Source organism: Cohnella soli (genome assembly GCF_042655525.1).
Classification (GTDB): domain Bacteria; phylum Bacillota; class Bacilli; order Paenibacillales; family Paenibacillaceae; genus Cohnella; species Cohnella soli.
Window position 1 is genome coordinate 575,510 of record NZ_JBHSMI010000067.1, and the last position, 57,671, is coordinate 633,180.

A 57,671-nucleotide genomic window follows, 5' to 3' on the forward strand; every position below is an offset into this window, starting at 1 on the left:
TTATTCATTAGTAAATCTCCCTGAATTGTCCATTGTACTACGATTAGACATCGAATTTAGAGCATTAGGCACTAAAAAGTTCGCGTCGTCCTCCCAATTGTCACGATTGATGACTTAATGACCAAATCCGAAACTCCAACCACAGAGGTGCCGCAATGGATAAATATTTAGAGTTGTTAAAGAACGACCAAGGAACAGGGCTAGTCATCGGGGACATCATACTAGACGAATATCATAACGGAATATCGGATTATTCAAGCAATGAGCGGAGCAGCGTATTCCGAAAACAGTCTACGCTTTACTTTCCCGGAAACGCGGCCAACATAGCCAATGGCATCGCTTCGCTTAACCAGAATGTCATTCTATGCGGCATTATCGGAAACGACTTCGGCGGACAAAAACTAATCGAACTTTTGCACGATCGGGTAGACCATGACTCCGTAATCATAGAACCCTATCGAGATACATCGGTCAAAACCAGAATCGAATCGGAACATTTGAAGCTTAGAATCGACAAAGGATACGATTATCGAATAAACGAGCATACGGAAGCCCAAATCGTCTCGAACGTCTCTTCGCTCATGGAAATACTCGATTATGTATTATTATCCGACTGGGGTGAGGGTACGTTATCCGCAAAATTAACCAAAGCCGTAATCTCACTTGCCGTAGCGAATAGAATTCCGGTTTTTGTCGATCCGCGGGGCAAAGATCCGGAGAAGTATCGGGGCGCAACGTGCGTCACACCTAATTTGGACGAGTTTAACGATCTTACCGAGTTCCGATTCCAATCATTGAACGAAGCGATTCCGTTTCTGCGTCCGTTTATCCGGAAGTATGATATCGAAAGCATCATCTTAAAGGACGGGCACCGAGGCAGCGTTTGGGCAAATCACGAATCCTTTCGTTTTTGCGCCCCATTTTCTGCTTACTGCGAGTGCGATATCGGTGCGGGCGATTCCCTCATATGTTCGTATGCGGTCTTAAGATCAAAAAAAATACCGGACTCGCATGCGTTTCTTATGTCTAATTTGGCGGCGGCTATCACGATTTCGAAGCCGCATACATATTGCGTTACCTTGTCCGACCTGATGAGGTATTACGACGAATACGCAAATAAGCTGAATGTAGACTGGCTAGCGGAAGTGATGCCATGATCGGCGACAAAAACCAAAGAAGGCTTATCTCGCAATACTACAACTCCCAACCCGAGAGATATGTTCTCTTGTTTCACGAGCATCGGCGGGAGGAAATATTGGAACATTTATTTCCCCTTTCGTCGGCGATTGTCCTTTTGGAAATCCAACAGATAACCTCATTGGAAAAGTTAAGCGCATTTAAAGAGTACCCCATTGCAATTTCTGCCTCCCCACCCGCGAGCGCCCCCCCGAACTGCGCCTGCATATTCGAGATTGGATCCGTCGATCCGGAGATCGGGTGGTTACCCTATCACGCAATCCATTTAAGCTTGCAAGATACGCCGTTTTATCAAAAAGGGATATTTTCCGATATACGGCAACGCGCCTATATCCTCTACTCGGATAAGCTTCCATGCGTCACCTCGCTTATCGAAAAAAAACGGCCGATTGCCGTCGTGCTCAACTGGTGGTGGGGATATGGCGACATCGTTATGATCTTCCAACAAATTCAAGAGTTTATCGAGTTGGAATCCCGGGCGGGCAACGAGGTTCACCTTCTTCTGACCGAAAAAAGCCAAGCCGTAACTTCCAAACATGCCTTTCTCTCGAAATTGCTGCCGGAAGTTACGATCAAACGAATCGTAGCGCCGGAACCCGAGCAACTCTGGGGTCCGTTGCTGCAATCCAATACCTACCAAGATTGTTACTTCCTCGACTCCCCCCACGATGTCCCCTTTTTTCATATCGCCGAAGTGTGGGAAAAAACGCTGGGCTTTGAAACACCGCCAAGTTTGAAAACGGCACCGCGACTACCTGCGGATTTGCCTAAGAAGTCCGAGCGAGCGATTGCGAAATTCAAAAACAAGTACAAGAAAATAGTCGGGCTTCAGCTTTGGACCGATACGGACGCTAGAAGAAGCTGGAGTCCCGAGCATGCTTCGCGTCTTGCCCGACTTTGCCGGACGGAAGATATTCTGATCATTAATCTGACCCCGCATCCGTTCGGCAAACTAGAAGCCATTCCGGATTTCGGGTATCTTGCCTTACATGAACTATTTGCCTTAATCGGCCGACTGGATGCGATAGCGGCAATAGATAGTTGCTGCGGTCATATTGCCGCCGTTCTTGGCATTCCTAACTTAACGATTTGGAGCTACAATTCGCCTTTTCATTTCACGACCGGCAATTTTGTCGCTTCTTCGAGTTTCCGAACGCTCCGCTGCAACTATAGTCTGTACCATGCGTCCAACGACTCCTCCAAAATTTACCCGGAACTCGTGTTCGAACGACTAAAAAGGATTCTCTCCGGTGATATCGCATTAAAGCGCGAAAGAATCACAGCCGAGGATACCCTGAACGGCGTTCATATCGAAAGGGTTGAAGCCGTATGAGAATCGTGATTAGGAACAGCCTGAACGGTAATCCGAGCCTTTCCGCTTTATTGCTAAACTTGTTGGACGGTTTATTCGCAGCTCTAAACGACGCGGGGTATTCCCTATCCATCGGCTTGCAACGAGACTCTCTTCTCCTGCATCGACTCGATAAGCCCGAGGAAACGACGGTCCGTTCAGTCGCGATTATCCTTACGGACGAAAATCTGAACGATGCCAAATTCATCAACGTCAGCGCTCAGCGATATTGGCAAGTGCCGTATCCGGTGAAAGCGGTAGTGACGATTCATCCGAATACGACCCTTAAAGCCCGGTTTGCGCCTTGGCGTAGAGTGTTCGCTTTCAACCAGATGAATTACAAAGAAATCGCTTATTGTTGCCTATCCGATTATTCGGAAGCGCGAACACATGATAATCTACTAAATTCGTTTTTTCAGGAGGACACAATGACATTTGTTCAAATTATCGAAACGGTAAAAGAGACGATTTGCGAAACTTGCCAACGAGACCCCGCATTACCTTGGAATATCGAAGACTCTCTTATGAACGCTTACGGCCTGGATTCATTCTTTTTTATTGAGTTCCTGTACAGGCTTCAAGACAAAATGGGTATCGATTTGGATACGGGGAATTTGGAGACGGAAGATCTGTTATCCATCTTGACTTTATCCCAGTACGTTTTCGGAGAATACGGACGTCAAAATAAAGGAACAAATCGCTAAAGAAAGCAGGTGCGGCCATGAACTCCAAGTTAGCTACCGCAGAGGCTTTTTTCCGACTGGCTGAAAGCCACTCCGACGATGAATCTCAGTTTCGATCGATCATACACCCCGATTTCGAGCAAACGGAGTATCCGAACCTTTATACGCCCCGAATACGGATCCGGGATTTATCAAAAACGGTAAAAGATATCGCGCTCAGCCGTCGGTTCTACAATCGCCAAACGTACGAAATCATTCATTCTCATGAAACCGAGGATCACTTGATTTTGGAAGTCCTCTGGGAGGCGATCATTAAAAATAACTTCGGGAAATTCAAAAAAGACGAGAAGCTGCAATCCCGCTTCTGCTCGGTCATCCAGTATAGGAACAATCTTATCTATAGACAAAGAAGCTATGATTGCTTTGAAGCGACGATTTCATGAAGTTTTCCTACCATGAAGGCGAACTGGCCGTACAAAAGCTTGCCAACGCATCCGATCAAGCCAATAAAAGCGCGAATAGCGTTCTCGATTATTTCCCCCGATCCGCCTCGGATTTTTTACTCCGCCTGACTTTCATAATCGCTGCCACGCTTGACGAAAGACATCGCGCTTGGGCTTCCCTCTTATCGGGACCTGAAGGATTTATAAGCGTCGCTGATGAGAGAACGGTTCATATTCGTCCGCCCGTTCGCGATGGAGATACGTTGCAACAGCATTTATTAGCGCACGACGCCATCGGACTTCTGGCGATCGAACCTTCTTCTAGAAGACGGATGCGCATCAACGGGACGGTTCTCGACAAACTTCCCGAAATCGTCGTGTTTGCCGAACAGATCTATACCAATTGTCCGAAATATATACGGAACCGCGTTCCCCTATACGAGATGAGCCCCAAGGGTACCACGATTACTAGCGAACTGAATGAAACTTACAACGAATGGATTGCTTCCGCCGATACGTTTTATATCGCCTCTGCAAGTCGCGATAACAAGCCGGACGTTTCTCATCGTGGCGGTCCCCCGTCGTTCGTAAAGGTACTGGACGAAAAAACTTTGATTTTCCCCGATTACTCCGGCAATTCCATGTTTAATACGCTTGGAAATATCCACGAAAACCCAACATGCGGATTGCTTTTTATCGACTACGCGAAGGGGGATACGCTTCAATTAACCGGTTTGGCGGAAATCATTTGGGAGTCGAGCATGATGTCCGAATTTCCCGACGCCAAACGGTTGGTCAAGTTTCGTCTCAGCATCGCCGTTCATAGGTTTGACGCCCAAAAAGGAGGTTAGGCATCGATGACGCATAATACCGAGATTGAAACCGCGCGGGCCAGAACTTGCGAAATGCTTTTCAACGCCGGCGTCGCATTAACGCTAGAAGAAAGAAGCCGAATCGAGATCGTCGCGTTCGGGCTCGGCGAACTAGAGAAACAAGGGTTGCAAATCGTAACTTATATTAATAACGACAGATACTGCGCGAAGGAAATCGTGCTTTTTCCACGGCAAACCTGTCCGCAGCATCTTCATCCCCCCTACGGCAAGGACCCCGGAAAAATGGAAACTTTCCGATGCCGCTGGGGGAAAGTCTTTCTTTACGTCGAAGGACAACCAAGCCGAAGCATAAACGCTTTCATCCCGTATCGAAGCGAAGACTTCTACACGGTCTTTCAAGAAGTCGTGCTGGAGCCGGGTCAACAATTTACGATTCCTCCCTCAACCTTGCATTGGTTTCAAGCCGGAGACCGTGGAGCCATCGTTTCGGAGTTTTCCAGTACGAGCCGAGATGCTTTGGACATCTTTACCGACACTCGCGTAGTCCGGGTTACGCAGTAAAAGAAAGGATGTCTATCATGGAATATCGCAAGCTGGGCAAGAACGGTCCGCTCGTCTCCGTTATCGGTTTCGGCTCTTGGGCAGTCGGCGGCGGCGGATGGGAAGGCTCTTGGGGTTTCCAAGACGATCGGCTTTCGATTCAAAGCATTCGATGCGCCTTGGACGCCGGAATCAATTTTTTCGACACTGCGCCTGCCTACGGCTTAGGCCATTCCGAAACCATACTCGGAAAGGCTCTTAAATCCAACCGTAATAACGTCGTTATCGCCACGAAATGCGGATTAGTTTGGGATACGGAAAAGAAAATAACGAAAGACGTTTCGTACGCTTCCGTCATTCAACAGGCTGAAGCTTCCTTACGTCGGCTAGACACGGATTATATCGATCTTCTTCTGGTTCATTGGCCGGACAATGCAACACCGATAGACGAAACTCTCTTAGCCATGCAAAAACTCGTTCAAGACGGGAAAGTCCGATATATCGGAGTCAGTAACTTTAATATCCGTCTGCTTAATAAATCCCTTGCCGTTTGTCATCTGGACGCGCTTCAACCGCCCTACTCCGTTCTGCGCCCCGCTGCCGAAACGGATCTATTGCCTCATTGCTTAAACAACGGAATCGGCGTAATCGCCTATAGTCCTTTAGCGTCCGGCTTATTGTCGGGAAAATATACAACCGACTCGAGGTTTACCCCCGAAGACTGGCGTTCTAGAAGCTCCTGGCATATCAGACAAGGCCTTCAAAAAAATTTGGCGAGGGTTGAAAAATTGAAACCGATTGCTTCCGAATTGCGGATCACGTTGCCTCAATTGGCAATCGCCTATATTTTGGCGCACCCTGCGTTAACCAGCGCGCTAATCGGAACCCGCGCAACCGATCATATTTTAAGCCTTCTACCGGCCTCCGAAATCAAGTTAAGTCCATCCGTTATATCCGAAGTTCGTAAAATAGCGTTTGAGGCGTTCACGCCATAAATAAAATCCGCTCGAAAAAAGCTTAGCAAGCCGGTATCCCGCACACCGGTCTGCTAAGCTTTAGTTTTGAAATCACTCTCGAATGTTTATGCAACATCCGTCGGCGATTAGAAATTCCTTCGGAAGGGGGTGGCTTAAAAAAAGAACCCGACCTGCCGTTAGGCCGTAGGCTCCCGCATTTCTAAAGCCTATCCAGTCTCCGGATCGGAAGGCGGGAAGTTCTACGTTTCTTAGCAGGACGTCATGCGGCGTACATAACGTTCCGACAATCGTCTGCAATCGTTTTTCGCGACCCTCATCGTCCATGAACGGCGTGATAATCGTTTCATCGAATTTGGTCAATGGCGCCATAAAAGTAGGCGAGTAATGATGGGTTCCGCCGTTTACGACGATAAAATGTTTTCCTCTAGACGTTTTTGTCGCAATTACTTGCGTCAAGTACATACCCGACTCTCCGACGATAAATCTTCCGGACTCCATTAAAATCTCGACGTTCCCGTGATTTTGAATATATCGATCAATCACGCACCCTATTCCGGCATGCATAAGGTCGAGATTTAAATCCTTCTCGGACTGCGCGTACGGAATTCCCATGCCGCCGCCAATTCCAATATACCGCAAGTCTAAGCGGAATTCCGAAACGAATCGACCTGCAGTTCTCAGTATATAGTCGGTATTTTCAATAATGGACTCTGCATTTAGATTTTGGGTTCCGACATACATATGCATACCAGCAAGTTTGAGATTGGAAAACCGTCCAAACCGCTCAAGGATCGGCGCTATTTGTTCCTCGTCGATTCCGAATTGCAATGGAAGTCCGCCCATGACCAACTTCGAACTCACGCCAGGCCTTAGCGGGTTTACCCGAATACCTACGTCCGTAACCATATGAAGACTTTTAGCGATACGATCGAGGCGTTCCAGCTCCTCGAACGACTCCGCGATTATAAATCGTACGCCATTGCGTACCGCGGAATACAATTCGTCTTCTCTTTTCCCGGGTCCCAAAAAGATCGTATCCTTGAAGGAAATTTTCGCGCTATCGGCAATACTGAGTTCAACTCCGGAGCAGACTTCCGCGCCCACGCCCAACTCGCCGATCCGCTTGACGATATGCGGGTTCGGATTGGCCTTCAAAGAATAAAACAGCTTTATCGAACGATGCATTCCCTCACGAAATTTCGTGACTTGTCTTTTGATGGCATCGAAATGATAAACATAAATGGGTGACGCATGCGTTCGAGTCAATTGCCGGATACCATCCAAAACCTCAGGCAACATGAGAATCCAATCAATCCTCTCGGATTATCGTTCTTATGAAATGAAGCCCTCGGCTTCCAATTCCACTTTCCATTCCTTTCTAATAAAACGGTCGACAGAGAAGACGGTCGTTACCGGACGAATCGCCGCAAAAAACTCATGATGCGCTTTTGCAGCAAGCTCCCAGTCATCGATGGAAGTAAGTATAATTCTCGTGCGTATGACGTGATCTAGACTTCCACCCAAATCTTCAATGGCACGCTTTACAATCCGTATACAGCATTTCATTTGATCATAGGCATCCACGGTTACAACCGTTGCGCCGCTCTCGTCTATAGGGGCCGTGCCGGCCACGACAAAATAACTGCCTTTTCTTACCGCTCTGGAAAAACCGATTTTATTCTCATAAGGAGAACCTGAAGATGCGCGTACCACGATTTGGGCTTCCCCGTCCATGCGATCAACTCCTCCTAATGGACCGGTCTTTTGGTACCGATTCTCATTTTTCTAGCCAAGTGCTTGTAGAAACTCTCGATCGTAAATCCTTTGATTTCTTCGGAAAAGCGCGGGTATTGAGCCGAGGCTAAGGACGCATCCGCTTTTATCGACTTGCAGATAAGACTCCCGTGATCGACTTCCCAAGTAGCCGTTCCATTTATATCTTTGTTGAATGCAAGTATCGCTGCATCTAACGGACCTTTTAAGCTGCTGAACCAACCGCCACCTACGACGAGATTTACCCATTCAACGTCGAGAAAATGTTTAACTCTTAATTCGTCGCCCGAAAGAATCATTTCTTCAAAAAGACGATGTGCGGAATGCAAGAGCACCGCCGCGGGGGCTTCGCGAACTTCTCTGTTTTTCACGCCGAAAGCATTATCTTCGAATCCGGAGTATCTTCCGATTCCATACTTCGATAATTTCTCGTTTAAGCGCAGAATAATATCCACGAGGGGGAGAGCCTGCCCGTCCAACTCGACGGCAATACCTTCTTCGAAACGCAAATTAACGGAAATAGGTTTCGCGCTTTTATCGATTTTCGTCCATGTAAATACGTCGCGGACCGACATATTCAGCCAGTGCTGTTCCAATGTTCCGCTCTCGACTACCCGAGCCCATAAGTTCTCGTCGACGGAAAATAATTCATGATCGTTAACCAGGGTGAGCCCCCTGCTTTTTAAGTAACTGATTTTATTGTCCCTGTCCGCATATTCAAGAATAGCGGAACAGTAAATATCGATTTCGGGGGCCAAAGCGAGAATCGACATGTTGAATCGGGATGCCGAGTTTTGAACCGGGGTCGCGCTGTGCGCGATGAGCTGACTGCCAATATTCTGTGCGTAATGAACAGCCTTACTCGCGATCAGCGGACGCGTGTAGCTCGAGGAGATCGGATAGTGATGATTGTACAATCCGTTGGCGGCGATGCCGATGCGGATATAGGAATCGCACAATTCATTTTTGGCATCGATCTCGACGAGTTTAACGCCGATTTTCTCGACGTTACTTTTAAGATCAGCCGAGGGCGATTGGCCGATATCGATGCGTAATGCGTGAACGTCGATGCCGGATTGCACCAGACTGAGTGCCGCGTACATACTGTCTACCCCGCCGGAATATAGCAGGACGGCTTTTTTTCCTTTATATTTAGCAAGATCGCCCATTTGGTACAATACGGTGCCCAAAGGATCCCCCCCTTTACAAGCGCGATTTTATTTGCAATTATCTGCAGCAATCGGTCGGTTCTCCTTCAACCATTTTGAGAACAATGTATTTAACACTCTTCCCTCATGGTCGAATTCGAGGTATGGGCAAGCCCAATCTCTGATATGTTTTTCGAAATGCATAGGCGAAGAACAAAGCATTTTTACTTCTACCTCGTCGATCTCCGCCGTAAGGCTCTCCAAACTTTGCGGGATTTTATTGAAGTCGAAGGAAAATTTCATCTTATTGACCGTTATCGCTTTTTTCTCGAGCAAATAGCGAAGGAAATAGTAGTTCGTTAAGGTATCGAAGCTATCCGTCGGTTCGTTCGTGTAACTATACCTAAACATCCGCTCCAATAATATCAACTCGGCGGCCATTAAACTGTTTTCTGTTCCGCGTTTTAATAGGTTTAGACAAGTTAAGGCATCCACCCTTGCTTCTTCGAAAAAACTACCCAGCAATGTCGTTTTGTATGGATAAAAATCATTGAACGGCAATACGCCTTGATAGTGGAAATGATCGTGTACGAAGGAAAATACGGATCTCACGTCATACACCTCATGCGCGTCGACGTTCAATATTCTTAATGGCGTTTGCATGATCGGCAAACAAAGGGGCTTTGTGATGCCAAAAAAGATTTTCAAATAGTTGCTGATAAAAAAGTAGGCGAATTTCCGTTGGTCGGACAACCAGGGAAGATAAATATTTTCCGGAAAAAAAGTAAACACGTTGTTCTTAATAAACGCATTCGTCGCAAGCAGCAACTCTACTCCTTGGAACACGGCATCCGAATACACGCTTCTCAGTTCCTGGATCTCGCTGTCTTCGTTCCTGTACAAGAAACATGCGCCCAAAGATACGTTCTTCGTTCGATAAGTCAGATCATAGATAGGAAATAGAAAAAAGCCGAATTGATGATTGATTTCCCTGCTATAGTTCTCATAGGAGCTTTGGAAGTCGGGAACTTGAAAATCCGACGATTTCCATTTTTCCAAATCTTGCAGCAGCGCACGAATATAGGACTCATTAAAAAACGGGATTAGCTCGGTAAGATCGCAAGCCAATCGTTCGAACAAAGCACCGCTTGTTTCGTTAACAGCCATAGAGCCATTGCTGTTCAGATATTGATTTAATTCATTGCAAACATGAACCAAATCGGTTGCATAGGAAAACCAGGGCAAACCCGAAATATCACGATCTGAATACATGAGAGGCATATCTATTGCTCCCTTCATTTCAAAATAATATTTGTACCATTGCATAAAGCGGGAAAATCGCGGACTAGGGAAGCGATAAAGACGGCGACTTCTTCCGGTTCCATCCAAGAGGCGGCTTCGGGAACCATTTGTTCCATCATCTTCGTGCGCACCGCCCCAGGAGAAATACATACCGAATAGATGCCTAATCCACGCCCTTCGCTCGCTATATTTTCCGACAATCCCGCCAATGCGTACTTTGAGGCTGTATATGCCGTAAAACCATGAAACTTTTCCGCGTTCGGGATGGATGCCATGGATGAAACGTGCACCAGGATTCCCCCCGACCTTCTAGCTTTCATCGATTGAAACGCCCATTGGGATAGTAAAAAAGGGGCAATCACATTGACTCTAAACACGGATTCCCATTCGAAAGCCGAAATATTTTCAAAATCGATTTTCGATGCTTTCCCCGCATTATTGATAAGGATTTGAATCGGAATTTCTCGGAGATCCTTTTGTATCCATTCCATAACGGAGTCCGTATCGTCCAAATCGCACGACAAAAAAGTCAAGCTTTCTCTATCGGATATCGGGAGTTCATCGAGATCCCGCGGAGGAACAGCTTTCCTTTGGTGCGCAAAAACATAGTAGCCTTCTCGAAGTAAACGAACGACTGTTTTCCATCCGATTCCGCTTGACGCACCTGTTACGAGCGCGACTCCTTTATACTCGGAATAAGTCCGGCTCATTTACCTAGCCCGCAATACTTTGCAAACGTACGGTCCGTTTCGTATAAAATAACTTCTTTCAATTGCTGTCCCGGTAAATAGGGTTCTAACAAACCCCAAATCCAAACCACGAGATTCTCTAATGTCGGTACGATAGTCTTGAATTCCGGCAGCAAGGATAGCCTTTGGTGGTCACATTTATTCAATACAACCTTTTTCAAAATTTGATTCAGCTCCGAAACGTTTTTTACCATCCCTGTTTTCCCGTCGACCTCTCCTTCAATTCCGACAACCAGGCGATAGTTATGTCCGTGTTCTACAGCGCACTTGGAGTAGATCGTATCGTTTTCAGCTTCAGTTAATTGCTCATTATATAGCCGGTGCGAAGCGGAAAATTCAGCTTCCTTATATAGCAGAACTTTAGCCAAGAAAATCACCTCATGAAAATTAAGTTATCTTCAATACCTTTTATTGTTAGGCTAATACGATCATAATCGGTTTGTTCAATTCCCTTGACCATCAGTAGATGTGCACCGCTCTTCTCCGCCGCTTCGCGTCCTTTATCGCTATCTTCCACAATCAGGCATTCCGTTGGCTGTCTGCCAAGGAGCTTGAACGCTTTCTGATAAATTTCCGGATGCGGTTTCGGATTGTCCACATCTTCATTAGACAAAAGGAAATTAAAGCAGGCTCTCATCCCTAAATGCCTCATCGCAAGCTCGACAGTTTGCTTCACTGAATTTGAACACAACCCGAGTTCAAATCCCTCATTCCTTAACCTTTCCAGCATCATGATGTGAGAATGATTCGGATGACAACATCGTGTAAGCAGTTCTACCGTATAGTGCTGTTTTTTTTCAATGATGATCCCGTGAAGATCAGCGGGTAACCCTTTTTCGATCTCAAGCATCTTCAATTTTACAATTGTGGGTATACCATCATAAGTAGACAGATGTTCGGAAAGAGATATTTCCATTCCGCAGATTTCGTGCAGCGCCCTGTTCAGTGCCATGAAATGAAGTTCGCGTGAATCGAGCAGCACCCCATCCATGTCGAACAAAATAGCTTTTATCATTCTTTATCCTAACTTTCTGTTTGATAGTTATTAGGAATTACCGTTTAATGCGGTATGATAGGCTTGCTATTTTTCGGTTTCGGTAAATCGATCTAACGTTTCAACTCTTCCTCCGACAAATAGTATGTTTTCATTTCCCCGTTCACCTGAGTGGACTGCTCTTGCTCTTTCTTATACTGGGGAATAATGGATAAATGTACTATATCCATATTATTTCTCCTTTGCCGCGGAGAGTTCGTCAATGATAAATTCGGTTTGTGCGATCGCAGCGCAATAAGGGTAATCCCAATGCTCGGGGCACGTTATTCCGATTCCCATTTCAACTTCTCGCTACCATATTTCGTTCAGAGAGCCTTCGGGATTTCGATATAGCTCTCTTTCGAATTTCACTACGGTCATCGTCCAATAAAGACGGACAAGCCGTTGGTCACGATACGCTTTTTGCGCCGATCGATCGGTATCACCGCTAATCCCCATTTCCTTGAGCCAGTCTTCCTCTTCCTTTAGCCGTTCGAATAAAAGGGCAACCGCTTCGCTCAGGAAAATGTGAGCAGGTTGCCTCAACGAGAAAGGAAGCTCTGCGCTCAGCTTGCTCTCATATACTGCATGGCCGACCTCGTGCAGGAAAACTCGTAGGCCGTTGAGATTCGAGCTTATATTCCCCATCAGACGAATATCGCCGCTGCGATCGATATGCAAGCAACAATTCGCTTGGCTTTTGCCCGGCCGTTCAAGTAAATCTGCAGATTTCAGCACCTGTTCGATTGCCAGCCGGTTTTTCTTAACCAGGATGACAAGCGATCGGTTACATAGGACAAATCCCATTCCAGGGGGAATTCGGGAGAGAAGCCGCTAGGCATAAAGGGGTTGGCGTAGTGCCATGGCCTGGCCGAGGGGGAAAGGTGGAACTGATCGAGGAGGTAATCGTCATACTTGTTTTTGCAAAACGATAGGAATGTTCCAGTTGAATTCGAAGTTGTTCGATAAGACGATCAAGTTCGTCTGGATCCACCTCCTGAGCGAACAGTTTCATTTCGAAGTAATCGGAGAACCCTTTTTGTTTCGCGACTTGGTTTCGCAGACGTACCAATTGCAAAAGGCCAGGCGCTATCTTTTCGCCCAATCTCATATTTTCTTGCCATACCTTTTTTCTTTGTTCATCATCCGTAAGGGTACGCAGCAAGATATGAACTTCCCTCTCCGTGAACGATGCGTCGTCGATCTGCGCCCGAAACGTTGCGATCGTATAATGAAGCTCGTTCCAGATGGTCGTCATTTGTTCCCTCAGCCGCATATCCTCCGAGAACTCAAGCCTCTCGTTTGAGAGCACGACAGCCTGACGATTGTCTTTCGAGTCGGAACTCCTTTCAAGCCTGTTGATTGTCTCCGCCATCTGTGAGGAAGTAATCACGTTTTGGTAGCTCGTCTCACAAACTTCCAGCTCATCCACCCATCGGGATTCCCCGGTCGTGAGCACCATCCACAAAGCGTTCATTCGGGTGCAGGAGTCGCCATGTCGGGGCTGATTCCCAGCAAAACGGTTGGGAGGGGCATATTCAGATAGAACTCAGCCGAATAATCCCGAAATGCGCAATTTTCCATCGTGCAAAAAGAAATCCCTATATTCATCAATTAATATCTCTTTCACGATATCGTTTTCTACAGCCGGCAATTGAAACAGGGGTGCCGGATCTCCGACTTTGATCGCCATTTGTCTTATAATGCGTCTCCTTTCTGATGATTAAATTCAATATAGTCCTTATCACTAGGGGCAGCTTGGCTATTTTTGTGCCGTTTGAACAATGAACACGGAGCATCTCCTCGTTTTACTTTTAATATAAATATTAGGGAATTATTCGGCTGCAAACCGGGATAGACTATACTTTTGAATGATAGCTAATAAGTTTGATACTACCCTGAAAATATCTGAGCTAAAGTATTAAAAGAAGGTATGATTGAACAAGCGGCTAATGCCTGCCCTTGTAGCGCCAGATCGAGCTTATCTTTCTTTTTCTTCATCGTGCCACGGGCCATCATTTTTGAATCTGTTTTTCGCCTTCAATAAGGGCTTCGAGCATCTGCCGTCCGGAACCACGAAGTAAAAGTAAATGTAACCGTGACTCAACTTTACATGCTCGACTGTCAAGCGAAGTTGCATTAGGCTTCGATAACAACGGAGCAAAGACTCTTGGTAAAACGGCTTCAATGAACTGCTCGCACAGACTAGAATCCACTCTCCTCCCCATCGTCTGTAGGCACGAACTCTTCCTTGCCGCTTTTTTTTGCCACTGCCGCGTGAAGCCTTAGCCAATCAGCACCTTGCACGTCAAAGCCACTTGCCGGGGTTCTAACGCATCCATTACCGATTTCAGAGTTTCGTGTACCTCAACCCCGTTGCTTTTGACATAGTCATCTGAAGACAGATCACCCATTTTAGTAAATGAGGCCTGGAAGAGTCAGTGATGTTCTGCTGTGTTCTCCTTCATCAGGGTGGTAAATAGAAAATCGGGATTACGGTCTCAAAAGATGCGGGAGAACAAATTCAAAAAATCCAGTTCCGTACGCGAAGCCAACTGGGCAACAATTCGATTTGTACGGTATCAAGCTTAGACGGTTGATTCCAGCACTAGAGAGTGACAACTCAAAATAACGTCTCAAAATCAACTTCTCCCGAGCATGCCGCGTTTCCTTTCTATACTCTAATGCTAGAAATATATGAAGGGAGCCTGAAAAGACGAATGTTCAAACTTGCCCACGATGATGGCCAATTCGAAGAAAAGGACTGTTACACCGCCTTAACACCAAGTACCATGAAAGAAGGCTGCAGCTATTTCTATTGATTACTCTGCTGCACTGGGCAGAGCACTTGACACAAGCTTATCATATTCGGGTCCTGCACTGTCCGAGACCACAAGCCCTCGGATATCTGGGATAATATTATCCATGGCTCGTTCATTCGGAGTGGCTTAATTACGGGTAAGCCTTGATTATGCTGGTGTGTTCTTTCTCCTACTGCGTGGATTTACCGGGAGATCACTTGAATAGTGGAACATCGCCCTAGCCATCCAATTCTGGCGTCACATTGAGCATTTGTTTACAATACGATTATTTTCATCCCTATAGTTGTCACCGTGTTCCTCCACATGTTTCCGTCCTCTGACGAGAAAAAGAATATGGCCTGCAGCTGTGCTAAAAAGAAGGAATTTGATGCGAGTATCATCCTCTCAATGCACGCCAGCCACCGGTGAAAGCATTCTTTGCTCGTTTTCGAATTCGAGAACTTCCATATGAAACAGGCACTGATAAAAGAAAGTTAGGTGGCGCATAGTATGATACCAGACAAAGAAACATTAATGGAAGCTGGTGTTGAGCGGCTACGCGAAGAAATACAAAAGTTGAAGAAGGAACGCGACGCGCTCGAGCAAGAGAATCTAACACTATACAGAAAACTCTCAGAAACATATCCAATGACTGAAAAGAAGAAAAATGCCTTGTGAACAATTAGAAACTCGGTAGATCTAAATTGAACAAGGGGAATGAGAAACTTGGGGTGCAAAAAAATTGGCGTTAATCTTTTCGATGAGCTATTTTACAAAAATTGCTATTACCCTCCTTTTTTCACAATGGTGAAATCTTTTAAAAGAAGTATCTTGCCCTTTTTGGCTAACGAAATGTTTGTATATGAATGTATATCAATCACTAATTATGATATGAAATCAGTACAATCTAAAGACGAGAAAGAGGTTTTGAGAGATATTGGGATTTTATCGAACTCTAGAATGATTTCTTCAAATTTAATAAGCGATATTAAGTCTTCTATTGAAAACAATTATTTAATATTGCTTTCTGTTGATCATCAACTTAAAATATTTCCACATTATTATCTCATTTATGGATTCGATGATTTTTATCAAGTTTGTAATGTCATAGACGAAGATGGCACGCGATGTTTTGCTAGTGAGGTTAGTTACTCTGATTTAGTATCTTACTACCAAAGCTATGTTGAAAATTTGCATACTTATACAGGACACCCAACCTATATTGAGTACTACACTGACTCAAATATCCCTAATGAAGATGCAATTGAAGAATTATATATGAATAAATATCAAAGGATTTACGCTAATAATGTGATGAGGCATAGCCATGAGATATATAAAAGTGTAAACACACTCTCTGATATTCACGATCATTATCAGAAGCTCATTTGTAATGAAACTCTATTAGGGAAAGAACAAGGATTAATACAATTTTCGCTTGCAAGGATATGCGCTTATAAAATCTCACAACGTTATGCATTTATTAAAGTATTTGGGCTTCAAAAAGATCTGATTGATGTATTAGACGAAATAATTAACCACTGGTCGATCATTTACGCGGTGTTTATTAAGTACGTATGTTCCAAACAATATCATTTCAAATCATTATTTAACTCAGCCAATAGAATACTAGATATCATCAACCTGGAGAAACAATACAACGATATGTTTTTTCCATTTGCAACGAAGCTTGAAAGAGAGGCTCTAAAGTGAACGATTATGTTGTGTTAGAGCTATCCAGTGAAATGAATAATAAACTTATTTATGATATTGATAATCTGTTAGTCCCCCGTAACGGAATCGAAGATTATTACCGTTCAAGTGATTTACCGAAGTCACGAGAGTGTTTCACTTTGAATAATGTTCCTTTTCAATTCCCAGAAATATCAGCCGATAGAAACGATAATTTGTCCTGTGAGTCTAAAAAAATAATGATCGCGAAAAATAAATATTCTTCAATTCACTTTTTATGTAGTGGCTTTCCCTATTACTATAATGAGAAAATAATTTTATTTTTTGAGAATCAAGAGACGGAAATCATTAAAATCCCCTTCCCTGCGGGGAACATAGGACACAGAACTAGATTTATGCACGAGAATAGTAATGAAGAAGTATTGCAAGCAAGAAGTTTGTCTGAAAATTCAATGCTCTATATCCACCATTCTTTTTCCAATATTCTTAATGATAATAAATTAATAGCTATTGAATTCCCCGATAATCCCTTCTGCCATATCTTCGCCATAACATTGGGAAGCAAAGCCTCAAAACACAAATCAACTTCCCCCGAGCACTCCCGACCGTCCTCCTATACTCTAATGCTAGAAAGCATATGAAGGGAGCCTGAAAGACGAATGCACAATCCTGCTCAAGTTGATGTCCAACTCGAAAAAAAAGGACTGCTTCACCGCCTTAACACCCTGTACCACGAAAGAATGCTGCAGCTATTTCTACTGATTACTCTGCTGCACTGGGCCGAGCATTTGACGCAAGCTTATCAAATCTGGGTCTTGCACTGGCCGAGGCCGCAAGCGCTCGGATTTCTCGGATACTATTATCCGTGGCTCGTTCATTCGGAATGGCTTCATTACGGGTACGCCCTGGTTATGCTCGTGTTTTTTTTCCTGCTGCGCCGAGGATTTACCGGAAGGTCGCTTGTATGGTGGAATATCGCGCTGGCGATCCAATTCTGGCATCACATTGAGCACTTCTTATTGTTGATCCAAAAAGTATCTCATACGATTTTTTTCGGGGCGTCCTCCCCTACGAGCATCATTCAACTGATTGCCCCGAGAGTCGAACTGCATTTGTTTTACAATACGGTTGTTTTCATCCCCATGGTTGTCGCCATGTTCCTCCACATGTTTCCGTCCGCTGACGAAAAAAAGAATATGGCCTGCAGTTGTGCTAGACGTTAAGGAGAGCTGACCCGAATGTCATCCAATCAAAGCCCCCCCGCAACCAGTGAACATCTTCATCACACCCCGAAAGAAACGTCGCACTCGATGGCGAACGGGTCGTCCAGCATGTCGTTTATTTCCGCAATTATCGTCGTACTGTGTGTTTTTCTTCTTGTTGCTTCATTCCTAAAAAAAAGAAGATAAATAGCTCGCTTAAGAAAATGATGGTGCATGTTTGAAAATAGCGGTGTGGGAGGCTATCCCCACGCCGCTATTTTACTTTTTGGATCTGTCGCCTCGCTTCTCGTATTACGCCATAAGACAAATAGAGAGGATCTGAGATATTGAGCCAGAAGATTCTACCGTTTGCCGATCCATTTATTACAACCTATCCTCACCATGCATTCGTGCTAGCTGGATTGTTGAACCACAAAGAAATCTATCCTTATCTATACTCGAACTTCATTCAACTCTGCAGTTTGAAAAAAATGCCAAAACCGAGTCATTGGCTAGACTTTTATACACCATCTTTACTAGCAGACAATCTCGATTTAGCGAATGTCTCCCAAATAGACAGAAGCACGATTGCCGGGTTAAATATTAATATTATCGATTTATTATTGAATGCAATCGACAATCATTACTATGTCTTTATCTTCCTTGATGAATTTTATATCCCTAAGTCTCCAGCATTTCAGAAATTTCGCTATCCTCATATGATATTAATATATGGGTATGATGCTACCGAGAAATCCTTTCACACCGCTGGTTTTTTTGAGGGTGGAAAATTCTCAAGGTCAACCGCAACATTCGAGCAAGTGAAGCAAGCTTATCTTGAGATGGATGCTCAGAATAACTATGATAACTATGTGGTTTTGTTCCAATTTCATCAACAAACAGCATATCATTTTGATGTAACCAATGTGGTAGATCTATTAGAAGATTACTATTTTTCTCGCGATACTGCGCTAAAATATAGACCAAACAGAAATCCCCTGCCCTCTAGATTCGGTATGAACGTATACAAGGATTTTATCGATCATATCGAAGAAGTAGCAGGTAGGGGATATTTCAGTGTGCATGCCTTTCAACTGCTGTGGGAGCATAAAAAGTGCATGTTATTAAGGTTGGATTACCTTGAGAAGTATGGGTTTGTAACAAATATAAAAAACATATATTCCATGTATGAAGAGATTGAAAAAAAGTGCAACATTCTCCGATCTCTCATGATCAAATATGACCTTACTAAGGAGAAGCGGCTACTACAACTGATGACCTCATATGTTGAGAATATTGAAAAGGATGAACGCAAAGTATTAGAGCTGTTTATTCCGGCAATCACCCAAAATCCCAGATAGTAGCTTTCCGTATTACCGACGTTACAGGCGTTATGGCGAGCTACAAATTCATAATGATTTTGTCGAGGGCATATTTCTCTTTTTCATGTATTCTTATTAATTTGTCACGAATTCTAAGAATCAATTCTTGTTCCGGAATGATCGAATACTTCAAATATAAATTTCTTGCAGATTGCACATCATTTAAGATTCCTCTACAATCCTCTATTGAATCGCCCGATAAATATCCGTCATTAACCAATTTTTGAACAATCATTAGTACCGCTTTTTTGTGATCCGTGAGTACTGCTAGCCCTCTTACATCATAGTACTTTTCTCCTTGCATGAGAGCATTCAAATCCTCCAACAATCTCTACTGTACACGTTATCCATGCCAAACAATACTTTGCCGTACACAGGGTTAATAAATTCGTTATAGAACGATCTAAAATATGTTGAAGTAGCAGTTGAATGAAAGTAATGTTCAAATTGATCTTTTATATATTCAATATCCAAATGATAGGTCGTTTCTTTTTTCTGTAACAATTTCATTCCATTCCACCAATAGTTGTCTGAATTCACATGATTAAAAGCATCGACAATTTCCTCTTCACTTATCTCGGCAAATTCAAAAGTACCATTTTGAAAAAAATCTCCACAGTAGAATACACCTTTATGACTATCGTATCCGTATATGAATAGTGGATGATGAAACTCAGGATCATGAGAGTTATATTTTTTGATGAAGAACGCGTTAACCACCATACAAATATAGTAATTAGTATTGATACAGTTCTTCAGCGTGGTAATGATATTTATATTAGGATCTTCTACGACATATAGTTGAATATAATTGCTACAGATCCAGGGCAGATACTTATCGTCGTCACTCGAGATTATAGAAAATGACTGTATGAGTCATGTAGGATGTAATGCCTGGCTTTCCTACAGGTAGCATTTTTGCATTCTTGTCCCCCCCCCCCAATTGATAAGAGTTTGACCCGCGCCGTACAGGATAGTACCAGTATTAATGGAGTTGTCCATTAATGAATCGGCTTTTATTTAGAAAATTTATCCAATAAAATAAACATTCAAGCTTTCTCACTCAGATGTTCGATCGGAAACTGCTGATGAAGGGATTCGAACACCGACCTAAGCAATACGAATGCGTTCTAACACTTTTCCTTCAACTTCCTCAAGGTTACCGAAGGCCGAGTGTTATCTGGATCGTATTTGATGTGTCCCAAGCGGCCAACTCAAGTCCTGAACAACTTGCGCGGTGTGCCGTCGAGCATTGGATACGACCTTCGTAACTTCCTCTATATATGTAGGAATGAATGCCCAGATAATCAACGAAACATTTTTGAAGGGGTTGACCCTCATAAGGGAGATACAATTATCAAGCTAGATGACGGAATGTACTACAACAAAAGAGCATTTTTATTATGCCTGAAATAGCAATCGAAATTCCTTATTTCGCATTTCAGTTACAGTATAGTAAAATAGGAACAATCAGGAACATTTTGTCACGAATTATGAGGAGAGAAATTTATGCCGGCAACCGTTGCTTTTTTCGTATATTCAGAAAGCGCTTCGATGACGCAAACAACAAACGCTAATCAAGAAGTTGACACAAGGCTTAACGTAGTCGGCCCTGCTCACGTCCTTCAGCCAACTTTTACACCGTCATTGTTTTCATTTGCCATAACGGCTTCTGTTTTTAATTTCGACTTTAAATCAGACCATGAAATACGATTAACTTTTCACTTTGACCCCAATGAACCATCAATTGCCGATACTGGCGTGTTACCACTGCAGGCTTTTCCAGAAATACCAACAACTCTCCCCCCGGAATTGAGAGGAGCAACATTCTCAATTGATTTCAGAAACGTCCCATTAAGATCAAATGGGATATACCACACTAAGTTCTTATTTGACGGAGTGCTTATTGGCACCTATCCAATACATGTCTGGGGGAAAGAATGACATGTCAAGCACCCTCAAAGTCGTCATTGACGGCCTGCCAACCACTGTAAACACATCGGTAACTCCGATTAGGACACCTGTCTTCAGAGGTCTTCCTAACCTAGCTGTCGCAAGCGCTATCGCCGTTGGTTCGTATGTGGTACCTCAAACGATCGCTCAGCAAAACTTCTCATACGTTATCGACTCCAGTGTGACTGAGGGCCCAAGAGGCCCAGGTAATACCGGAGTGAGAATTTTGCCTCTGATCCAGAAGGGGACAAGCGGTTACAATTCCAACGAAAATCCAATACTAAGTTACGTAGTACTGGATTATAATGAAAGAAGTCGCCCTTTATCTGATGGGAATGGGGGGAGTGCCATGAAAAAGACACCATCAGCTCGTGAAGCTCGAGGTCAAAGCGAAAGACCCGGCTGGAATCATGTTGTGGACTCTCTTTTCGAGGGCTCTCGTCCACTTACTCCAGACGAGAAAATAATGCACAGTCAAGTGTTAAAGAAGCAAAGCTCTGTAAAAAGGAAGTTGTATAACCTATGAGGGAATTTATTGATCTCGTCCAAGAAATATTCCCTTCCATAGATCCTGACACCGCCTCTAATGCATATAGAGCTTTAGAAAAGGAGCTCAAGAGCAGGAATCGTCCACACCTTGACATATTCCGCACTTCATTATTGGGGTTACCTTCACAAGGTGATATATTTACAAATCTAGTCCTTCCTTATGTCAATGACGAAGGGGAGCTAGCATCTTTTGATGACAGTATCGGTATGCTTCTGACATGTGGATGCGATTTCGACAGAGACCAACATGTTAAATTTGCTGTTGCTCACCCGCTTGATGTTCTTGTTGAAGCAGGACTCAATCCAACGGATATTAGAAATCAAGTCATCACTGGCTTTATGTATCTTCCTCTGTTTGAGCACAAAGGAAGAGAATACGTGGTTGACTTCTCAGTAATCTCCTCTTTCAACACAACTTTACTCAGGAAATTAATCGAGGCAGGCCAAATCGAACGTATCCGCTCGTTAAACGATTTTGGGTATTACCTTTTGCTCGCAAAACTCTCGATTCACTTTTTGAGGCCCGAGGACAATGACTCTTCGGCCGAAAGAGCATCGTAAAGAAAAGAGCCTTCGCTTCATTAGGAAGGCTCTTTGTATTTATTCGGACACAAGGCCCGTAAGACATCGGCTTGTCGGTGAATCTCGTCTTTCTCATCCCTCGGTCTCACCAGACCCTGGCAAAGTTTTTAGAACTGAGACCATAATCGCTTCTGCAGACTTTACTTCCTTCAAGGATAATCTATAACAGCCCTGTCATCCACGCCGGGTGTCGTTCGTTTGGGAATGTGCTGCAAGCAATCTTTTAGCCGTTCCTTAGAAATATGGTGGTGAGAGAAGTAAACTGAAGCTTCGTATCTTCTCGTGCTTTTGATGCTATTCTATCCAATCCTGTTGTCTGTCCAAGTTTCCCCTTCCGTTGTATGGAACTCATGTGAGCGTCTCCTTACCCTATTGAGTTGTTTTATATATTCATCTCCATTTTATTTCCTCAGAAGGAACAACGCTCAGTTTTTTCGGTGTTTTTTAATCGGATAAAATTTATCTATGCGACTGGACGAAATCGTAAACTGGAGTTCTACAACGCAAAAACGCGCCCCGGGTTCCCGGGAGCGCGTAATTAAAGGATTTATTAAATGGTGCTGATGAAGGGATTCGAACCCCCGACCTACGCATTACGAATGCGTTGCTCTACCAGCTGAGCTACATCAGCAAATCCTTTATTATAATAGTCAATGCGGGGACAAAAGTCAACGCATTTCGCCATGGTATTTTATGGTTTCACATTCTCGCCACTTATAGAGGTGGTTCAAAAAGTCCGCTTTTGATCACGAAGTCATTCAGGGTAGCTATTTCGACGTCGAATCTTGAATTCAGCCGGGACTTCCGGTGCTCACGAAAGCTCTCCTACGCTCCGCTCCTCATTCCCTAGCTTCTTTCAACCTTCTCGGTGCTGAAGACCGAACTTTTTGAACTTTCATTTACACAACGTGAAACACTTTGTTCGATCGTCGCTCCAGAAGCTCCTGCGCGGATGCTGCGGCTTGGGCTGTCGTCTCGGCTGCGGCTTTGTCGGTGCCGAGTCCGCTGATCATTAAGTCGAGCTGGCGCTTCAGATCAACCTCGTACGGCTGAGGAAGCAACCGACCGTCGGCCGTGCGGATGACGCGCACGATCGGCCGCTGTTTCATGTCCGAGTGAAGAGCAGACACGACGCCGAGCTCGCCCGTACTCAGACGAACGGTCGTTCCGCGCGGGAACAGTGCCATATTGTCTCGCAGACGACACACTTTATCCGTATCGTACAACGAACCGGCGCCTCCATAGAGCACTTCAAGCGCTTCGTGCGGAAGCATCGGCATCCCGCTTTCGCGTCCGTTCACCAACGTGTCGAACATATCGAAAATGCTGATCCATTGGTGGTGCGGATGGATTTTGCGGCCTTCGAGTCCGAAAGGATATCCGCTGCCATCCATTCTTTCATGATGGAACAGTGCGCAGTGCGCGGTCGTTAACGGAAACCCGCTGTCACGCAGCAGCTTAAACCCGAGCTCCGCGTGTGATCTATACGTACCGTCATTGCTCGTGATGCGGGCGCGCAATCCGTCCGGCAACAGAAGTCGGCCTACGTCATGAAGCATAGCCCCCATTGCCAGCGCCTGAAGTTCTTCGCCGACGAGTCCTTCCTCAATGCCGAGCCGGGTCGCGCATACGCCGACATTCATCGCATGTTCGAGAAAATGCTGTTTGTCCCCGTCAGCCACTGTCGTCGTCAGATGTACGGGCATGCACAAGCTGTTACGCCGCGATTTGAGATCGTCCACAAGAATTTTGGATGCATCGTGGCAGAAGCGAACGACGCTTTGCGACAGCTTATCATTCGTCCCGCCCACCAGTTCGTCCATGACATGAGTCAATGCACCGTGAATCACGATAATCGTCTCGTCACGAATTGCTTGATCCGGGGCGATGTCTTCTGTACCCAGTTCTTCGATATGCAAATACGGCAATCCCAGCTGTTGAAGTTTTTTGATCGCATGCTCCGTCAGCACGAATCCGCGTCCCGCCAGCACATGACCCTGTTCCGTATAAATCGACCGGCCCAGCTTCATGCCAGGGCGGCATTCGTTCGTATGCATAATAATCATTCGAATCACTCCTTCAACGCGGGACGTCGCTTGTCCCGACCGATGAACCTATCGTACCGTTTCAGTGGGTCATATGACCAGTGACCCGTGTCACTGATCCCGTCACGAACGTAACGAATGTCGAACGAAGGCGGCTCTGGTCAAATCCTCCAGTTACTCTATAATGTAAAGAAGAAAGGGGATATGCGCCAATGCTGAAAATATTGATCGCGGACGATCAATCGTTGATGAGGGACGGATTGCAAACGATTCTTCAACTGGAAGACGACATCGAAGTCGTCGCAACCGCCGGGGACGGCGAAGAGGCATGCCGACTCGTCGCGGAATACGATCCCGACCTCGTCTTGATGGATATCCGCATGCCCGTCATGAACGGCATCGAAGCGGTCAAGAAGCTGCGCACCGAATTCCCACGCACAAAAGCGCTCATGCTGACGACGTTCGACGAAGACGATTACATCGTCGAAGCGCTTGCTGCTGGAGCCGTCGGTTTCCTGCTGAAGGACATCCCTACGGAAAAGCTGCTGCAAGCGATCAGGGACGCCGCCCGCGGCGACATTATGCTCCCTGCTGCCATCGCCGCCAAGCTGGCCGCGCGACTCGCCTCTTCCACTCCCGGCCGCGTGCCTCCTCCTCCGAACGTCAGAGGGAGAGCATCCGACTTGAAATTCACGAACCGGGAGATGAGCATTATCGCCTTGATGGTCGAAGGACGCACGAACCGGGAAATTGCCCAGCTGCTTTTTATGAGCGAAGGAACGGTCAAAAATTACATCAGCGCCATTTACGATAAAGTCGGAACGAACGATCGGACGCAAGCCGTGATCTGGTTGAAAGACATGATCGTCACGTAACCCCCTACCCGAACTGATCTCATTCCCGATACTTCGCGAGAACGGAACTTTCCGCCACTGCATAGACTGGGAGGACGAAAGCCTATTTCAGTGCGCCCAGCGAAGGGGAATGAGAATGAACGCCCAAACGTTAATGCTGCCGATCCGCGTCCGTACGATGACCGCCAAAAACGTCAAAATCCATGTTCCATACGTGAACGGCGGGACGACGCGCGAGGCGCAGGAGAAAATGAACAAAGCGATCGCTACCTCCAGCAGGCAGCTGTTAAAGGAGCAAGGTTTCCCCGGCAACGACATTCAGCAGATGGACGGAACATTCGAAATCAAGTCGAACCAGCGAGGCGTCTTGAGCCTGTCCCTCCTGAACTACGTGTTCACCGGAGGTGCGCACGGCAATACGATGCAGAAGTCGCTCACCTTCGATGCCAATACCGGCAGAAGCTACAAGCTCAGCGAGCTATTCAAGCCGAATAGCAACTATCAAACGCGGCTTAACGCGATCATCCAGGCGCAGATCAAAGCCCGTCAGCTTCCGCTGCTCGTCGAATACCCCGGCATTACGCCTGATCAAGACTTCTATATCGCCGACAAATCGCTCGTCATCTATTTCCCGCTGTACGCGATTGTACCGTACGCTTGGGGATTCCCATACTTCCCCATTTCCGTATACGAAATTCAGGACATGATCGACGAGAACGGCCCGCTCGGTTTTATGATGTATTAGAACGAAAAAAAGCTGCATCAGCGTCCCTTAAGGCGAGGCGCCAATGCAGCTTTTGCGATTTTACCATTTGCCCCCGTCGATCTCAGCCGGTTTCATGCCCGCCCAGATGTTCGGCACTTGCACGGCATCGGGGTTTTCGAACACGAGGAATCCGGTCGGCAAGTACCGTTCTCCTGCAGACGAAGACGGCTTGTTCACGATCGTACCTTTCTCGTCGACGAGCACTGTCGACGAACCGCCGTCCAAGTTCGCCGCGATAACGGCGCCGTGCTCGAGCAGAATCTGTTGTGCATCGTACAGGGTCGCCCCGATACTGTAGCCAGGCTGACGACCATCGATCAACAGGAACAGAATCGACCCATCCTCCCGTTGTCCCATAACGGTACGAGGAGCGACGCCCCAGCCTTCCGCCCGGTTTTTGATCAACCCTTTGCCGTTAACGATAATACGCGGCGAGAAGCTGACCGCTTCGGATATGCCCAGATCCATTAATTCCTTGATCGAATATTTGCCCGCAAGCATTTTACCTTGCTTGTCGATACCTACGATTTGCACGCTTTTTTTGCCGCCGAGCCCGTCATAATAAATTTTGCCATTGCTAATCACAAGCCCGATCGGCTTAAATCCGTTGCCTTTCCAGTTCGGGTCGGCGAAACCGCCCGCGTTCACGCCGGCGATCGCGCCCGTGCGCTTCACCATACTCGTAATTTTCTCTCCGCGGCCGACACGGTTCGTCACGACGAGCCTGATCTTCTTCGGATCTTTGACCGTCAGCAGAAAGCCATGAAAACCTTCTCCATCCACTTCTTCGACTGTCGTCAGCTTCCCGGCGTCTGGCTGTTCGTCGGTTTTGCCTTCGTCAGTTGGAACTCCGGTAATCGTATGCTGATCCCGTTCCTCGCCCATCTGCTCGAACCGGTTCGCGTATTGCGCGACCCGCTCGCGGAGCGCTTTCTCGCCAATAATATACTTTGCCCATTCCCTGTGCTGAGTCGTAATGATCGAATCTGCAAGCATGTATCGATATTGATAACCGGACGGCGTCAGGTAAAACCAACCGGCAAATAAGATACAGAACAAGAGACCGGTAAAAAAGATTAATTTAAAAAGTACCCAAAGGACGGGTTTTCTCGTTTTAGCTTTCGCGCCAGCAACTGATTTGCGCTGAGCTCGAGGCGGCATCCCGGGCGGCCTGCCCTGCGTCGACACCGCGACGTTTCTTGGCGGCAGTGACGTCATCGCGTCCACGCTCCTTCAACTTCGAATCGTACCTCTTTTATACGTTGCGAATCGACGTCTTGTTGCGTGATTTCGTCAATTCGACAGCATTTCCCAGGAAATGACCTATTCACCCACCGTAATTCGATCCGCATGCGAATAAACATTCATTGCTCCGCCCCTTATAAATCCGACGATCGTAATGCCGAGATCTTCAGCCAGATTGATCGCCAGATCTGTCACCGCCGACTTGGACAATAACGTTTCGCAGCGCATTTTCGCCGCCTTCAGCAGCACTTCGGACGACACCCTGCCGCTGAACGCAAGTACTTTATCCGCCATCGAAACCCCGTTGCGCAGACAATATCCATACAGCTTGTCTATTGCATTGTGCCGACCGATATCCGTTCGCGCGAGCAGCAGCGTGCCGTCCGCATGGAAAAGCGCCGCATTATGAACGCCTCCCGTCGCTTTAAATAAACCCGACTTCGATTCCATCGCACGCATCATGCTTAAGCAACTATCGTACGTCAGTTTAATAAGTCGCGACTCTATTTCGCGCGCCGTTCTCATATCGGCATAGAAAACAAATCCTTGCCTGCTCTTGCCGCAGCAAGACGTGAGCACCCTCTTGGAGCCGCTGTCTATTAACCAAGAATCGACTCCGGCAATTTCCACATATACCGTCCCTGTGCGATCGTCGTAAGATAGATCTTCGAGCGCAGCGATATCCGCTAGCACGCCTTCGGACGCCATATATCCGACCGCTAAGTCTTCAACCTCTTCCGGAGAACAGACAAGCGTCGCGAACTCTTCGCCGTTCAAGACGATCGTCACCGGCCATTCCGTCGCCACATCGTCTTCGAACGTACGAACGCCATCCGGCTCGTAACGGACGACGATTCTTTTGCCAGCTACAGGCTGCGTCATGGCCCCACCTCCGCTCTTCTTCTACACTATATCGGCTTGCGATTGGCGGTTCAATAAATATTGCTATAATAGAGGTAGTTTAAAAAGCCCGATTTTGCTCACACTCGACATAACCTGGAGGTACTACATTGACTGCTACGACTAATTATGCCATTCAGCGCACAACGGACGGCTACCCGCTATATGAACTGATTGAACGGGATACCGATTCTTCGGTGATCGTATGCCCGGAGCGCGGAGGTATCGTAATCGGCTGCCGTCTTCACGGCATCGAGACGCTTTATTTGGACAAGGAAACGTTCCTGAACCCCGAAGCGAACATTCGCGGCGGCATCCCCATCTTGTTCCCGATCGCGGGTCAACTCGTAAACGGACAGTACGAATGGGAAGGCGAGACGTACCGGATGAAAAATCACGGCGTCGCTCGCATTCTACCTTGGGAAGTTGTCGAGACGGGTACAGACGGTGCCGCTTACGTGACTATTGCCCTTTCCGCCAACGCAGAGACACGTGCAGCGTTCCCTTTCGACTTCGAGCTACAGTTCACGTACCGGCTCAAGAATGGCGTTCTGTCGATCGAACAGCAATACCGTAATCGGTCGGACAAACCGATGCCGATGGTCGCCGGTTTCCACCCGTACTTCGCCACCGAAGGGAAAAACTTGACTTACGGCACCGACGCCACGCGTATGCTCGACTATAACGACAAGCAGGAGAAACCTTTTGACGGCACGCTGCGTCTCGAAGACATGGTCGAATCAGCCGCGCTTCTGGATGCAAACAAAGCCGAGATTACGTTCCCGCTCGTCGGGAAACACCACGTTCGCCTGACCTACAGCGAGCAATTCCGCTACGTCGTGCTCTGGTCGGTCGCAGGCAAGCCGTTCGTCTGCGTCGAACCTTGGACGGCGCTGAACGAAGCGCTTAACGACAAGAAAGGGCTGCTGTCTATCGAGCCAGGAGCTTCGCTGGCGCTGTGGATGAACGTCGAGCTGCTCGATTGATTCGATAGCAATTCCCTGCTCGGAGCCACATCCGTAGGGGCTCATTGCAGGCCGTTGCTCGAAAAATTCGAACATCTCACTCCCGGAAGGGGCTCATTGCAGGCCGTTGCACGAAAAATTCGAACATCTCGCTCCCGGAAGGGGCTCATTGCAGGCCGTTGCTCGAAAAATTCGAACATCCCGCTCCCGGAAGAGACTCGCTGCAGGCCGTTGCTCGAAAAATTCGAACATCTCGCTCCCGGAAGGAACTCGCTGCAGGCCGTTGCTCGAAAAATTCGAACATCTCGCTCTCGGAAGGAACTCGCTGCAGGCCGTTGCTCGAAAAATTCGAACATCCCGCTCCCGGAAGAGATTCGCTGCAGGCCGTTGCTCGAAAAATTCGAACATCTCACTCCCGGAAGAGACTCATTGCAGGCCGTTACTCAAATTAAGTCGTAGGCTTTAAATTAATCGACAGTCTCTTAATCGGATTAAATCATAATAACGCACAACCCCCGGTCGCCTTTTCCGAGAGAAGGCACCGGGGGTTGCTTGTTGTTAGAACACGTCTAAATACCACTTGTCGTCATGTTTGGCTAGCTGAAACGATTCTTTGAGCGTTTGTTCGGTATGATCTTGGCTGACTCGCATGCTATATTCCACCGTAGCGTAATTCTCCTCCATCTTGACGCTCAAGATTTCATAATCGTGAATCTTTAACGTGTCCGCCTCAAACATCTCTTCGTATCGCTTGATGATTTCCTGCTTACGCACGTCCGAACTTTCCGCCCACCAAGCATAGGCAACCATCTTCTCGGCTTTCTCCGCCTGAGCCGCCTTGATGAAGCCTTTCACCGCGCCTTCCGGCGTCGATTGCGTTCCGCCTCCTCCGCCTGCAAACTTCAGGACAAGATACAGAGCGGCCCCAACGGCCAGCAGCACTAAAATCAACACTTTCGCTCGTGTCGACAAACTGAACGTTCTTCCTTGAGGCAATCCCGCGAACGGGTCCGGATCGGAAGCCGGCGAATCGAACGCGGCGGCGACCGGTGCAGGTGCAAATTCAAAAATCGCCTCTTCCGCTGGCGGTTTCGATTTGATTTCCGTGCCGCAGCTCGGACATGCAATCGCGGAAACAACCAGCTTCTCTCCGCATTCAGCGCAGTACATATGTTTCCCCCCAAGCCCTGAAGCTGTCATAGCTATTCCTTCTAACTATACACAACTTCGCAGGGCAATTGGACATGGGAACGCAAAATTTAGAAGAACTTAAACATCATCTTCCGTTAGACTGACCGCTCCAATACCGTAAGCCGCTCATTCCATTCCGCAGGGCCAAGCTGTCTCGTCAAGGCGATCATCGCCTTGTACATCAAAGGATGACGGATAGATGGTCGCTCGGCCTCTTCCTTTAATGCCGTTAACGCTCCCATTAAATCCGCGTAAACCCCATCGTCCCAGCGCGACGGGTCTGATGCCGCCTCCGAGATCAATTCACGCACGATGCCAGCGGCACCGCCTTTGTCTTTCCCCGCGCCCATTCCCGCCATTTCGCGAAGTCGGCTCAAGTTCGCGGAGGGCAGGATCGGGGGATGTCCGTCACGCTTCATCCCCACAATCATGTCGTCCAGCCTACCCGTCAGAAACTTGCCCAAGCCCCGATCGTCGAAGCTTTCCTCCTCGAACAAAATCGCCTCAAAGTAAGGGCCGACGATCCCCGACATAAGCGCGGACGCATCGCCGAGATAACGATCGACGGAGTCTCCGTAGATCGCGCTGAGATGTTGCAAATTCCACAGCTTCCCTCTTACCCGAAGCTGCAGGAACTTCTCGCGGATTTGCGGCTGCAGGCCGCTTAGCGGTTCCTTCATCAACATTCGCATGAAATCCAGATGTTCTCGGATGAAGCCGAACTGCCGTTCGATCTGCGTCGCGAGCTTCTCGCGCGGGGGAAGCCCGGCTTCACCGGGCAGTTCCTCCATTTGCTCGAACAGCATTTCGCCGTAATACTCGATAACGGAAACGAACAGCTCTTCCTTCGATTTGAAGTAAAAATAAATCGAACCTTTCGCCATCCCCAGTTCGTCCACGATTTCTTGAATGGACGTTGCATTAAACCCTTTGCGGGCGAAACATTTGATCGCCGCGTCGAGAATTTGTTTTTTCTTATCCTGCAAACCGAACGCCCCGCTCTCCCGTCGAATCGGCTACCTCGATTATACCGCCGCTTTCTTCGGTTTCCGTCTCATTTTCATGAGCAATTCGTAAATGATCGGCACGATGAGCAGCGTCAGCAGCGTGGAGCTGATCAGTCCGCCGATAACGGTCACGCCAAGCCCCTTCGAGATGATACCTGCGCTTTCGAATCCGAATGCCAGCGGCAGCAGCGCCCCGATCGTGGCAAGCGCGGTCATCAGAATCGGACGCAGACGCGTACCGCCCGCTTCAAGCAATGCCTCGCGCGTTGTCATGCCGTCGCGTTCCTTGTGAATGACGCGGTCGATGAGTACGATCGCGTTCGTGACGACGATACCGATCAACATAAGCGCGCCCATCAGCGCGGATACGCTCAGCGTCTCGCCTGTCACGTACAAGGCAACCAATCCGCCGATAATCGCGAACGGCAGCGAGAACATGATCGCGAACGGCGCAAGTCCTCCCCCGAACGCCAGTACTAACACGAGATATACGATTGCGATCGCCGCGAGCATCGCCAAGCCGAGCTGCGTGAACGTCTCGTTAATTTGCTCGGTGACGCCGCCGAACTTCACTTCGACGGAAGACGGAACGTTAAGCTTGTCGACTTTCTCCTTCAGAGTGCTCGACGCTTTTGCCACGTCCGATTGCGTAATTTTCGCCGTCACATTGACGACCATCTTGCCGTTCTGACGAGCGATCGAGTTCGGCGACGTGCCTTCCTCCACCTTCGCGACATCGCGAATGGCAACTTCGACGCCGATCGGGGATTTGATCTTTTGGTTCAAAATATCATCGATGCTGTTGTAAGCCGCCTTGTCGACGTCCACGTACACATCGTATGTTTTGCCTTGTTCCACAACTTGCGTCAATACTGGTCTTGCCCGCTGAGGGCTCAAAGTCATCGCTATTTGACCTGCGGTCAGGCCGTATTGGCTCAGCTTCGCCTGATCGGCAACGATCGTATACTGCTCATACGTCTTCGACAAGCTCGTATCGACTTTCTCGAAAGCGGAATCCGCCTTCATCAAGTCGGCGATCTGGTTCACGACCGGCGTCATGTCTTCGAGATTGTCCCCGAATACGCTTAAGCTGAAGCTGCTTCCGCCAAGCCCGCCGCCTTGATTCATCTCTGCCCATGTACCGGTCGGAACGGCTTTGTGCAGCCCTTCGATGAGTTCCTTTTTCTTATCCGCAAAATGTTTCGTATCTTCCTTAAACTGCATGTAGAACAATCCGTTCTTGGAAGGCCCCGGCTGCAGCGGGTTCTCTCCACCGACCGAGTATTGTAGACTGGTGACGTCGGGAAATTCCCGAAGGTACTTCTCCGCGATAAGCGCCTTCTGCTCGACATCTTCGACGCGGTCGCCCGGTTCCGGCGTATAGGTCACCATCGCGTATTTGTCTTCTTGCTCTGGCAAGAAGCTGGCGCCAATCAAAGGCACCAGGAACAAGCTGCCGATAAGAAGCGCGAACGCGATGACGAGGGTAATGATTTTATGGTTTAACGCCGAGTTCAGCAAACCGCGATACCCTCTGGCCAATCTTCTCGGTTTCTCATCGTGATCATGGCCCTTACCGGCCTTAATACCGTTCTTGAACATCTGATGCGCAAGCATCGGCACAACAGTAACGGCCACCAGCAGCGATGCCATCAATGCGAACACAATCGTGAGCGCGAACGGCAAGAAAATTTGTCCAACCATACCGCTGACAAGTCCGAGCGGCAAGAACACGGCAATCGTAACAATCGTCGACGACATGATCGGTAAGAACATCTCCCGTGTCGCTTCGAGCACGAGCTCGCGTCCTTTAAGTTTCTCGCCCGCAAGCGACATGCGACGGTAAATATTCTCGATGACGACAATCGAATCGTCGACGACCCGACCGATCGCAACGGTCATAGCGCCGAGCGTCATAATGTTCAGCGTAATGTCGAATTGCTTCAGCACGAGCACTGCAATGACGAGCGACAATGGAATGGATACGATGGAAATTAGAGTCGTACGGATGTTTCTCAAAAACAACAGAATAACGATTACAGCGAACAATGCGCCGAAAAGTGCTTTACTGAGCATCGTTTCGACCGATTTCTCGATCGGCTTGCCTTGGTCGAGCATAATATCCAGCTTCAGGTCTTTGTATTTCTCCTTCAGCTTGTCCGCTTCTTTCTTAACGCCGTTAACAACATCGACCGTGTTGGCATCGTTCGCCTTAACGACCTGGATGCCGATCGACTCCGCGCCGTTCGTGCGGGAGATCGATTGCGCCTTGCCGGACATGACGATGTCGGCGACGTCGCCAAGCTTCACAGGCCCGGCAGCTTTGCCGCCTTGCGCGGAAGGCATAACGGGAATAACGATGTTCTTCAAATCTTCGATTGTCGTCACGTGGCCGTCGACAACGACGGACTTCTCCGTTTTGTCGAGTTGGAACAAACCGAGCGGCACTTTCAGCGCGGAGCCCTGTACGATCCCTTTTACGAGATCTTCTGTCAGCCCAAGTCCAGCGAGCTTCGCCTGATCGAACTTCAAGCTAACCTCTTGAACAAATTGTCCGGCGATCTGCACCGAAGCGACGCCTGAGACACCTTCGAGCGCAGGCTGAATTTCCTCCGAGACGATTTTCGTCAAATTCTCGAGATTGCCTTGTCCAGATGCGCTGAGCGAGATAACCGGGAAGGAATTAAAACTGAATTTCGAGATGTTAGGCGCTTTAACTCCATCCGGCAACGTGACACTCGCCGCCGCTTCGCGGAGCTGAGCCACGGCCGCGTCCATGTCTTGCCCGAAATCATATTCGATAAAAATCGAAGAGACGTTTTCCATCGACGTTGAGTTGATGTTTTTGACGCCTTCGATATTTTGAAGTCTCTTCTCTAGCGGCGACGTAATATTCTTCACGACCGCGTCAGGTGTCGCACCCGGATAGACGGTCGTTACGCTGAGGAACGGAAAGCTCAAGTTAGGCAAGCTTTCCTGCTTCATCGTCATGCCGGAGTACAAGCCGGCCACAACGACGATGACCGTGATCATCCATAAAGCAAATTTGTTTTTCAACGAAAATCCGATGACACTCTTCACTTCGTCTCCACTCCTTAGTTTGCAAATATCTTTCTCTTATTGAACGATCGTTCGATTAGTAAAATATAAAGGATATCGCATCCGTTTGCAAATTATCGACAATTTTTCGAACGATTGTTCAATTGATTTACTTCACTCTTCTGTATCGCCCGGCCAAGCCCCGTAGCGCCCAAACCTTCAGTAATCTTTCAGTTTCCCCTCATGTTGCTTTCATCATGCTTTTTTATACTTTTCATAAGATCTACTCACAAACAGCCGTCGAAGGAGACGTGAATATGCGTGCAAACGTGAAAAAACAGCTCAAAAAGTGGGCGATAACGTTGGGGGCTACGCTGTCTGTCGCGCTGATATTCGAACAAGCGCGAACAAGCGGCTCGTTCCCGGTGAACACGAATCAGCCTCTATCATCGGAAGTTAGCGATTCAAATCGCATCCAGCAAGAACCAACTGTTCGAGACGTTCCTCCCGATACAGATTCCGGGTCCGGGTTCAGTATGAGAAGGCAACGCTCCGACAACAGTTACCGAACTCCCGCCTCGTCTAGTCAGGAAAACGGGGATTCCGGCTTCCGCTCCAGAACACGGCAATCCTGAAGGAGCGCAATACAATGACACATACGATAAGAGATGAATTTCGTGCGATGAACACCGACATCGAAGTCACTCTTCTTTGCGAGCAGCCCTCTATGGCGGAACCGACACGAATGATCATCCGCGAATGGTTTCATTCCATCGAGCAGCGCTTCAGCAGGTTTAACGATGACAGTGAGTTAAGCAAACTGAACGGGGCGCACGGACTTCCCGTCGCCGTATCCTCTGTTATGTTAGAAGTGCTCGGACATGCGATGGAATATCGACGGCTGACGCATGGTATTTACAATCCTTGCATTTTGAATGCTTTGGAGCGCTCGGGCTATTCGGCCAGCTTCGAGCATATCGGCGAAACCGCCGACAGGTTGAATTCAACGTCAGGAACAATCCATCGTGCCCCGACGGGAGTGTCGACCGACACTGTGCGGCAAAGATGGAAGACGTATCCGCTGCTGCGGTTGGCTCGACTGACTCGCGGCACGCGTATCGATCTCGGCGGAGTTGTCAAAGGATGGGCCGTCGATCGAATCGCAGCCATGCTCCGTTCAAGCGGTTGTTCTTCAGGCCATGTGAATGCTGGAGGGGATTTGCGAGTATGGGGCTGGGGTCAAGACGATCTGCCGAACTGGCAGATCGATATCGACTCGCCATGGTCGTCAGACGAAGAAAACGGCAAAGCGATATTGGCTTCCGCCATAATCGGCAACGGCTCAGCGGCGACCTCCGGCACGACACGTAGAAGATGGACGAGCTCATCCGGCACGATGCACCACTTGATTGACCCGCGGACTGACATGCCGGCTAATAGCGACGTGCTGCAATGCACTGTTGTCGGCGCATCGGCCGTGGATGCGGAGATCGTCGCGAAGACCATATGTATCCTCGGCTCCGCGGACGGGGAGACGTGGGTTAAGCAAGCTTTTCCGGAGTATGACGTGTGCGTAGCGCTCAACAACCGGACGACAACAATATGGAGGGGACGCGGCTCCAGCGTCCGATGGGAGGAGAAGCGATCATGACGGACATTTTATTAGAACTGCCCACTTGGACGATTACGAGAGTCGCCGGTTTGCTTGCTTACGGATTTTTGTTTCTTGGCGTCATGCTCGGCATCGTCTACGGTATCCCTCAATTAAAGGGGAATTGGAAGAAGCGCACCTATTTCTGGCATGCCAAAACGCAAGGAGCGGGCATGCTCCTTGCGCTCGCACATATTCTCATTCTCGCAATCGACCGCTATTCTCCGTTCACTTGGGGGCAACTGCTCATTCCGTTCTCTTACCCGGATCACCGCATCGCGTACGGATTAGGTTCTCTTTCCTTTTACTGCTTAGTTCTCGTACTCGTCACAACGGACTTCCGCATGTTTCTCGCGAAGCGGGTATGGCTCTTTCTCCATATGGCCGGCTATCCTGCATTTTTCCTTGCGCTTGCGCACGGACTCGCCTCCGGCACCGACACGAGCTTGCCCGCCATTCGATGGAGCTATGTCGCCACCGCGGCGGCACTCATTCTCATCACGTTCATCCGAGTCGGGGCGGAAAGCTTCGCCTTTCGGCGTCGGTCGGTTCAGGCAAATCGATAATAGATCAACAGAAACGTTGCCAGAACAAGTAAGAAGTTCAGCGCCACGAATACGATTCGGTCCACTCTCGTCTTGTGCATCTCGACGGGCGGCTTATAGAAGCTTACGCCTTCGATTATAAAGAGCACCAAAATAATGTGAATCATAAAATGACCGACGATCTCGACGTAACCGAAAAGCCTGCTGACCGGCAACAAAAAAACCTGCTCCACGAACAGAGCAGGTTCTGAATTGAATCTAGCTATTGCTGCGAATCATCGGGAACAAAGCGAGCCTTCGTTCATCTGTCAGCGGCCCGACATTGTAAGAGGCGTATTCGAAAGGTTCAGCGTAGCGAATCGCCTCCGCCCGGCTCGATCCGTATCCTTGGCGAAGCGCCTGCTTCATCTCGTCCGATACGTCCATGAATGCCGCCCAACCGCGAAGCAGGAATTCTCGTTTGCCTTCCCAGTCTTGCGGAATGGTATCGTTCATTTCTTTCTCGTGCGGGGCGAACTCGTAAAATTGCGTCGCATGAGCGTCGCAGGCTAACAGCTTCTTCTCCAGAGCCGGGCCGATATCCACGACAATGTCCGCGCGATAACGGTTCCGCATCGAATAGTCCGGCATAAGAAGGAACAACGGTGCTTTGTCCAGACTCGGCGTGTCGGGAACGATATTAGGCACTTTCGCGACGAAAGCCGAGGCGTCGGCCACGATTCGTCCCGCATACCGATTGTCCGTGTGCGTGCATCCATCCGGATGGAACGCGATGACAACATCCGCCTTCCAATTGCGGATTCGCCGAATGACTTCTTGCCTAAGCTCCAGAGTCGACATGAGCGCCCCGTCGTGATTGTCCAAAATTTCGTATTCCTCGATCCCGAGATGTTTGGCCGCCTCCTGCGCCTCGCGCGCTCTGCGCTCCGAAAGCTCTTTCCCCTTCATCCGGGAATGTCCCGCATCCCCGTTCGTTAAGGAAAGAAATTTGACCTTATGCCCCATCTCCGCGAACAACGCAGCCGTCCCGCCAGCATAAACATCCGGTTCGTCCGGGTGCGCTCCAATTACGATCACTCGAATCGGATCACTCATTGACTCTCTACTCCCCCTCGATGCTCGAACATCGGGAATAATGCCCTTACCCGGCTTTCAGCACCGTCCGAATTGTATTTCGCGAGCTCGAAAGGCTCGGCGTACTGGAATTCGTTTGCTCTTTCTTTGCCATAATACTTTTCAAGAGCAGGCTTCATCTCGTCCGCGACATGAATAAATTCGGAAATATCTTTCATAAGAATCTCGCGGCGTTCCTGCCAGTCGGAAAGTTCCTGAACGGTGAGGCCTTTCGACCATGGCTGATATTCGAAAAATTGAGAATAATGCGCATCGCATCCGAGCAACTTCTTCTCCAGCACCGCATCGATCCCGACGACGACATCCGCTTTGTAGCGTTTTTTCATCGAGTAATCCGGCATGAGCAGAAATATCGGCGCTTTGTCCAAACATTCGACTTCCGGCACGACGTTCGGGACGCGCGCGACGAAGGGAGCGGCATCGCTGACCGCGAGCCCAGCATACCGATTATCGGCATGGGCGCCTCCTTCGGGATGGAAAGTAATGACGATATCGGCTTTCCATTCGCGGATTTGCTTGATGATCTCGTAGCGCAGCTCAAGCGTGGGCATAAGCGCACCGTCCGGGCAATCCAAAATTTCATATTCGGCAAGGCCGAGTCGATTTTTCGCCTCGATCGCCTCCCCCGCTCTGCGCTCAATAAGATCCTGACCGCTTAAGCGATAATGCCCGCCGTCACCGTTCGTTAACGACAGAAACTTCACCCTATGGCCCAACTCCGCGAACATAGCGGACAGCCCTCCCGCGTATTTCTCGCCTTCGTCCGGGTGCGCGAAAATGACGATGACGTTGATCGTTTTACCCATGTGCCATCTTACCTCCCCGCAAATTTGCACGATATTCGCTCGGCGTAACCCCGACTTCCTTCTTGAACACCGTAAAGAAGGTGCTTCTGGACTGGAAGCCTGACTGGATTGCAATCTCGGTGATCGTGCAATCGGTTTGCACCAGCAAATATTTCACCAAATGGATTCGCTCGTTCAAAATATATCCCGCCAATGCGGCGCCCGTATGCTCTTTGAACAGTGTCCGAGCATAATTGACGGATAATGAGACGTGATTGGCAATCTCTTCGATCGTCAGCATCGGATTGTGGATATTTGCCTTCACGTAATGAAGCATTTCCTCCACGCGCTCATCCTGCCGATCGCCCGTTTGCCGTTCATATAAGCTGCCGATAATCGAATCGACATCTTCTTTTAACTGATGCATCGCCTCGTCAAGCGTGTTAAATCTGTCCAACTCCGAACGAATGCCGTTCAGGCTGGACGAATACATCACTTTGCCAAAAATTTTATACAAGTTATAGATCAGGAACGTCAGCTGAAGCTTGCATTCGTCATAATGCAGACGCCGAAGCTTGTTGCCCGCTTCATCAAGAAGCTGTCTTGCCTTATCCGACTGACCGAGCCGAATGGATTCGATCAGTTCAGGCGGTATCGTATCGTCGGTTAGCGGCCTGGAAAGGAATGCATCGCCCTCGTAATCGGACTCTTGATAAATCCGGCCGTTCCCGTCGATGAAGCTGAACGTCGCGAGCTGGACGATCTTCTCGTACACAAGCCTCAGATCGTGATCCGCGCTTTTGCGGTCGCTAATGCCAACCGTAAGTCGCAGCTTCAACCATTTCGACACGCGATCGTTCATCTCTTCGAAATAAGGAACAAGGTCCTGCGGCCGATCGTCCGAACCGATGCCGACGAGGAACACCAGATGATTACCGCCGAAATCGATGCTTTCCATTTGCCAATCCCGCTGTACGATCGTTTCGCTGGCGATGTTGACGATGGTGCTTTTCAGTACTTTGCGGGAAGAAAAATCGTATTTGTCCGACAAGGCGGCATACGAATCGATTCTGCAGACGACAAGCACAAGCTCGTTGCAATTCGGCAGCGGGCTCATTTGTTGCAATCGACTGCGCATGTCATCTTCCAACTTCCCTTGAAGCACCCATTCCCGCAAGTAGTCCTCTTTCAAGATCGTGTTCTGATCCTGCATGGAAGAGTTCAGTTGGTCGATCCGTTCGGACAAAATACCGAATCCGTTCTGAATCTGACGCACCTCTGCGTTTGGCAGACTTCTCAGCCCCCAGCCGCTTTCCGCAGCAAGGCCGAGTCTTCCCGAGATTTGCTTCGCCAGCAGGCTGATCGGACGATGGACTCTTCTCGTATTCCAGAATAAGATGGCGATGAGCAATGTAAGCAACCCGATGAAGGAATAGAGAATTTTGTGCTTAAACGCAGTCACATTGCGGAACCAATCGTCCATCCTGGTGGAGTAATAAATCGTCCAGTCCTGTATGCCAACCGCGTCATAAGACACGATCCATTCGCTTCCTCCCGCTTCCATTCTGATCGAATCCTGGCGCAACCGATGACCGTTGTCACGCAGCAAGCGCAGCAGTTCTTCATCCGATTGGCCGATCAGCGGCCGATCATCTCCGTCTGTCACTTGAATGTATACGCCGCTGTCCTTGTTTAACTCGAGGAGCGATTTCTGCAGCGCTTCGTTATTGATCCATATGAGCAAGAAGCTTTTGTCGATGCCGCTACTTTTGCCGAAGGGCAGCGTAATCGCAAGCCCCTCTTTCTCGCCGAAACGGTGCTTCGTAATCCAGAAATAGTTCGGTGAGCCGTCATGGAAAAGCGATTCCTTGTCGAAGCTTTCCATCTCGGCTCTCGAAATCATGCCCCTCTTATAATCGAACATCCGCTCGATTTGGGAGTTATACAAGACGACGGATTCGATGAAAGGCTCGGTGACGAGCCTTTTCTTCAGTAGTTGGACAGCGTCGTTCAGCACAAACGGGTCTTCTCTCCGAAGTTGAATCCACTTCCTGATTTCCGGCTCTTCGAACAATCCGAGCGTAATCTGTTTCAAACGGTCTATGACTGAAACGAGATTTTCTTTCGTTTGCTCCAGCTTATACTTGTCGTTCCGTTCGAGCTCTTGCGAAGCGTATACCGAATATTGGCGCGATAAGTAGAGGGAGAAGGGAATGACCGTCATAGCAAATACGATGGCCAAGATAAGAAACGCCTGAAAATAGGCTTCCGCTCGGATATATTTACGCATGAGATTCCCTTCCCCCCGGGTGAATTACGACTTGTTTTTCAGGAAGGCATCGATCTGCCTCTGCCCTTCTTCCTGAATTTTCTTGAGTGCGGGACCCGCTTTATCGGAAAATTCCTTCCAATACGTATCCAAGTCCACAGTGCCGTTATAGATCGGCAGCAAGTATTGGTTTTCCAGCGCGTTAAACTGCGACAATTCATTCTGCACGGCGCTTGTATCGAAGTTGAAGCCTGTGAGTACGTCGGTCTGGAAGTTATCGGCGTTGCCGATGAAACGGTTCAACTCAACCGCGGCAGGCTCTTGGTTGGCATCCTGACGATCGTAGGTCGGATTCCAAATCCAGTCGTACGGGAACCAAGGATATTTATCGGCTGTCAGCATTTTGTATTGTTGATTGCCGGCATCTTCCCAGTTCACGCCCTTGATGCCGTAGGCGAGCAAGTCGTAGTTATCTTGGGAAGCGTTCGCCCAATCCAGGAATTGAATCGCTTCTTTCTTGTGTTTGCTCGACTTCGGAACGGTCATGAAATTCCATTGTTTAAATGTCGACGAATTTTTGCCCGGAGTCGCATCGAAGAGCGTAAACGATTCCAAAGCGGACCCTGGCAGATTGGACAACAGGTTTTTCGCCAAATCGGCCTTCAAGCCGAAATCGGTAGCCAAATAAACGGCGGTCGGGTGCGTCGTTACCCAGTTGTCCGGATCTTTGATCGCCATGACGTCCGGGTTGATGATTTTATCGACGTACAATTGCCGTGCATTCTGTATCGCGCTCCAGATCACAGGGCTAGGATCGTCCAGCATGTTACGAATTTTAGGAGAATTCGGCGCTCTGTACAAAATAAAATCGGTCAGCATCGGCGTCATCATGACGTCCGTTCCCTGTGCAAGCCGGAAGTGCACTTCAGACATCGGAATTTGAGTTTGCGGCGTCATCGGAACGATATCCGGGAACTTCTCTTTCACCTGTCTTGCGAAAGCGACAATATCGTCGTACGACTTCACCGGAGGCAGGCCCAGCTTCTCCCTCAAATCTTTGCGAATATAGTACGTCGTCGGCTTGTAGAACGAGTTGCCGAGCGGGATCGCGAGCACTTGACCGTTGATTTTGTTCGCGTCCCACATTTGTTGCGGACGAGCTGCCAGTATGTTTTTCCCGTACTCGTTCAGCAAATCGGAGAGCGGCTCGTAATATCCCGCGGAAGCCATCGCATCGATATGCATCCAAGGCGCGTCAAACATCAAGTCCACCGGCTCGCCGCTCGTCAGCATAATTTGCGTCTTCTGGTGAATATCGGACCAGGATGCGAATACGATATCGAGCTTCACGTTCAGCGTTGGTTGGTTACGCTTCTCGATTTCCGCGATCACTTTATCCATATCGGCAGGACGATCGCCCGGCATTACGATTTTTAAAGTGACGGGGTCTTTGGAAGTACTTCCGCCTTTGTCTCCGCCGCTAGAAGAGGACTCGTTCGAAGATTTGCCGGAGCATGCCGTAACAACGAGCGCCAATAGAAGCAACAAAATGCTTGATTTAAGGAATTTGGCCATTCGTAACAACCTCCACAGGGGATCGATATCCCTCATAATGTACTAGCCCTAACCTTTGACCGATCCGATCGTTAAGCCTTTTACAAAAAACTTCTGAATGTACGGATACAGAAAGACGATTGGCCCGATCGTCAAGCAAACGGTTGCCAGACGCACGCCCTGATTCGGCAAACCTCCGCTATAAGAGCCTGGGCTGCCTTGAATATAGGAAAGAATGTTTAAGTTCGATACCAACTGACGGATCATCAATTGAAGCGGCTGAAGCTTGTAATCGTCGACGAACAGCAGCGCAAGCCACCAATCGTTCCAATAGAAAATGGCATAGAACAAGCTGATCGTCGCGATTGCAGGCACGGAAATCGGCCAAATAATCCGGAAGAAAATACGGTAATCCCCCGCCCCGTCCACAATTGCGGATTCGTAAACCTCGAACGGAAGCGTACGAAAAAACGAGACAAGAATAAAAGTATAAAACGGATTAATGAGCGATGGCAAAATCATGGCCCATATCGTGTCCTTGAGCCCGAGCCACATCGTGATGACGATATAGAACCCAACCAATCCTGTACCGAACAAGATGGTGAAATACGTCAGGAACGATAATTGGTTTTTATATTTGATTTTCGGATGCGCGAGCACGTAAGCAAACATGGAAGTTATGATTACCGCCGCCGCGGTCCCTACAATCGTTACGAAAAGCGTAACGCCATAGCTGTAGTAGATTTGCTTGCCTGTCAGCAAGTATTTATAAGCGTCCAATGACCACTCTCCGGGAAGCAGCCTGAAGCCATGCTTTCCCAGCTCGCTCTCGGATGCGAACGAATTAATGGTGACCAGCCAAAATGGAATAAACGAAAACAAGGCGAACAACGTCACGAAAGCGTATACAAAAACCGATACGATACCGTCGGAGGCGCTGATGCGTCTGAAATGGCTAAGCACGGGCTAACAACCTCCGTTCTATTAAAAAATGCTCGATTCTTTATCGACTTTGCGAATGATCGCATTAAAGACAACGATCGTTACCAGACCCAGCACCGATTGATACAGCCCGATCGCCGACGACATCCCGAAGTTGCCAAGTTGCCGAAGCGCCCGATAAGCGTAAGTGTCGATGACGTCCGTCGTTGAATAAAGCACCCCGTTATCGCCGACAAGACCGAAAATCATCCCGAAATCGCCGTAGAAGATTCGTCCGATTGCCAGCAAGGTAAGAACGATAATCGTTGGTCTGAGCAACGGGAGCGTAATGTGATAAATCCGCTGCCATTTCGTCGCTCCGTCGATTTGAGCGCTTTCATAGTATTCCGGAGATATTCCCGTAATTGCCGCCAAATAGATGACCGCTTGATAACCGGCCGTTTTCCACACGCTAATGATCGTCAGTATCGCCGGCCAATAATGCGGCTTATTGTACCAGGAAATCGGATCCATTCCGATGTCCTTCAACGTTCTGTTGATCAGGCCATCCGACGTGTTCAGCAAAGAGAACAACATCATACTAACGACCATCCACGAAACGAAGAAAGGAAGAAAAGCCATCGATTGAGCGACTCGCTTAAAGACGACCAGCCTAATCTCGTTAAGGAAAATCGCGAGGGATACCGAAACGATCAATCCGAAAACAATGAACAGCGCGTTCAGGAACAACGTATTGGTGGTGACGCGCAGCCAATCGCTGCTTCCGAAGAAAAACTTGAAGTTAGCCCAGCCAGACCACTTGCTCCCCCATAGACCATCGAAATAATTATAATTCTTAAAAGCGATCAAGTGGCCAAACATAGGCAAATAGAAAAATGCAATTAATACCAACAACCCCGGAAGCGCCAAAGAATACAATGCACGGTTACGATTCAATTCACGCCAGATCATTTGTGTTCACCCCCTTCGTGACACCATCATAAGGTCGCCGGGAGTCGTCCACATAGTCTCCGATTTATCGATTCGGTTCGGATTTCATGGATTTGGCCCAAAAAATGGGCAAACATGCCAAAAAAGCCGATCCCCCGCTCTCATGAACGGAAAATCGGCTTCTCTATGTATCAAAAAATGGATATGAAACTTTAGGCGTTTAAGTTCTGTGAGTCGTTCCTGCCTTGAGTCGTCGTTAAGTAACGGAAAATTCCGTATCCGGCAGCTACATAAATCGCCGCATGAACGAGGTCGAACAGTCGCAAGTGCTCAAACGGGAACAGAATCACGAATGCATAGCCCCATAAAGCATAAGATAAAATTTTCACGTCGCGGGAAATCAGCGTCAGCCATGCCCCGACGAAAAAGCCGTAGTACGCGATGAGGTAAAGCGGTATGTCGTTAAAAATCGTATCAAGCGTGTTGAAGCCGTTCAGCGTGGTGACATTGTTAAGCAAAATCTTATACAAAAACTGAATCCCGAGACCGCCAAGCAAAATATGCAGGTGGTATGGCTGGATAAGCTTAACGAATTTGAATGATGCCAGCAGCGTCCGGAGTTCCCGAACGACAACAGCAAACTGTTGCATGGGCAATTCCTCCTTTTTTATCCTATTATACAGCAGCCTGAAAGACGAGATACCAACAATTTAAGAAACCCGCGCTGCCATTCGAACGAATGAGCATCGCGGGTTGCATAGCATCTATATCACATCGGTCAACTGCATCCGGCTGCGCGCGTCGAGCGCTTTCCAATCGGCGATCTCGCATCTCTTGCCGTTAATATCGGTCAGGATGATGCGTCCGCCTCCGGGGAATTGCATGTATTCATGCAAGTTCCTCATCGTGATCCGGGTCGGTCCCAAGTTCGTCTGAAGCTCCCAGATCCATAAATCGGACTTGTTCTTCACGCTGTCCACGCGCGTCACTCGCGGCAGGAAGTAGCGGAATTGAAGCTCGCGTTCCAGCTCCGTTCTGCTCTCGTCGTCCAATTCGCCGATATCCCGGACGATGCCCAGTTCCTCGCCTTTAGCATCCCGGATCGAGATATAATGCGAAACGTAGAGAAACGGGAACGCGCGGTAGACGACCAGCTCCGGATACGTTTTGCCGTCGAGCACGCCCTGGAACACGCCGCCCGGACCTCTGCTGAAGAACGCATCCTCGGGATCGAGGATTCGGATGTCGAATTTGTCGTCGCTCATCAGCCCTCTACCCCCTTGATCTTGGACAGTTCTTGCTGCGCGTCGACCAACTTGCGGTAATACCCGCCTTCGATAGCCAGCAGTTCTTCATGCGTGCCGACTTCGACGACCTTTCCTTTGTCCAGAACGACCAACCGGTCCGCGTTACGAAGCGTCGATAACCGATGGGCGATGGCGAAAGTGGTTCTGCCTTGGACAAGACGGGAGATCGCCTCTTGAATCTGCCGCTCGGTTTCCGTGTCCACCGAAGCGGTCGCTTCGTCCATGATCAGAATACGAGGATCGTGGATGATCGCGCGAGCGATCGACACCCGCTGCTTCTCGCCTCCGGAAAGCCGATGGCCGCGCTCTCCGACGCGCGTGTCGTAGCCGTCCGGCAACCGGACGATGAAGTCGTGTGCGTTGGCGATTTTGGCCGCCCTCATAATCTCTTCCGGCGTCGCGTCCGGCTTGGAATAACCGATGTTCTCCGCGATCGTGCCGTCGAACAGGAAAGTCTCCTGCAGGACGACGCCGATTTGCTTGCGTAGATCGTTCTGGCTTAGCTTCCGCAGGTCGATGCCGTCTATGCGAATGCTGCCTTCGTCCGTATCGTAGAATCGGCAAATCAGGTTGATGAAGGTGGATTTGCCCGCGCCGGAATGGCCGACGAGCCCGATCATCTCTCCCGCCTTAACCTTCAAGTTTACGTCCTTCAGCACGGGATGATGCTTCTCATAACCGTACGTCACCTGCTCGAAAACAACCTCGCCCTTGATCGTGCCGATCGGTTCGGGGTCCCGCGCATCCGGCACTTCGGAAGGCGTATCCATGATCTCGAACACGCGGTCCGCCGATGCCAGCGCATGGCTTGCCCAGTTGATCATTTGACTGACCCATTGCAAAGGGCCGAACAGCATGCCCAAGTAGGCGATGAACGCCATCAGCACGCCGAGCTGCATGTCTCCGCGAATGACGGAATTTCCTCCGTTGTACCAGATCAGCAAGGAACCGATGCCGACGACGAACGAGAACATCGGGAAAAGCCCTTGCCACAAGCCCTCGATCCGAATGTTGTTGCGCACGAGCTCGCGGTTGGCTTCCGAGTAACGGGACATTTCCGTTTTCTCCTGGCCGAACGCTTTGACGACGCGAATGCCTTGCAGAGAATCGCCGACAAGCACGTTCAGCTTGAAAATCGATCGCCACTGCTGGTACCACCGTCTGCCGATCTTCGGCCAGATGTACAGCGATACGAGAACCATGACCGGCATCGGAATGAGCGCAAGCAACATCAGCTTCCAATCCAAACCGAACAGGATCGCGAAAATCGCAATGACGCGGAGCGATTCTCCGCTGACCCAGATGACGCCGTCCGTCATGAACTGCCGCATCGACTCCGCGTCATTGTTGACCCGGCCGACGAACTGCGAAGTCTGGCGCCGGTCGAAGAAGGCAAGCGACAGCCGCATGAGCGAGTTGTATATATCGTTGCGCAGATCGCCCATCAGCTTGGAGCCGACCCATACCCCGATCAGCCCCCTGATCGTCTGCATGGTCGACATCAGCAACGAGGTCGCGCCAAGCCCGAGTACGACCCACAGGATTGCCGAGCCTGCGTTCTTCGGCTGCAGCACGTCGTCGATCATGATTTTGGTCAAATAAGGAGGCACCAGTTCGATTGCCGTGGTCAGCACAAGCAGCACGATGGCGATCGCCATCTGAAGCTTATACGGCTTGGCATACCGCAGCATGCGGCCAAGCGCCTTGCTTTTGCTTTTGCAAATCGGACAAGTCTGTACGTCTTCAGGCAATGTGCTGCCGCAGCTTGGGCAATACCGGGGAAATTCCTTTTCCGAGACGACCGGCAGTTCCTCCTGCTTGGCTATCGCCGTCAGCAGCTTTGCCGCGAAGCCGAACGCCGGCGAAAGCGCCGCCGTATACCGCGCGACGACGACGGGGCCGTCCTTTGTATCCGCGAGCAGCGTGCCGCCGCCGATTCCGCTTACCGCCCTGGCTTCGGACAACGCGCTCGTATTCATTTTAAAAGTCTGCTTGCCTTCCAAATTCCACACCGTGACTTCCGATTCGGAGATCGCAAACCATTGCTCGCCGAAGCGTCCGTCTGGCAATAAATCCGACTTAACGCTAAATATGGGCTCGCCGGACAATTGCCTGAGTATGCTCTCCGGAAGCTTGATGGGTCTCGGCATGCGTTCCTCCGCCCGCAACGGGCTGTCTATGTTTTTTCATAATGATTTTACGGATGCTTTCGCCGCTCAGAAAATACATCCGCTCCAAATCCGCGACGGACGATCCGCCTTCGTGCAGCCGGCATATCTCTCTGTTTCGCTCGGCCAGCAGCTTTCTCGTCCCGCTTACTTCGCCCCAACGGGCACGTTTTTCTTCTAATTTCGGAATATAGATCAGTTCGCCGTTAACGTATTTCTGCAACTCCCGCAGCAAGCTATGGGGAATCACATCTCTCCCATTTTTGTAGATCAAGGTGGCCCTCCTTCAGTTCGATCGAATCGACTTCGAAATTCGATTGTTTCGCGAAAACATTTGCCATCTCTTTCTTCCTCCTCTCGAATTGTGGTTGAATTGCCAATAAGCACGAACGAGTCGTTCGTGCACCCGTACGCGTGCTCAGTTTATTCCAATTTGTTCCGTTTTACAATGAAAATATAATAAAAGAGAGGCCTCGCGCCCTTTCGGCCGCAAGGCCTCTCTCCGTAACGGCGACCTCCGCTAAGCGGAGATCACCTCAAAATGGTAGATCAACTGGATCATCTCCTTTCGTAAAGATTCGTCGGGCCCGACATCTTTATTGTAAGCTCAGCGGGCGCCGCGCGACAGCGAACAAATGGCTATAATCAATCTTTACTCGCGCTCGAATGCGTGCAGCGGCCGTTAAAGAAAAACAACCTTAGTCCGGCATGCAGCCGAGCTAAGGTTGTTCGTTGTTCGGGTAGTAACTTGGTGCTTGGAGCCTCGTGCGAGACTGGGTTCGTTCGCGAAAGAGATGTTCGACTTTTTCGAGCAACTGCCAGCAGCGAGCACCTTCCGGGAGCGAGATGTTCGACTTTTTCGAGCAACTGCCTGCAGCGAGCACCTTCCGGGAGCGAGATGTTCGACTTTTTCGAGCAACTACCTGCAGCGAGCACCTTCCCAGAGCGAGATGTTCGACTTTTTCGAGCAACTGCCTGCAGCAAGCACCTTCCGGGAGCGAGATGTTCGACTTTTTCGAGCAACTGCCTGCAGCAAGCACCTTCCGGGAGCGAGATGTTCGACTTTTTCGAGCAACTACCTGCAGCGAGCACCTTCCGAGAGCGAGATGTTCGACTTTTTCGAGCAACTGCCAGCAGCGAGCACCTTCCGGGAGCGAGATGTTCGACTTTTTCGAGCAACTGCCAGGAGCAAGCACCTTCCGGGAGCGAGAAGTTCGACTTTTTCGAGCAACTGCCTGCAGCGAGCACCTTCCGGGAGCGAGATGTTCGACTTTTGAGACTGCCGATTAATTCTGAGTATCTTCCTCTCAGGTCGACTTTTGTGTGGGAATTTATAATGCCTTACCAAAACAATTAATCGACAGTCTCCGAAAGAAAGTAACTTGGTGCTCGGAGCCTTGTGCGAGGCTGAGTGTACAATCGTGAGTAACTCTGCAATTGTGGACTGAGTGCTTAAACAGACGAGAAGAATTGACCCACTTGTTATCCAATGGCGAATTTGCTATAATAACTAATCGTAGAAGTTGTAACCCTCTGATTTTTCCTCAAGGAACTCATTGCTCGGTTTCCCACATTCCTTAATCTCATGATTCAGATCGGCTGCTGGAAGGAACACGAATTCTCACTGGCGCGGCCATGGAGCCGCAAGAACGATGGAGAGGTAGGGCTATCGTTGTTTTCGTGGAAGTGAATGAAGGAACGATCGCGCGGTTGCGCTTCAATATTAGACCCTCGCCAGTCATGCGCGAGGGTCGTCCAATTTTAAACGCCATTTAGTCAGGCTTACTCTAACTACAGATTGGATCAGTTGAGTATAAGCGGGTCGTAATTCATACTTCCCGCTCGAATCGACAAAAAGGCGGCACCCCGATAACCGGAAGTGTCGCCTTAATCTTTATATTGAAGCCAAGGTCGATCGATCAGTGGCCGACGAATACCGGCACTTCGGCGCCTGCGCTTTCGTGCCCTTCTTGTTTCTTCGGCTTGTTCAGCATGAGTCCAAGAACGCCGCCGACGATGGCGATGCCGACCAAGATGAGGAACGTGTAACCGAAGGACGATGCGAACAGTTCCGGCACCGTTTTCTTCACGCCTGTCGTCGCCATCTCTTCTTTTAGGCTGTTCAGCTTTGTTGCGGACAGCGTCGTCAGAATGGCAATCGCGAACGACATCATCACTTGCTGCGCGGCGTTCGTCAGCGACGTAACGCGGCCGACGAGATTTTGCGGCGCGGATTGGATCAGATGGTTATTCAGCGGCATCATGAACAATCCCATACCGGCGCCGAGCAACGCAAGCGGAAGCATAACCGCGATGTCCCCGGAAGTAGCCGTAATGTTGGACAGCAGCAACGCCGATGCCGTCGTCAGCGTCATGCCGGCGATAACAAGCGGACGCGCGCCGATTTTATCGGAAAGTTTGCCGCCGATCGGCATGAACAGACCGGACGCAAGCGCCTGCGGAAGCATAATCAAGCCTGTTTTCAACGGGCTGTAGCCGTGCGCTTGCTGCAAGAACAGCGGAACCATGAACATCGTACCGAACATGGCGATTTGCGAAATCCATTGTACGATAATGCCCTTGGTGAAGTTGCCGGAACGGAATACACGCAGTTCAAGCAACGGATTGTTTTTCCTGAGTTCCACGATGATAAACAAGATTAACGCAACGATTCCGATGCCGGAACCGATCAGTGTCGTATTGTCCAACCATGTCGATTTGCCCGTAACTTCATCGACGCCTCCTTGCGAGACGCCATAAACGAGAGCCGCGAACGCGAGAGGTCCCAGGATCATACCTAGCAAATCGAGGCCGGCAACAGATTGACGCTGAATGTTCGGCAAAGAACGTATGCCGAGGAAAATGCCGATAACGCCGATCGGAAGGTTAATCAAGAAAATCCATTGCCACGTATGATATTCGACGAACCAGCCGGCAATAACCGGGCCGAGCGCCGGACCGAGCAGAATCGGAACGCCCATCATCCCCATGATCGCGCCGACTTTGCTCGGCGGGGACAACCGATAAATAAATGCCATAGCGATCGGGATAACGACACCGCCGCCCGCGCCTTGAATGATCCGGTACGTAATCAGCAGTTCGACGGAGTTCGCCGTCGCGCACAGTCCGGAACCGATCGTAAATAAACCGACGGAGATCAGAAAAATTTTCTTCGCGCCGTAGCGATCCGACAGCCAACCCGCAAGCGGGATAACCGCGGCTTGTGCGAGCGCATAGCCGATAACCGTCCATTGCACAAGCGACAAGCTCGTCAGGTGAAACTCTTGAACCAATTTCGGAAGGGCGACGTTAACCGCAGTACCGTCCAGAATGACCATGAAAATGCCGACGACGATCGCGATAAGCGGCCCGAGGATGCTGCGCATCGAGAAAGGCGCTTCTGCCGTTGCAGGCGTTGCTTTTGAAGCCATGTATGAATTTCCTCCAATCCAGATATCGGGTAACCTTCCGTGCCTCTCTCTCACGCACATTGACCGACAATGACCTTGGCGGTACAATGAATACAGAAGCGGGCCGTCAAAGGCTATCCCGTGTATATAGCGGACAATTGTCCGTTTAACTTCGATGTTACCGGACAATTGTCCGGAAGTCAATAAGCGGACTTCGAACGATTTGTAAATTTTTCTTCTACTCGAGGTGATCATCCATGTCCATTCGCCGTGAACGAAGCGATGCCGTGGAGCATCGCAAACTGATCCTGCAAACGGCGGCGCAGCTCTTCCATCAATATGGCGTTCAGCCGGTCAGCATGCACCAAATCGCCAAAACAGCCGGCATCGGACAAGCGACGCTTTATCGCAGATACGCTCATAAAGGCGATCTTTGTCTTGATATGCTGCAGGATTTCGGCAAAACGCTCCTCGCCGATCTCGAAACCTATCTCGAAGACAATCGAGATCTCCCACCCGTCGAACGGCTTTCCGGCATTATTAACCATTGGATAGACGCGATGGAGGAGCAATCCGAATTAATTCTGGAAATGGAATCGAAAATGAGTTGCAACGACAAGAACGGCAACTTCTTTCTCTCTCCGATATACCGGTATTTTCGGAGTAAAATCTCAGCTATCGTATCCGAAATCGCGACAGCTAAGCCAACGCCGCTCGTAGACTGCGACTTCGCCGCCCATTTGATTATTTGTTCGATGTCCCCCATCGGTTATTTCCACCTTAAACAAGAGAAGAATTTAACCGTGGACGAAATGAAGCAGCAATATCGCAGGCTGAACTTGCTTTGCCTATCATAAGCCTCACAAAAAAAGCGGAAGAACGTCCGGCAATAACTGCCGAGACGACTCATCCGCTTTTCGCCTATTTTACGCTTCGTAAGAACGTTGTTTCTGCCTTTCGCGGCGGGACGCTTTCAGTCGGCGTTCCATCAAAATCATAACCGCAGTCACAACTTCGACGAGGAAAAAGCCGGCGAGCGCATCAAGAATAACGTGTTGCTTCACGAACATTGTGGACATAATAATAAGGCTGGACATTCCGGTAATCAGTGTTACGTTCCATTTGTTGCGGAATTCGCTCGTCCAGACCATTCTCATTACCATGTAGCTGGAGAAACAGTGGATACTCGGGAAGCAATTGAACGGCTGGTCCCGGTTATAGATGTATCGCACCAAATCCGAGATCGGATCGCTACCGGTCACGATCGGACGCGGCACCGTCGTCTGAAATACCGAGTAGATCAGGTAGCAGAGCATCGCGCATACGGCATAAGTAAGCAAGCCCTTGTAATACGTGTTAACGTCTTTCTTGAAGAAGTAAATCAAACAGACGTAGATGTAGAAAATCCAAACGGAATAAGGCAGAGCGAACGCTTTAACGAACGGAATCGATTGGTCGAGCGCCGTTACAAGGCTGTATACTTCTCTGTTTTCCGTGTTGTTCGTCCAGGCATACATGAGACCGAGAATCGGAAATACGAGCATCCATAAGAGCGGTCTATATTTTTTCCACTCTATGCGATTAATGGCTGCAATCACGTCATTTCCCCCTTTGTCTATCTTATTGTACAAGTTGTTCAATCATGCTTAGGCAAACTTTGAACGTAACTATCCGACAGTCGCAACAGTGCCAAAGCTCTATTGTATTCATCTTCCGTCGAATCGGTGCGATCGGCCTTTGCCCCATCGAACGGGAAGTTCGCGCCATCGGCATATTGCAGACCAGGAACGAAAATGCCTTTGTTGTTAATAAACGAACCGGAAGGCAAGTAATATCGCTGCGGGAGCAAGTTGGACGTCTGGTTGAGCAAATCCTGGCCGAAGTGAATATGGTTTTGCAACGATACTCCTAGCAGATTGGCCACCGTCGGGAAAATATCGACTTGACCGCCCGTCTGCGGGAGCACTTTCGGCTCGTCGATGCCCGGCGCCATAATCGTCAGCGGAATGTTCATCATTTCCGGGAATTTGTATTCCCTGCCGTACAGCTCTTTCATCAATTCTTTCTCATGATCGCTGAGCGAATAGATCGGCAATCCCATGTGGTCTCCATAAATGACGATAACCGATTTGTCCCACAGGCCGTTTTTCTTCAGCTTCTCGATGAACAAGCCGAGCGCGTAGTCCGCATAATTCTGCGCTTCGATATAATTGCCGACTAGCGTGCCATCATATCGCTCGGGCAGCTTAAAGCGGATTTTGCGACTCGGAATATCAAACGGGTGGTGCGACGACATCGTAATGACTTGAGAGTAGAACGGTTTGCCGCTCTCGCTCATCTTCAGCAGTTCGTCCGCCGTCTTGTCGTACAATACTTCATCGGAAGGACCGAAGAACACGACATCGTCATTTCCGAAAAACTTGGCGTCGTAATACTTCTCGAAGCCAAGGGCCGAATACAGTTGCTTTCGATTCCAGAATTGGACGTCATTCGTATGGAAAGTCGCCGTCTGATAGCCGTGCGCCGCAAGTTCCTTCGGCATGCTCGGCAGCGCCAGACTGCCGTAATCCTGGGAAGCTGCTCCGTGCTGCGGCACGTAAAACGACGTGTTGACGACGAATTCGGCGTCCGACGTGTTGCCTTGCCCGACTTGCTGGTAGAAGTGCGGAAAATAAAAATGGCTGCGAGCAAGTTCGTTCATAACCGGCGTTATTTCTTGTCCGTCGATCGTTCGATTGAGCAGGAAGTTCTGCATCGCCTCGACTTGCAGCACGATCAAGTTACGTCCTTGCGCCTTCGCCCAATAAAGCGGACTAGCTTGCTCGCTAACGCCTTTCAGCTTGGCGATCGCTTCAGGCGTAACGTCGCTCGAATCTTCCACTTTCTCGTTAAAGCTAGAAATGATCGCGTATGCTTCATAGTTAATAATGCCCATGTTCTCTGCTTGCTTCAACTCGTTAATGCTGTCGCGATGAATCCATACGTTCATGACGCTAAGCGCTGCGGACAGGAAGAAAATCGCCGAGATAAGCACGTTCGACTCCCGAACGGCACGCGACTTGCCCCATTGGCGAAAGCGGCGGTTCATGAACAACAGCAGGAAAACGACGATATCGGTGTATATGAACAAGAAATACGGGTGAAGCAAAGAAAATACGCTGCCTCTGACTTCCGTGACTTGCCCGACTTGCTGCAACGCGTGGTAAGTGACGATGACTCCGAAGTATTTGTAATACATAATGACTGCAAAGAAAATCGAAGTCAACACTACGTTAACGGCGATATACACGCCAAACTTTCTCTTCGGCGCAAGCCATTCGATCAGACAGAACAGCACCCATACCGACGGGATACCCGTGAATAGCTGAAGCCACACAGATGAACTATCGAAGACGACGTAGTGCGCTAACGCGATTTTGGCCGCCATAATGATCGTGAAAAAAATAAAAGGCTTGGCTAACCAACCGCCGACCTTTGACGCATTCGTGCGATGCATTCGCTATTCACCTCCAGAACCTTATTCATTATATCTAAAGATGACAGCGGATTAAAGTACGCTTTGAAGGAAAGTCACCTAAAGGTTGGCTAAAGCTCGAGCGCTCGCGTATAATGTACCCAATCGAAAAACCCAACTGTATCGCGAACAACATCCAAAAAGGAGTTACCGCCCATGGCCATTTCCTATACCCGTCCCTACGATCACATACTGGACGATCTGTCCCGAGCGCTAACGACTGTGCCGAGGTTTTACGAAGCGTTCGAGATGGAAGACGAAGATTGGTCCGAGCTTAGCAAAGACGAACGCGATGTCTGCACGCGCACGCTCGCCGACGACCTGTTCTACGTGCTGGGCACCGAGCCTTCGGCGGATGTCGGCCAAGGCCGCGCCGAATACGACGCGGGCCATGCCATCATCCGGGTATCGTCCGGCGATGTTCTCGTTCACGTTATTTCTTTGCGTGACTGACTTGGCCGCTTGCTGCGACCTCATTGATGTGCGCCGGACTATAGCTGCGTCTGACCGCTCGGATCTGCGTCGCCAAGTAGACGAAGAACAAGGTCAAAATGACACCGATGCCGATGACGGAATCGTTGACCGGCACATCCATTTTCCTTAGCGTCAAATACAGGAACAGCCCGACAACCGTTAAGCTGTTTTCTATAAAATTCTGAACGGCTATCGTCCTTCCGGGACCGATGGCCGTTTTTCCTTCTTCCTGAAGCATCGTGTTCAGCGGAATAAGGAAAATACCGCCCATAACGCCGGTCAGGAACAACAGCACCACCGTCGCCCACACTTCGTGGGTGAAATTCGCCGCCATCACGGCGCCGACCATCGCGATTCCGTAGAAAAAACTTCTGTACAGCTTACCCTCAGGAACGAACTTCGGCGTCAGGAAGGCGCTGCCGACGACGCCGAGCGCCGTCACTCCGATGATCATCGACTGTTGATCCGTATTCTCGATGCCCAGATTCAGCGGCAGCCAGGCGATAAGCGCGATGCGCAGCACCGAAGCCGTCAGCCAGAAAGCACCTGTACCGATCAGCGAGAACCGGCTTCTCCGATTCGCGAACAGCTTGCCAACATCGCTGAAAAACTGCCCCGCCGCTTGTCCATATCGAATGCGCGGATTGCCTGCACGTACAGGCACAAGGAACGTCATGGCAAGCGATAACAGGTAAATGAATAAGCACGTCAGTATAGCCGGCAAATCCGAATGGGCGGCGAGGAATCCGCCTGCGACCGTACCCAGCAGAATCGCCAATATCGTCGAACCTTCCACCTGAGCGTTCGCTCTCAGCAATTCTCCTTCGCTCCGCGTCAGTTCAGTCAATATGCCGTATTTGCCCGGAGAATAGACAACGGCGCCTATGCCGACGAAGAAGTAACAGAATGCGGGCGGCACGCCAAGCAGCAAGAGTAGAATCCCCGTCGCCTTAAGCAAGTTCCCGGTGAGCAAGACGTGCGTCTTTGAATTTTTGTCTGCGAACGCCCCGACGACCGGAGCCAGCACGACATAGGCAATCAGGAACGCCATCTGAATGTACGTCACCGTACCGTCCGGATCGCTTGCCCCCTCCCTCTTGACGAGACCGACGATCAGGAAAAAGTTCAAATTATCCGAGAACGCGCTCAGAAACTGGGTCCATACGACCGCGCTAAGCGGCGAAAGTTTATTGCGCAAACGAGCTAACATTTTCTTCCACCCTTTCATATCAGCCTTCCTATTATACTCCTTCCGAACCGGTTCGTCCTCCCTGTGTTCGTTTGCAAGATAGCGATAGTGCCAAATGTCTTGCCCCGCGCGGCTTTCGAGTCTTTGGACCCAGCGCAATCCGCGCCTTAAGACCGCCGGGCGATCCCGATCGAATAGAACTCGCGTCCGTATCCAACAATTATCTCTTTATGTTTAGCTTATAAAGTCGACTTTCGACATTCATCAACTCATTGTGACTAAAGTACCCGGGAGGATTCTCATGCGTCGCTTGACCCTTATCGCCGCAATCGTCGCGCTGCTAGTCGGAGGCGGCGAAGCGTTGGCCGGTCCCGCACCGGCGCCAACCGCGCCAGCATCTAAACAAACAGCGCCATTCAAAGACATTAAAGGCCACTGGGCCGAAAAAACGATTGTCGAGATGGTCGGGAAAGGCATCCTGGATGGTTTTGCGGATGGCACTTTCAAACCGAATGCACCGGTGACCGTCGATCAGTTCATTAAAATGCTGATCCTGAGCTACTCTGATCTTCATCAGAACGGAGAAAGAAGCTGGAACGCGGCATTCCTGCAATCGCTCAGCCCCGACAATCAGACGATCCTGAAGCAGGATTACCGCTACTTCGCTTTTAAGCCCGCCATGACCGGCTATTGGGCGAAACCTTTTATCGATGTCGCCAGCGATCTTCACTTCCTGAACAAAAGCCGCTATACGGACTTCCAGGTCGCGATGACTCGCGAGAACGTTGCGGAAATCATTTATTATACGTTGCAGGAAACCGAGTTTCTGGAAGATCCCCAGTACAGTCTCGGTTTGGCACGCGCTTACGGCGACTTGACCAGCGCGTCCGAGCGCGGCCAGAGATTCATCGGCGAAACGCTTGCCAAAGGCATCATGCAAGGATATCCGAACGGCTTTTTCGGCGTCGGGGACAAAGTGACCCGGGCGCAAGCGCTTATGCTGCTCGACCGATTGGTCGACAAAAAGAAACGAATCGCCGTCCAGCCGTCCGATCCGAACGGTCTGCAGCTTGCCGTTCCGACCGTCGGCGGAGGTACCCGTGTCGTTGTGTTCCCGGACCGTCGCATGCGCGATGCTTATGACGTGTTGAAGCAGATCGGGCAAGCACGGGGCTCGAACCATGAACTGATCGACACGACGCTTCGACTGTTCAAGGATCAGAAAGAGAAAGATACGGTGACGGCGTTGTCCGCTGATACTGCCAAACTAAAGGAAGAAACTGCGCTGTGGCTCGACCCGCAGTATAACTCTTACGGCATCACGATCCGACTTCGTGACGGCGCCCTCGCCCGCAATCAGGAAGCGATCGAGACGTTCTCCAACTTCCTGTTCTCCTACAACGCAGTAACGTTCCGCGGTTGGTTCAACGACATTTGCAATGCCGTCGCCGCCGGAACGAAAGTGTCGTCCAAACAATTTGCCGTCGGTGACGATTCGGTTAGCGTTGTCGTCGATATGACGGAGAAGACGGTCGTCTTCTCCGTGTCGCGCAAGAGCGTCTGAAGACCGAAATCAAAAGGGGTATCGCTTGCGCTT

Annotated in this window: 54 protein-coding genes and 1 tRNA gene (1 of these 55 cut by a window edge); 23 read left to right on the forward strand and 32 right to left on the reverse strand. The window is 49.2% G+C overall.

The window, feature by feature from the left end; translation table 11 throughout:
- From ACFPOF_RS31895 to ACFPOF_RS31930, 8 genes are all read left to right on the forward strand, one after another.
- Positions 1-118: the end of an adenylyltransferase/cytidyltransferase family protein gene (locus ACFPOF_RS31895; RefSeq protein WP_378139949.1), read on the forward strand. It extends 290 nt beyond the left edge of the window; only the last 118 of its 408 coding nucleotides appear in the window; its start codon lies beyond the left edge, outside the window; the stop codon is at positions 116-118.
- 37 nt (positions 119-155) lie between these two features.
- Entirely contained in the window at positions 156-1,157 is a 1,002-nt protein-coding gene (locus ACFPOF_RS31900; RefSeq protein WP_378139950.1) for a bifunctional heptose 7-phosphate kinase/heptose 1-phosphate adenyltransferase, read from the forward strand.
- A gap of 473 nt (positions 1,158-1,630) precedes the next feature.
- Positions 1,631-2,530, forward strand: a complete 900-nt coding sequence (locus ACFPOF_RS31905) for a glycosyltransferase family 9 protein (protein WP_378139952.1) — start codon at positions 1,631-1,633, stop codon at positions 2,528-2,530.
- Positions 2,527-3,252 carry an acyl carrier protein gene (locus ACFPOF_RS31910; RefSeq protein ID WP_378139954.1) on the forward strand — a complete coding sequence of 242 codons (726 nt, stop codon included), beginning with the start codon at positions 2,527-2,529 and terminating at the stop codon, positions 3,250-3,252. Before ACFPOF_RS31905 ends, ACFPOF_RS31910 begins: the two co-directional genes overlap by 4 nt.
- 17 nt (positions 3,253-3,269) lie before the next feature.
- Positions 3,270-3,674 (forward strand): nuclear transport factor 2 family protein, encoded by a 405-nt coding sequence (locus tag ACFPOF_RS31915; RefSeq protein WP_378139956.1) that lies wholly within the window; start codon positions 3,270-3,272, stop codon positions 3,672-3,674.
- A complete protein-coding gene (locus tag ACFPOF_RS31920) occupies positions 3,671-4,525 on the forward strand; it encodes a pyridoxamine 5'-phosphate oxidase family protein (RefSeq protein WP_378139958.1) in 855 nt (284 codons plus the stop codon). The genes ACFPOF_RS31915 and ACFPOF_RS31920 overlap by 4 nt, the downstream gene beginning before the upstream one ends.
- 6 nt (positions 4,526-4,531) lie before the next feature.
- Complete coding sequence (locus tag ACFPOF_RS31925; RefSeq protein ID WP_378139959.1) at positions 4,532-5,068, forward strand: cupin domain-containing protein; 537 nt, start codon at positions 4,532-4,534, stop codon at positions 5,066-5,068.
- Positions 5,069-5,085: 17 nt separating this feature from the next.
- A complete protein-coding gene (locus ACFPOF_RS31930) occupies positions 5,086-6,042 on the forward strand; it encodes an aldo/keto reductase (protein ID WP_378139961.1) in 957 nt (318 codons plus the stop codon).
- 72 nt (positions 6,043-6,114) lie between these two features.
- On the opposite strand, the gene ACFPOF_RS31935 is transcribed toward ACFPOF_RS31930, so the two are convergent.
- The 9 genes from ACFPOF_RS31935 to ACFPOF_RS31975 all read right to left on the reverse strand — a co-directional run bounded on the left by ACFPOF_RS31935 (position 6,115) and on the right by ACFPOF_RS31975 (position 13,506).
- Positions 6,115-7,323 carry a type III PLP-dependent enzyme domain-containing protein gene (locus ACFPOF_RS31935; RefSeq protein ID WP_378139963.1) on the reverse strand — a complete coding sequence of 403 codons (1,209 nt, stop codon included), beginning with the start codon at positions 7,321-7,323 and terminating at the stop codon, positions 6,115-6,117.
- A 33-nt stretch (positions 7,324-7,356) separates the two neighbouring features.
- Positions 7,357-7,758 carry a Rid family hydrolase gene (locus ACFPOF_RS31940; protein WP_378139965.1) on the reverse strand — a complete coding sequence of 134 codons (402 nt, stop codon included), beginning with the start codon at positions 7,756-7,758 and terminating at the stop codon, positions 7,357-7,359.
- Positions 7,759-7,772: 14 nt separating this feature from the next.
- Positions 7,773-8,987, reverse strand: a complete 1,215-nt coding sequence (locus tag ACFPOF_RS31945) for an argininosuccinate synthase domain-containing protein (protein ID WP_378139966.1) — start codon at positions 8,985-8,987, stop codon at positions 7,773-7,775.
- A gap of 27 nt (positions 8,988-9,014) precedes the next feature.
- A complete protein-coding gene (locus tag ACFPOF_RS31950; RefSeq protein ID WP_378139968.1) occupies positions 9,015-10,226 on the reverse strand; it encodes a DUF6421 family protein in 1,212 nt (403 codons plus the stop codon).
- Positions 10,227-10,240: 14 nt separating this feature from the next.
- Positions 10,241-10,957, reverse strand: a complete 717-nt coding sequence (locus tag ACFPOF_RS31955; protein ID WP_378139970.1) for an SDR family NAD(P)-dependent oxidoreductase — start codon at positions 10,955-10,957, stop codon at positions 10,241-10,243.
- Entirely contained in the window at positions 10,954-11,364 is a 411-nt protein-coding gene (locus ACFPOF_RS31960; RefSeq protein ID WP_378139972.1) for a 6-pyruvoyl trahydropterin synthase family protein, read from the reverse strand. Before ACFPOF_RS31960 ends, ACFPOF_RS31955 begins: the two co-directional genes overlap by 4 nt.
- A gap of 5 nt (positions 11,365-11,369) precedes the next feature.
- A complete protein-coding gene (locus ACFPOF_RS31965) occupies positions 11,370-12,011 on the reverse strand; it encodes an HAD family hydrolase (RefSeq protein WP_378139973.1) in 642 nt (213 codons plus the stop codon).
- 330 nt (positions 12,012-12,341) lie between these two features.
- The gene (locus ACFPOF_RS31970; protein WP_378139975.1) at positions 12,342-12,836 is read right to left on the reverse strand and encodes a gluzincin family metallopeptidase; all 495 of its coding nucleotides are present in this window, start codon (positions 12,834-12,836) and stop codon (positions 12,342-12,344) included.
- Entirely contained in the window at positions 12,817-13,506 is a 690-nt protein-coding gene (locus tag ACFPOF_RS31975; RefSeq protein WP_378139977.1) for a M2 family metallopeptidase, read from the reverse strand. Before ACFPOF_RS31975 ends, ACFPOF_RS31970 begins: the two co-directional genes overlap by 20 nt.
- Before the next feature lie 1,834 nt (positions 13,507-15,340).
- Here ACFPOF_RS31975 and ACFPOF_RS31980 point away from each other — a divergent pair.
- From ACFPOF_RS31980 to ACFPOF_RS32000, 5 genes are all read left to right on the forward strand, one after another.
- Positions 15,341-15,508: a hypothetical protein gene (locus ACFPOF_RS31980; RefSeq protein ID WP_378139979.1), complete on the forward strand. Its 168-nt coding sequence runs from the start codon at positions 15,341-15,343 to the stop codon at positions 15,506-15,508.
- Positions 15,509-15,556: 48 nt separating this feature from the next.
- The gene (locus ACFPOF_RS33590; RefSeq protein ID WP_465251478.1) at positions 15,557-16,543 is read left to right on the forward strand and encodes a hypothetical protein; all 987 of its coding nucleotides are present in this window, start codon (positions 15,557-15,559) and stop codon (positions 16,541-16,543) included.
- Positions 16,540-17,163: a hypothetical protein gene (locus ACFPOF_RS31990; RefSeq protein ID WP_378139980.1), complete on the forward strand. Its 624-nt coding sequence runs from the start codon at positions 16,540-16,542 to the stop codon at positions 17,161-17,163. The genes ACFPOF_RS33590 and ACFPOF_RS31990 overlap by 4 nt, the downstream gene beginning before the upstream one ends.
- A gap of 18 nt (positions 17,164-17,181) precedes the next feature.
- On the forward strand, positions 17,182-17,745 hold the full coding sequence (locus ACFPOF_RS31995) for a hypothetical protein (RefSeq protein ID WP_378139982.1): 564 nt from the start codon (positions 17,182-17,184) through the stop codon (positions 17,743-17,745).
- 326 nt (positions 17,746-18,071) lie between these two features.
- On the forward strand, positions 18,072-19,085 hold the full coding sequence (locus tag ACFPOF_RS32000) for a hypothetical protein (RefSeq protein ID WP_378139984.1): 1,014 nt from the start codon (positions 18,072-18,074) through the stop codon (positions 19,083-19,085).
- A gap of 40 nt (positions 19,086-19,125) precedes the next feature.
- Here ACFPOF_RS32000 and ACFPOF_RS32005 read toward each other — a convergent pair whose 3' ends face one another.
- Positions 19,126-19,410 carry a hypothetical protein gene (locus ACFPOF_RS32005; RefSeq protein WP_378139986.1) on the reverse strand — a complete coding sequence of 95 codons (285 nt, stop codon included), beginning with the start codon at positions 19,408-19,410 and terminating at the stop codon, positions 19,126-19,128.
- A 1,205-nt stretch (positions 19,411-20,615) separates the two neighbouring features.
- Here ACFPOF_RS32005 and ACFPOF_RS32010 point away from each other — a divergent pair.
- The gene (locus ACFPOF_RS32010; protein WP_378139988.1) at positions 20,616-21,050 is read left to right on the forward strand and encodes a DUF6941 family protein; all 435 of its coding nucleotides are present in this window, start codon (positions 20,616-20,618) and stop codon (positions 21,048-21,050) included.
- Positions 21,051-21,581: 531 nt separating this feature from the next.
- A complete protein-coding gene (locus ACFPOF_RS32015; protein ID WP_378139990.1) occupies positions 21,582-22,169 on the forward strand; it encodes a hypothetical protein in 588 nt (195 codons plus the stop codon).
- 576 nt (positions 22,170-22,745) lie between these two features.
- Here the strand turns inward: ACFPOF_RS32015 and ACFPOF_RS32020 are convergent.
- Together ACFPOF_RS32020 and ACFPOF_RS32025 are read right to left on the reverse strand one after the other, a co-directional pair.
- A tRNA-Thr gene (locus ACFPOF_RS32020) sits at positions 22,746-22,821 on the reverse strand.
- Positions 22,822-23,089: 268 nt separating this feature from the next.
- Positions 23,090-24,256, reverse strand: a complete 1,167-nt coding sequence (locus ACFPOF_RS32025; protein ID WP_378139992.1) for an HD-GYP domain-containing protein — start codon at positions 24,254-24,256, stop codon at positions 23,090-23,092.
- 191 nt (positions 24,257-24,447) lie between these two features.
- Here ACFPOF_RS32025 and ACFPOF_RS32030 point away from each other — a divergent pair, with 191 nt between their 5' ends.
- Positions 24,448-25,110: a response regulator transcription factor gene (locus tag ACFPOF_RS32030; protein WP_378139994.1), complete on the forward strand. Its 663-nt coding sequence runs from the start codon at positions 24,448-24,450 to the stop codon at positions 25,108-25,110.
- A gap of 115 nt (positions 25,111-25,225) precedes the next feature.
- The gene (locus tag ACFPOF_RS32035) at positions 25,226-25,834 is read left to right on the forward strand and encodes a DUF3298 and DUF4163 domain-containing protein (RefSeq protein WP_378139996.1); all 609 of its coding nucleotides are present in this window, start codon (positions 25,226-25,228) and stop codon (positions 25,832-25,834) included.
- Between the two features lie 60 nt (positions 25,835-25,894).
- Here the strand turns inward: ACFPOF_RS32035 and ACFPOF_RS32040 are convergent, their stop codons facing one another.
- Positions 25,895-27,073, reverse strand: a complete 1,179-nt coding sequence (locus ACFPOF_RS32040) for a phosphodiester glycosidase family protein (RefSeq protein ID WP_378139998.1) — start codon at positions 27,071-27,073, stop codon at positions 25,895-25,897.
- A 105-nt stretch (positions 27,074-27,178) separates the two neighbouring features.
- Positions 27,179-27,982, reverse strand: coding sequence for a formate dehydrogenase accessory sulfurtransferase FdhD (fdhD, locus tag ACFPOF_RS32045; protein WP_378140000.1), 804 nt, complete (start codon positions 27,980-27,982; stop codon positions 27,179-27,181).
- A 128-nt stretch (positions 27,983-28,110) separates the two neighbouring features.
- On the opposite strand from fdhD, the gene ACFPOF_RS32050 reads away from it, so the two are divergent.
- Entirely contained in the window at positions 28,111-28,986 is an 876-nt protein-coding gene (locus ACFPOF_RS32050; RefSeq protein ID WP_378140002.1) for an aldose epimerase family protein, read from the forward strand.
- A 537-nt stretch (positions 28,987-29,523) separates the two neighbouring features.
- Here ACFPOF_RS32050 and ACFPOF_RS32055 read toward each other — a convergent pair.
- From ACFPOF_RS32055 to ACFPOF_RS32065, 3 genes are all read right to left on the reverse strand, one after another.
- Positions 29,524-30,135, reverse strand: coding sequence for a zinc ribbon domain-containing protein (locus ACFPOF_RS32055; protein ID WP_378140003.1), 612 nt, complete (start codon positions 30,133-30,135; stop codon positions 29,524-29,526).
- Positions 30,136-30,251: 116 nt separating this feature from the next.
- Positions 30,252-31,142 (reverse strand): TetR/AcrR family transcriptional regulator, encoded by an 891-nt coding sequence (locus ACFPOF_RS32060; protein WP_378140005.1) that lies wholly within the window; start codon positions 31,140-31,142, stop codon positions 30,252-30,254.
- 39 nt (positions 31,143-31,181) lie between these two features.
- A complete protein-coding gene (locus ACFPOF_RS32065) occupies positions 31,182-34,244 on the reverse strand; it encodes an efflux RND transporter permease subunit (RefSeq protein ID WP_378140007.1) in 3,063 nt (1,020 codons plus the stop codon).
- Positions 34,245-34,851: 607 nt separating this feature from the next.
- On the opposite strand from ACFPOF_RS32065, the gene ACFPOF_RS32070 reads away from it, so the two are divergent.
- On the forward strand, positions 34,852-35,853 hold the full coding sequence (locus ACFPOF_RS32070; RefSeq protein ID WP_378140009.1) for an FAD:protein FMN transferase: 1,002 nt from the start codon (positions 34,852-34,854) through the stop codon (positions 35,851-35,853).
- On the forward strand, positions 35,850-36,419 hold the full coding sequence (locus ACFPOF_RS32075) for a hypothetical protein (RefSeq protein ID WP_378140011.1): 570 nt from the start codon (positions 35,850-35,852) through the stop codon (positions 36,417-36,419). The genes ACFPOF_RS32070 and ACFPOF_RS32075 overlap by 4 nt, the downstream gene beginning before the upstream one ends.
- On the opposite strand, the gene ACFPOF_RS32080 is transcribed toward ACFPOF_RS32075, so the two are convergent.
- The 12 genes from ACFPOF_RS32080 to ACFPOF_RS32135 form a co-directional block, all read right to left on the reverse strand.
- Positions 36,404-36,613: a hypothetical protein gene (locus tag ACFPOF_RS32080; protein WP_378140013.1), complete on the reverse strand. Its 210-nt coding sequence runs from the start codon at positions 36,611-36,613 to the stop codon at positions 36,404-36,406. The two genes, ACFPOF_RS32075 and ACFPOF_RS32080, sit on opposite strands and share 16 nt — an antisense overlap.
- A 43-nt stretch (positions 36,614-36,656) precedes the next feature.
- Positions 36,657-37,493: a PIG-L deacetylase family protein gene (locus ACFPOF_RS32085; protein WP_378140015.1), complete on the reverse strand. Its 837-nt coding sequence runs from the start codon at positions 37,491-37,493 to the stop codon at positions 36,657-36,659.
- Positions 37,490-38,338 carry a PIG-L deacetylase family protein gene (locus ACFPOF_RS32090; RefSeq protein ID WP_378140017.1) on the reverse strand — a complete coding sequence of 283 codons (849 nt, stop codon included), beginning with the start codon at positions 38,336-38,338 and terminating at the stop codon, positions 37,490-37,492. The genes ACFPOF_RS32085 and ACFPOF_RS32090 overlap by 4 nt, the downstream gene beginning before the upstream one ends.
- The gene (locus ACFPOF_RS32095; protein WP_378140018.1) at positions 38,331-40,607 is read right to left on the reverse strand and encodes a helix-turn-helix domain-containing protein; all 2,277 of its coding nucleotides are present in this window, start codon (positions 40,605-40,607) and stop codon (positions 38,331-38,333) included. Before ACFPOF_RS32095 ends, ACFPOF_RS32090 begins: the two co-directional genes overlap by 8 nt.
- A gap of 24 nt (positions 40,608-40,631) precedes the next feature.
- Positions 40,632-42,161 carry an extracellular solute-binding protein gene (locus tag ACFPOF_RS32100; RefSeq protein ID WP_378140020.1) on the reverse strand — a complete coding sequence of 510 codons (1,530 nt, stop codon included), beginning with the start codon at positions 42,159-42,161 and terminating at the stop codon, positions 40,632-40,634.
- A gap of 48 nt (positions 42,162-42,209) precedes the next feature.
- Positions 42,210-43,103 carry a carbohydrate ABC transporter permease gene (locus ACFPOF_RS32105; RefSeq protein WP_378140021.1) on the reverse strand — a complete coding sequence of 298 codons (894 nt, stop codon included), beginning with the start codon at positions 43,101-43,103 and terminating at the stop codon, positions 42,210-42,212.
- 21 nt (positions 43,104-43,124) lie between these two features.
- Entirely contained in the window at positions 43,125-44,033 is a 909-nt protein-coding gene (locus ACFPOF_RS32110) for an ABC transporter permease (protein ID WP_378140023.1), read from the reverse strand.
- A 191-nt stretch (positions 44,034-44,224) separates the two neighbouring features.
- Positions 44,225-44,662 (reverse strand): hypothetical protein, encoded by a 438-nt coding sequence (locus ACFPOF_RS32115; protein WP_378140025.1) that lies wholly within the window; start codon positions 44,660-44,662, stop codon positions 44,225-44,227.
- Between the two features lie 114 nt (positions 44,663-44,776).
- Positions 44,777-45,277 (reverse strand): DUF1854 domain-containing protein, encoded by a 501-nt coding sequence (locus ACFPOF_RS32120; protein ID WP_378140027.1) that lies wholly within the window; start codon positions 45,275-45,277, stop codon positions 44,777-44,779.
- Entirely contained in the window at positions 45,277-47,469 is a 2,193-nt protein-coding gene (locus ACFPOF_RS32125) for an ABC transporter transmembrane domain-containing protein (RefSeq protein ID WP_378140029.1), read from the reverse strand. Before ACFPOF_RS32125 ends, ACFPOF_RS32120 begins: the two co-directional genes overlap by 1 nt.
- The gene (locus tag ACFPOF_RS32130) at positions 47,405-47,761 is read right to left on the reverse strand and encodes a CD3324 family protein (protein ID WP_378140031.1); all 357 of its coding nucleotides are present in this window, start codon (positions 47,759-47,761) and stop codon (positions 47,405-47,407) included. The genes ACFPOF_RS32125 and ACFPOF_RS32130 overlap by 65 nt, the downstream gene beginning before the upstream one ends.
- Before the next feature lie 1,645 nt (positions 47,762-49,406).
- Positions 49,407-50,918 (reverse strand): DHA2 family efflux MFS transporter permease subunit, encoded by a 1,512-nt coding sequence (locus ACFPOF_RS32135; protein ID WP_378140033.1) that lies wholly within the window; start codon positions 50,916-50,918, stop codon positions 49,407-49,409.
- Positions 50,919-51,154: 236 nt separating this feature from the next.
- Here ACFPOF_RS32135 and ACFPOF_RS32140 point away from each other — a divergent pair, with 236 nt between their 5' ends.
- Entirely contained in the window at positions 51,155-51,754 is a 600-nt protein-coding gene (locus ACFPOF_RS32140; protein WP_378140035.1) for a TetR/AcrR family transcriptional regulator, read from the forward strand.
- Between the two features lie 69 nt (positions 51,755-51,823).
- On the opposite strand, the gene ACFPOF_RS32145 is transcribed toward ACFPOF_RS32140, so the two are convergent.
- A complete protein-coding gene (locus ACFPOF_RS32145; protein WP_378140037.1) occupies positions 51,824-52,495 on the reverse strand; it encodes a phosphatase PAP2 family protein in 672 nt (223 codons plus the stop codon).
- 38 nt (positions 52,496-52,533) lie between these two features.
- Positions 52,534-54,393, reverse strand: a complete 1,860-nt coding sequence (locus tag ACFPOF_RS32150) for an LTA synthase family protein (protein ID WP_378140039.1) — start codon at positions 54,391-54,393, stop codon at positions 52,534-52,536.
- Between the two features lie 174 nt (positions 54,394-54,567).
- On the opposite strand from ACFPOF_RS32150, the gene ACFPOF_RS32155 reads away from it, so the two are divergent.
- Positions 54,568-54,864 carry a hypothetical protein gene (locus ACFPOF_RS32155; RefSeq protein ID WP_378140041.1) on the forward strand — a complete coding sequence of 99 codons (297 nt, stop codon included), beginning with the start codon at positions 54,568-54,570 and terminating at the stop codon, positions 54,862-54,864.
- Here the strand turns inward: ACFPOF_RS32155 and lplT are convergent.
- A complete protein-coding gene (gene lplT, locus ACFPOF_RS32160) occupies positions 54,845-56,113 on the reverse strand; it encodes a lysophospholipid transporter LplT (protein ID WP_378140043.1) in 1,269 nt (422 codons plus the stop codon). The genes ACFPOF_RS32155 and lplT overlap by 20 nt on opposite strands.
- A 262-nt stretch (positions 56,114-56,375) precedes the next feature.
- On the opposite strand from lplT, the gene ACFPOF_RS32165 reads away from it, so the two are divergent.
- A complete protein-coding gene (locus ACFPOF_RS32165) occupies positions 56,376-57,638 on the forward strand; it encodes an S-layer homology domain-containing protein (protein ID WP_378140045.1) in 1,263 nt (420 codons plus the stop codon).
- Positions 57,639-57,671: the final 33 nt, after the last annotated feature.

Bases quoted from the DNA above. Each gene is read 5' to 3' on its own strand.
- ACFPOF_RS31900 (WP_378139950.1), top strand. From the start codon at position 156: ATGGATAAATATTTAGAGTTGTTAAAGAACGACCAAGGAACAGGGCTA.
- ACFPOF_RS31905 (WP_378139952.1), top strand. From the start codon at position 1,631: ATGATCTTCCAACAAATTCAAGAGTTTATCGAGTTGGAATCCCGGGCG.
- ACFPOF_RS31910 (WP_378139954.1), top strand. From the start codon at position 2,527: ATGAGAATCGTGATTAGGAACAGCCTGAACGGTAATCCGAGCCTTTCC.
- ACFPOF_RS31915 (WP_378139956.1), top strand. From the start codon at position 3,270: ATGAACTCCAAGTTAGCTACCGCAGAGGCTTTTTTCCGACTGGCTGAA.
- ACFPOF_RS31920 (WP_378139958.1), top strand. From the start codon at position 3,671: ATGAAGTTTTCCTACCATGAAGGCGAACTGGCCGTACAAAAGCTTGCC.
- ACFPOF_RS31925 (WP_378139959.1), top strand. From the start codon at position 4,532: ATGACGCATAATACCGAGATTGAAACCGCGCGGGCCAGAACTTGCGAA.
- ACFPOF_RS31930 (WP_378139961.1), top strand. From the start codon at position 5,086: ATGGAATATCGCAAGCTGGGCAAGAACGGTCCGCTCGTCTCCGTTATC.
- ACFPOF_RS31935 (WP_378139963.1), bottom strand. From the start codon at position 7,323: ATGTTGCCTGAGGTTTTGGATGGTATCCGGCAATTGACTCGAACGCAT.
- ACFPOF_RS31940 (WP_378139965.1), bottom strand. From the start codon at position 7,758: ATGGACGGGGAAGCCCAAATCGTGGTACGCGCATCTTCAGGTTCTCCT.
- ACFPOF_RS31950 (WP_378139968.1), bottom strand. From the start codon at position 10,226: ATGCCTCTCATGTATTCAGATCGTGATATTTCGGGTTTGCCCTGGTTT.
- ACFPOF_RS31955 (WP_378139970.1), bottom strand. From the start codon at position 10,957: ATGAGCCGGACTTATTCCGAGTATAAAGGAGTCGCGCTCGTAACAGGT.
- ACFPOF_RS31965 (WP_378139973.1), bottom strand. From the start codon at position 12,011: ATGATAAAAGCTATTTTGTTCGACATGGATGGGGTGCTGCTCGATTCA.
- ACFPOF_RS31970 (WP_378139975.1), bottom strand. From the start codon at position 12,836: ATGGGATTTGTCCTATGTAACCGATCGCTTGTCATCCTGGTTAAGAAA.
- ACFPOF_RS31975 (WP_378139977.1), bottom strand. From the start codon at position 13,506: ATGAACGCTTTGTGGATGGTGCTCACGACCGGGGAATCCCGATGGGTG.
- ACFPOF_RS31980 (WP_378139979.1), top strand. From the start codon at position 15,341: ATGATACCAGACAAAGAAACATTAATGGAAGCTGGTGTTGAGCGGCTA.
- ACFPOF_RS31995 (WP_378139982.1), top strand. From the start codon at position 17,182: ATGCACAATCCTGCTCAAGTTGATGTCCAACTCGAAAAAAAAGGACTG.
- ACFPOF_RS32005 (WP_378139986.1), bottom strand. From the start codon at position 19,410: ATGCAAGGAGAAAAGTACTATGATGTAAGAGGGCTAGCAGTACTCACG.
- ACFPOF_RS32010 (WP_378139988.1), top strand. From the start codon at position 20,616: ATGCCGGCAACCGTTGCTTTTTTCGTATATTCAGAAAGCGCTTCGATG.
- ACFPOF_RS32015 (WP_378139990.1), top strand. From the start codon at position 21,582: ATGAGGGAATTTATTGATCTCGTCCAAGAAATATTCCCTTCCATAGAT.
- ACFPOF_RS32025 (WP_378139992.1), bottom strand. From the start codon at position 24,256: ATGATTATTATGCATACGAACGAATGCCGCCCTGGCATGAAGCTGGGC.
- ACFPOF_RS32030 (WP_378139994.1), top strand. From the start codon at position 24,448: ATGCTGAAAATATTGATCGCGGACGATCAATCGTTGATGAGGGACGGA.
- ACFPOF_RS32035 (WP_378139996.1), top strand. From the start codon at position 25,226: ATGAACGCCCAAACGTTAATGCTGCCGATCCGCGTCCGTACGATGACC.
- ACFPOF_RS32040 (WP_378139998.1), bottom strand. From the start codon at position 27,073: ATGACGTCACTGCCGCCAAGAAACGTCGCGGTGTCGACGCAGGGCAGG.
- fdhD (WP_378140000.1), bottom strand. From the start codon at position 27,982: ATGACGCAGCCTGTAGCTGGCAAAAGAATCGTCGTCCGTTACGAGCCG.
- ACFPOF_RS32055 (WP_378140003.1), bottom strand. From the start codon at position 30,135: ATGTACTGCGCTGAATGCGGAGAGAAGCTGGTTGTTTCCGCGATTGCA.
- ACFPOF_RS32070 (WP_378140009.1), top strand. From the start codon at position 34,852: ATGACACATACGATAAGAGATGAATTTCGTGCGATGAACACCGACATC.
- ACFPOF_RS32075 (WP_378140011.1), top strand. From the start codon at position 35,850: ATGACGGACATTTTATTAGAACTGCCCACTTGGACGATTACGAGAGTC.
- ACFPOF_RS32085 (WP_378140015.1), bottom strand. From the start codon at position 37,493: ATGAGTGATCCGATTCGAGTGATCGTAATTGGAGCGCACCCGGACGAA.
- ACFPOF_RS32090 (WP_378140017.1), bottom strand. From the start codon at position 38,338: ATGGGTAAAACGATCAACGTCATCGTCATTTTCGCGCACCCGGACGAA.
- ACFPOF_RS32095 (WP_378140018.1), bottom strand. From the start codon at position 40,607: ATGCGTAAATATATCCGAGCGGAAGCCTATTTTCAGGCGTTTCTTATC.
- ACFPOF_RS32100 (WP_378140020.1), bottom strand. From the start codon at position 42,161: ATGGCCAAATTCCTTAAATCAAGCATTTTGTTGCTTCTATTGGCGCTC.
- ACFPOF_RS32110 (WP_378140023.1), bottom strand. From the start codon at position 44,033: ATGATCTGGCGTGAATTGAATCGTAACCGTGCATTGTATTCTTTGGCG.
- ACFPOF_RS32115 (WP_378140025.1), bottom strand. From the start codon at position 44,662: ATGCAACAGTTTGCTGTTGTCGTTCGGGAACTCCGGACGCTGCTGGCA.
- ACFPOF_RS32120 (WP_378140027.1), bottom strand. From the start codon at position 45,277: ATGAGCGACGACAAATTCGACATCCGAATCCTCGATCCCGAGGATGCG.
- ACFPOF_RS32125 (WP_378140029.1), bottom strand. From the start codon at position 47,469: ATGCCGAGACCCATCAAGCTTCCGGAGAGCATACTCAGGCAATTGTCC.
- ACFPOF_RS32135 (WP_378140033.1), bottom strand. From the start codon at position 50,918: ATGGCTTCAAAAGCAACGCCTGCAACGGCAGAAGCGCCTTTCTCGATG.
- ACFPOF_RS32140 (WP_378140035.1), top strand. From the start codon at position 51,155: ATGTCCATTCGCCGTGAACGAAGCGATGCCGTGGAGCATCGCAAACTG.
- ACFPOF_RS32150 (WP_378140039.1), bottom strand. From the start codon at position 54,393: ATGCATCGCACGAATGCGTCAAAGGTCGGCGGTTGGTTAGCCAAGCCT.
- ACFPOF_RS32155 (WP_378140041.1), top strand. From the start codon at position 54,568: ATGGCCATTTCCTATACCCGTCCCTACGATCACATACTGGACGATCTG.
- lplT (WP_378140043.1), bottom strand. From the start codon at position 56,113: ATGAAAGGGTGGAAGAAAATGTTAGCTCGTTTGCGCAATAAACTTTCG.
- ACFPOF_RS32165 (WP_378140045.1), top strand. From the start codon at position 56,376: ATGCGTCGCTTGACCCTTATCGCCGCAATCGTCGCGCTGCTAGTCGGA.